Annotated in this window: 57 protein-coding genes, 1 tRNA gene and 1 pseudogene (1 of these 59 running past the window's edge); 29 read left to right on the top strand and 30 right to left on the bottom strand. The window is 68.2% G+C overall.

Features of this window, described 5'->3' with window-relative positions; translation table 11 throughout:
- Window positions 1-626 (top strand): HNH endonuclease signature motif containing protein (locus AC1DB8_RS14725; RefSeq protein ID WP_476893439.1); only part of this gene is annotated, 626 nt, incomplete at its 5' end.
- Window positions 627-823: 197 nt separating this feature from the next.
- Here the strand turns inward: AC1DB8_RS14725 and AC1DB8_RS14730 are convergent.
- On the bottom strand, window positions 824-1609 hold the full coding sequence (locus AC1DB8_RS14730; protein WP_476893440.1) for a GNAT family N-acetyltransferase: 786 nt from the start codon (window positions 1607-1609) through the stop codon (window positions 824-826).
- A 92-nt stretch (window positions 1610-1701) separates the two neighbouring features.
- On the opposite strand from AC1DB8_RS14730, the pseudogene AC1DB8_RS14735 reads away from it, so the two are divergent.
- The 5 genes and pseudogenes from AC1DB8_RS14735 to AC1DB8_RS14755 form a co-directional block, all read left to right on the top strand.
- Window positions 1702-1917 (top strand): annotated as a pseudogene (locus AC1DB8_RS14735) (NAD-dependent epimerase/dehydratase family protein); the annotation flags it as partial.
- Window positions 1918-1989: 72 nt separating this feature from the next.
- Window positions 1990-2718: an NAD-dependent epimerase/dehydratase family protein gene (locus AC1DB8_RS14740; RefSeq protein ID WP_476893504.1), complete on the top strand. Its 729-nt coding sequence runs from the start codon at window positions 1990-1992 to the stop codon at window positions 2716-2718.
- Window positions 2719-2945: 227 nt separating this feature from the next.
- Window positions 2946-4187 (top strand): multicopper oxidase domain-containing protein, encoded by a 1242-nt coding sequence (locus AC1DB8_RS14745; protein WP_476893441.1) that lies wholly within the window; start codon window positions 2946-2948, stop codon window positions 4185-4187.
- 71 nt (window positions 4188-4258) lie between these two features.
- On the top strand, window positions 4259-4594 hold the full coding sequence (locus AC1DB8_RS14750) for a methyltransferase domain-containing protein (RefSeq protein ID WP_476893442.1): 336 nt from the start codon (window positions 4259-4261) through the stop codon (window positions 4592-4594).
- 135 nt (window positions 4595-4729) lie between these two features.
- On the top strand, window positions 4730-6085 hold the full coding sequence (locus tag AC1DB8_RS14755; RefSeq protein WP_441419069.1) for a uracil-xanthine permease family protein: 1356 nt from the start codon (window positions 4730-4732) through the stop codon (window positions 6083-6085).
- A gap of 92 nt (window positions 6086-6177) precedes the next feature.
- Here AC1DB8_RS14755 and AC1DB8_RS14760 read toward each other — a convergent pair whose 3' ends face one another.
- Window positions 6178-6708 carry a hypothetical protein gene (locus AC1DB8_RS14760; protein WP_476893443.1) on the bottom strand — a complete coding sequence of 177 codons (531 nt, stop codon included), beginning with the start codon at window positions 6706-6708 and terminating at the stop codon, window positions 6178-6180.
- Window positions 6709-6931: 223 nt separating this feature from the next.
- Here AC1DB8_RS14760 and AC1DB8_RS14765 point away from each other — a divergent pair, with 223 nt between their 5' ends.
- Both AC1DB8_RS14765 and AC1DB8_RS14770 read left to right on the top strand, forming a co-directional pair.
- Entirely contained in the window at window positions 6932-7423 is a 492-nt protein-coding gene (locus AC1DB8_RS14765; RefSeq protein WP_441419071.1) for a DUF6328 family protein, read from the top strand.
- 51 nt (window positions 7424-7474) lie between these two features.
- Window positions 7475-8137: a DUF6766 family protein gene (locus AC1DB8_RS14770; RefSeq protein ID WP_476893444.1), complete on the top strand. Its 663-nt coding sequence runs from the start codon at window positions 7475-7477 to the stop codon at window positions 8135-8137.
- A gap of 25 nt (window positions 8138-8162) precedes the next feature.
- On the opposite strand, the gene AC1DB8_RS14775 is transcribed toward AC1DB8_RS14770, so the two are convergent.
- Window positions 8163-9287, bottom strand: a complete 1125-nt coding sequence (locus AC1DB8_RS14775) for a glycerate kinase (RefSeq protein ID WP_476893445.1) — start codon at window positions 9285-9287, stop codon at window positions 8163-8165.
- Window positions 9288-9441: 154 nt separating this feature from the next.
- On the opposite strand from AC1DB8_RS14775, the gene AC1DB8_RS14780 reads away from it, so the two are divergent.
- Window positions 9442-10212: a histidine phosphatase family protein gene (locus AC1DB8_RS14780; protein WP_476893446.1), complete on the top strand. Its 771-nt coding sequence runs from the start codon at window positions 9442-9444 to the stop codon at window positions 10210-10212.
- Window positions 10196-11089 carry an NAD(P)H-hydrate dehydratase gene (locus AC1DB8_RS14785; RefSeq protein ID WP_441419075.1) on the top strand — a complete coding sequence of 298 codons (894 nt, stop codon included), beginning with the start codon at window positions 10196-10198 and terminating at the stop codon, window positions 11087-11089. The genes AC1DB8_RS14780 and AC1DB8_RS14785 overlap by 17 nt, the downstream gene beginning before the upstream one ends.
- A gap of 36 nt (window positions 11090-11125) precedes the next feature.
- On the opposite strand, the gene AC1DB8_RS14790 is transcribed toward AC1DB8_RS14785, so the two are convergent.
- From AC1DB8_RS14790 to AC1DB8_RS14810, 5 genes are all read right to left on the bottom strand, one after another.
- Window positions 11126-11926 carry a glycerophosphodiester phosphodiesterase family protein gene (locus AC1DB8_RS14790; protein WP_476893447.1) on the bottom strand — a complete coding sequence of 267 codons (801 nt, stop codon included), beginning with the start codon at window positions 11924-11926 and terminating at the stop codon, window positions 11126-11128.
- A gap of 46 nt (window positions 11927-11972) precedes the next feature.
- Window positions 11973-12218 carry a hypothetical protein gene (locus tag AC1DB8_RS14795; RefSeq protein WP_441419077.1) on the bottom strand — a complete coding sequence of 82 codons (246 nt, stop codon included), beginning with the start codon at window positions 12216-12218 and terminating at the stop codon, window positions 11973-11975.
- A 111-nt stretch (window positions 12219-12329) separates the two neighbouring features.
- Window positions 12330-13148, bottom strand: a complete 819-nt coding sequence (locus tag AC1DB8_RS14800) for an HAD family hydrolase (RefSeq protein ID WP_441419078.1) — start codon at window positions 13146-13148, stop codon at window positions 12330-12332.
- A 139-nt stretch (window positions 13149-13287) separates the two neighbouring features.
- The gene (locus AC1DB8_RS14805) at window positions 13288-13785 is read right to left on the bottom strand and encodes a YbhB/YbcL family Raf kinase inhibitor-like protein (protein WP_441419079.1); all 498 of its coding nucleotides are present in this window, start codon (window positions 13783-13785) and stop codon (window positions 13288-13290) included.
- Window positions 13786-13794: 9 nt separating this feature from the next.
- Window positions 13795-14760: a carbohydrate kinase family protein gene (locus tag AC1DB8_RS14810; protein ID WP_441419080.1), complete on the bottom strand. Its 966-nt coding sequence runs from the start codon at window positions 14758-14760 to the stop codon at window positions 13795-13797.
- A gap of 174 nt (window positions 14761-14934) precedes the next feature.
- Between AC1DB8_RS14810 and AC1DB8_RS14815 the strand changes: the two genes are divergently transcribed.
- Window positions 14935-16128: an MFS transporter gene (locus AC1DB8_RS14815; RefSeq protein WP_476893499.1), complete on the top strand. Its 1194-nt coding sequence runs from the start codon at window positions 14935-14937 to the stop codon at window positions 16126-16128.
- Window positions 16129-16163: 35 nt separating this feature from the next.
- Here the strand turns inward: AC1DB8_RS14815 and nhaA are convergent, their stop codons facing one another.
- The 4 genes from nhaA to AC1DB8_RS14835 form a co-directional block, all read right to left on the bottom strand.
- On the bottom strand, window positions 16164-17525 hold the full coding sequence (nhaA, locus tag AC1DB8_RS14820) for a Na+/H+ antiporter NhaA (protein ID WP_476893448.1): 1362 nt from the start codon (window positions 17523-17525) through the stop codon (window positions 16164-16166).
- Between the two features lie 76 nt (window positions 17526-17601).
- Complete coding sequence (locus AC1DB8_RS14825; RefSeq protein WP_476893449.1) at window positions 17602-18297, bottom strand: potassium channel family protein; 696 nt, start codon at window positions 18295-18297, stop codon at window positions 17602-17604.
- Window positions 18290-19681, bottom strand: coding sequence for a TrkH family potassium uptake protein (locus AC1DB8_RS14830; protein ID WP_476893450.1), 1392 nt, complete (start codon window positions 19679-19681; stop codon window positions 18290-18292). The genes AC1DB8_RS14825 and AC1DB8_RS14830 overlap by 8 nt, the downstream gene beginning before the upstream one ends.
- Before the next feature lie 79 nt (window positions 19682-19760).
- A complete protein-coding gene (locus AC1DB8_RS14835; RefSeq protein ID WP_476893451.1) occupies window positions 19761-20555 on the bottom strand; it encodes an alpha/beta hydrolase in 795 nt (264 codons plus the stop codon).
- A gap of 206 nt (window positions 20556-20761) precedes the next feature.
- On the opposite strand from AC1DB8_RS14835, the gene AC1DB8_RS14840 reads away from it, so the two are divergent.
- Window positions 20762-21868, top strand: coding sequence for a GTP pyrophosphokinase (locus AC1DB8_RS14840; RefSeq protein WP_476893452.1), 1107 nt, complete (start codon window positions 20762-20764; stop codon window positions 21866-21868).
- A gap of 37 nt (window positions 21869-21905) precedes the next feature.
- Here the strand turns inward: AC1DB8_RS14840 and AC1DB8_RS14845 are convergent, their stop codons facing one another.
- On the bottom strand, window positions 21906-22346 hold the full coding sequence (locus AC1DB8_RS14845; protein WP_476893453.1) for a protein-tyrosine phosphatase family protein: 441 nt from the start codon (window positions 22344-22346) through the stop codon (window positions 21906-21908).
- Window positions 22347-22474: 128 nt separating this feature from the next.
- Between AC1DB8_RS14845 and AC1DB8_RS14850 the strand changes: the two genes are divergently transcribed.
- On the top strand, window positions 22475-22768 hold the full coding sequence (locus AC1DB8_RS14850) for a DUF4287 domain-containing protein (RefSeq protein ID WP_441419084.1): 294 nt from the start codon (window positions 22475-22477) through the stop codon (window positions 22766-22768).
- A gap of 10 nt (window positions 22769-22778) precedes the next feature.
- On the opposite strand, the gene AC1DB8_RS14855 is transcribed toward AC1DB8_RS14850, so the two are convergent.
- Window positions 22779-24302, bottom strand: a complete 1524-nt coding sequence (locus AC1DB8_RS14855; RefSeq protein ID WP_476893454.1) for a SulP family inorganic anion transporter — start codon at window positions 24300-24302, stop codon at window positions 22779-22781.
- Window positions 24303-24500: 198 nt separating this feature from the next.
- On the opposite strand from AC1DB8_RS14855, the gene AC1DB8_RS14860 reads away from it, so the two are divergent.
- From AC1DB8_RS14860 to AC1DB8_RS14870, 3 genes are all read left to right on the top strand, one after another.
- Complete coding sequence (locus tag AC1DB8_RS14860; protein WP_476893500.1) at window positions 24501-24896, top strand: MerR family transcriptional regulator; 396 nt, start codon at window positions 24501-24503, stop codon at window positions 24894-24896.
- Between the two features lie 70 nt (window positions 24897-24966).
- Entirely contained in the window at window positions 24967-25977 is a 1011-nt protein-coding gene (locus AC1DB8_RS14865) for a bile acid:sodium symporter family protein (protein WP_476893455.1), read from the top strand.
- Window positions 25978-26124: 147 nt separating this feature from the next.
- Complete coding sequence (locus AC1DB8_RS14870; RefSeq protein ID WP_476893456.1) at window positions 26125-26724, top strand: DUF6919 domain-containing protein; 600 nt, start codon at window positions 26125-26127, stop codon at window positions 26722-26724.
- Window positions 26725-26738: 14 nt separating this feature from the next.
- Here the strand turns inward: AC1DB8_RS14870 and AC1DB8_RS14875 are convergent, their stop codons facing one another.
- The 5 genes from AC1DB8_RS14875 to AC1DB8_RS14895 all read right to left on the bottom strand — a co-directional run bounded on the left by AC1DB8_RS14875 (window position 26739) and on the right by AC1DB8_RS14895 (window position 33007).
- Entirely contained in the window at window positions 26739-27035 is a 297-nt protein-coding gene (locus AC1DB8_RS14875; RefSeq protein WP_175322995.1) for an antibiotic biosynthesis monooxygenase family protein, read from the bottom strand.
- Between the two features lie 211 nt (window positions 27036-27246).
- Window positions 27247-29028 (bottom strand): acetyl/propionyl/methylcrotonyl-CoA carboxylase subunit alpha, encoded by a 1782-nt coding sequence (locus AC1DB8_RS14880; protein WP_476893457.1) that lies wholly within the window; start codon window positions 29026-29028, stop codon window positions 27247-27249.
- Window positions 29028-30734 carry a 5-oxoprolinase subunit B/C family protein gene (locus tag AC1DB8_RS14885; RefSeq protein WP_476893501.1) on the bottom strand — a complete coding sequence of 569 codons (1707 nt, stop codon included), beginning with the start codon at window positions 30732-30734 and terminating at the stop codon, window positions 29028-29030. Before AC1DB8_RS14885 ends, AC1DB8_RS14880 begins: the two co-directional genes overlap by 1 nt.
- Window positions 30735-30764: 30 nt before the next feature.
- Window positions 30765-32138, bottom strand: a complete 1374-nt coding sequence (locus AC1DB8_RS14890; RefSeq protein WP_476893458.1) for an MFS transporter — start codon at window positions 32136-32138, stop codon at window positions 30765-30767.
- Between the two features lie 95 nt (window positions 32139-32233).
- Window positions 32234-33007 (bottom strand): LamB/YcsF family protein, encoded by a 774-nt coding sequence (locus AC1DB8_RS14895; RefSeq protein WP_476893459.1) that lies wholly within the window; start codon window positions 33005-33007, stop codon window positions 32234-32236.
- 108 nt (window positions 33008-33115) lie between these two features.
- On the opposite strand from AC1DB8_RS14895, the gene AC1DB8_RS14900 reads away from it, so the two are divergent.
- Window positions 33116-33802: a GntR family transcriptional regulator gene (locus tag AC1DB8_RS14900; RefSeq protein WP_441419092.1), complete on the top strand. Its 687-nt coding sequence runs from the start codon at window positions 33116-33118 to the stop codon at window positions 33800-33802.
- Between the two features lie 30 nt (window positions 33803-33832).
- Here AC1DB8_RS14900 and AC1DB8_RS14905 read toward each other — a convergent pair whose 3' ends face one another.
- A complete protein-coding gene (locus AC1DB8_RS14905; protein ID WP_476893460.1) occupies window positions 33833-34360 on the bottom strand; it encodes a hypothetical protein in 528 nt (175 codons plus the stop codon).
- A 128-nt stretch (window positions 34361-34488) separates the two neighbouring features.
- Between AC1DB8_RS14905 and AC1DB8_RS14910 the strand changes: the two genes are divergently transcribed.
- On the top strand, window positions 34489-34824 hold the full coding sequence (locus tag AC1DB8_RS14910; RefSeq protein WP_476893461.1) for a hypothetical protein: 336 nt from the start codon (window positions 34489-34491) through the stop codon (window positions 34822-34824).
- A gap of 34 nt (window positions 34825-34858) precedes the next feature.
- Here AC1DB8_RS14910 and AC1DB8_RS14915 read toward each other — a convergent pair whose 3' ends face one another.
- Entirely contained in the window at window positions 34859-35596 is a 738-nt protein-coding gene (locus tag AC1DB8_RS14915) for a LysR family substrate-binding domain-containing protein (RefSeq protein WP_441419104.1), read from the bottom strand.
- Between the two features lie 111 nt (window positions 35597-35707).
- On the opposite strand from AC1DB8_RS14915, the gene AC1DB8_RS14920 reads away from it, so the two are divergent.
- On the top strand, window positions 35708-36112 hold the full coding sequence (locus AC1DB8_RS14920; protein WP_476893462.1) for a DUF5997 family protein: 405 nt from the start codon (window positions 35708-35710) through the stop codon (window positions 36110-36112).
- 86 nt (window positions 36113-36198) lie between these two features.
- Here AC1DB8_RS14920 and AC1DB8_RS14925 read toward each other — a convergent pair whose 3' ends face one another.
- Window positions 36199-36576 carry a VOC family protein gene (locus tag AC1DB8_RS14925; RefSeq protein WP_441419105.1) on the bottom strand — a complete coding sequence of 126 codons (378 nt, stop codon included), beginning with the start codon at window positions 36574-36576 and terminating at the stop codon, window positions 36199-36201.
- A 134-nt stretch (window positions 36577-36710) separates the two neighbouring features.
- On the opposite strand from AC1DB8_RS14925, the gene AC1DB8_RS14930 reads away from it, so the two are divergent.
- The gene (locus AC1DB8_RS14930; protein ID WP_476893463.1) at window positions 36711-37328 is read left to right on the top strand and encodes a hypothetical protein; all 618 of its coding nucleotides are present in this window, start codon (window positions 36711-36713) and stop codon (window positions 37326-37328) included.
- Complete coding sequence (locus AC1DB8_RS14935) at window positions 37325-37963, top strand: NADPH-dependent F420 reductase (protein ID WP_476893464.1); 639 nt, start codon at window positions 37325-37327, stop codon at window positions 37961-37963. Before AC1DB8_RS14930 ends, AC1DB8_RS14935 begins: the two co-directional genes overlap by 4 nt.
- 52 nt (window positions 37964-38015) lie before the next feature.
- Here AC1DB8_RS14935 and AC1DB8_RS14940 read toward each other — a convergent pair whose 3' ends face one another.
- The 4 genes from AC1DB8_RS14940 to AC1DB8_RS14955 all read right to left on the bottom strand — a co-directional run bounded on the left by AC1DB8_RS14940 (window position 38016) and on the right by AC1DB8_RS14955 (window position 42539).
- Window positions 38016-38498, bottom strand: coding sequence for a pyridoxamine 5'-phosphate oxidase family protein (locus AC1DB8_RS14940; protein WP_441419108.1), 483 nt, complete (start codon window positions 38496-38498; stop codon window positions 38016-38018).
- A 140-nt stretch (window positions 38499-38638) separates the two neighbouring features.
- Window positions 38639-40168 carry an APC family permease gene (locus AC1DB8_RS14945; protein ID WP_441419109.1) on the bottom strand — a complete coding sequence of 510 codons (1530 nt, stop codon included), beginning with the start codon at window positions 40166-40168 and terminating at the stop codon, window positions 38639-38641.
- Window positions 40165-41079 carry a universal stress protein gene (locus AC1DB8_RS14950; RefSeq protein WP_476893465.1) on the bottom strand — a complete coding sequence of 305 codons (915 nt, stop codon included), beginning with the start codon at window positions 41077-41079 and terminating at the stop codon, window positions 40165-40167. The genes AC1DB8_RS14945 and AC1DB8_RS14950 overlap by 4 nt, the downstream gene beginning before the upstream one ends.
- Before the next feature lie 74 nt (window positions 41080-41153).
- On the bottom strand, window positions 41154-42539 hold the full coding sequence (locus tag AC1DB8_RS14955) for a flavin monoamine oxidase family protein (RefSeq protein ID WP_476893466.1): 1386 nt from the start codon (window positions 42537-42539) through the stop codon (window positions 41154-41156).
- A 168-nt stretch (window positions 42540-42707) separates the two neighbouring features.
- Between AC1DB8_RS14955 and AC1DB8_RS14960 the strand changes: the two genes are divergently transcribed.
- The gene (locus AC1DB8_RS14960) at window positions 42708-43397 is read left to right on the top strand and encodes a TetR/AcrR family transcriptional regulator (RefSeq protein ID WP_441419112.1); all 690 of its coding nucleotides are present in this window, start codon (window positions 42708-42710) and stop codon (window positions 43395-43397) included.
- A 110-nt stretch (window positions 43398-43507) separates the two neighbouring features.
- Here the strand turns inward: AC1DB8_RS14960 and AC1DB8_RS14965 are convergent.
- Window positions 43508-43590: transfer RNA gene (locus tag AC1DB8_RS14965), tRNA-Leu, on the bottom strand.
- 386 nt (window positions 43591-43976) lie between these two features.
- Between AC1DB8_RS14965 and AC1DB8_RS14970 the strand changes: the two genes are divergently transcribed.
- Genes AC1DB8_RS14970 through pknB form a run of 7 tightly spaced genes read left to right on the top strand, consistent with a single transcriptional unit; the run spans window position 43977 to window position 53601 of the window.
- Window positions 43977-44720: an FhaA domain-containing protein gene (locus AC1DB8_RS14970; protein ID WP_441419113.1), complete on the top strand. Its 744-nt coding sequence runs from the start codon at window positions 43977-43979 to the stop codon at window positions 44718-44720.
- Window positions 44717-45199, top strand: coding sequence for an FHA domain-containing protein FhaB/FipA (locus AC1DB8_RS14975; protein ID WP_056736728.1), 483 nt, complete (start codon window positions 44717-44719; stop codon window positions 45197-45199). Before AC1DB8_RS14970 ends, AC1DB8_RS14975 begins: the two co-directional genes overlap by 4 nt.
- Before the next feature lie 2 nt (window positions 45200-45201).
- Window positions 45202-46881: a PP2C family protein-serine/threonine phosphatase gene (locus tag AC1DB8_RS14980; RefSeq protein ID WP_476893467.1), complete on the top strand. Its 1680-nt coding sequence runs from the start codon at window positions 45202-45204 to the stop codon at window positions 46879-46881.
- Complete coding sequence (locus AC1DB8_RS14985) at window positions 46878-48335, top strand: FtsW/RodA/SpoVE family cell cycle protein (protein ID WP_476893468.1); 1458 nt, start codon at window positions 46878-46880, stop codon at window positions 48333-48335. The genes AC1DB8_RS14980 and AC1DB8_RS14985 overlap by 4 nt, the downstream gene beginning before the upstream one ends.
- Window positions 48332-49789, top strand: a complete 1458-nt coding sequence (locus tag AC1DB8_RS14990; protein WP_476893469.1) for a peptidoglycan D,D-transpeptidase FtsI family protein — start codon at window positions 48332-48334, stop codon at window positions 49787-49789. The genes AC1DB8_RS14985 and AC1DB8_RS14990 overlap by 4 nt, the downstream gene beginning before the upstream one ends.
- Complete coding sequence (locus AC1DB8_RS14995) at window positions 49786-51609, top strand: protein kinase domain-containing protein (RefSeq protein ID WP_441419117.1); 1824 nt, start codon at window positions 49786-49788, stop codon at window positions 51607-51609. Before AC1DB8_RS14990 ends, AC1DB8_RS14995 begins: the two co-directional genes overlap by 4 nt.
- A gap of 6 nt (window positions 51610-51615) precedes the next feature.
- Window positions 51616-53601 carry a Stk1 family PASTA domain-containing Ser/Thr kinase gene (gene pknB / locus AC1DB8_RS15000; RefSeq protein ID WP_441419118.1) on the top strand — a complete coding sequence of 662 codons (1986 nt, stop codon included), beginning with the start codon at window positions 51616-51618 and terminating at the stop codon, window positions 53599-53601.
- Between the two features lie 13 nt (window positions 53602-53614).
- Here the strand turns inward: pknB and AC1DB8_RS15005 are convergent, their stop codons facing one another.
- The 3 genes in view from AC1DB8_RS15005 to AC1DB8_RS15015 are tightly spaced (at most 3 nt apart) and all read right to left on the bottom strand, a layout consistent with a single transcriptional unit that may run on beyond the window.
- Window positions 53615-54256: an anthranilate synthase component II gene (locus AC1DB8_RS15005; RefSeq protein ID WP_441419119.1), complete on the bottom strand. Its 642-nt coding sequence runs from the start codon at window positions 54254-54256 to the stop codon at window positions 53615-53617.
- Window positions 54253-54423, bottom strand: a complete 171-nt coding sequence (locus AC1DB8_RS15010) for a hypothetical protein (RefSeq protein WP_441419120.1) — start codon at window positions 54421-54423, stop codon at window positions 54253-54255. Before AC1DB8_RS15010 ends, AC1DB8_RS15005 begins: the two co-directional genes overlap by 4 nt.
- Window positions 54424-54426: 3 nt before the next feature.
- Window positions 54427-54620, bottom strand: the final stretch of a protein-coding gene (locus AC1DB8_RS15015; RefSeq protein WP_441419180.1) for a class E sortase. The gene runs 622 nt beyond the window's last position; the window shows 194 of its 816 coding nt (coding positions 623-816); the start codon falls outside the window, past its right edge; the stop codon is at window positions 54427-54429.

The raw sequence follows: 54620 nt of genomic DNA on the forward strand, positions 1-54620 counted from the left end.
GAGGGCTCCGGCCCCAGGTCATGGTCACCATCGATTACCGCGACCTCCTCGAACGCCTCCAACGAGACACCGGCACGGCCGCCGACGGGGCCGGCCAGGTCAGCGCCACCGGCCAGTTCGAGCGGGCCGGAACCACCGGACCGGGCCAGCTCGGCCGGGTCGGAGCCACCGGACACGGCCCCGGGACAGTCCCGCTCGGGTTCACCGGCACCGGGACGCTGGCCTTCACCGGCCCCGTCACCGCCGCGACCATCCGCAAAATCGCCTGCGACGCGGACATCATCCCCGTCCTGCTCGGATCCCAGGGCCGGATCCTGGACATCGGCCGCACCACCCGGGTCTTCCCGCCCCACCTCCGCAAAGCCATCACCGCCCGCGACCAGGGCTGCTCCTTCCCCGGCTGCACCATCCCCGCACCCTGGTGCGAAGCCCACCACATCAACTACTGGTCCACAGGCGGCAGCACATCCACCGACAACGGAACGCTCCTCTGCTCCCACCATCACCACCTGACCCACAAAGAACAATGGACCATCCAGATCCGTGCCGGGATCCCCTGGTTCATCCCGCCACCCCACCTCGACCCACGCCAAACACCCCGAAGAAACCACTACTTCAGATGCTGAACCACGCACCCGACGTCGGCGGTGAAACGGGGCACGCGGCGCGGTATCACGTGTCGAGGACGAAAATCCCGTCCGGGCCGTTGGCGGTGCTGCAACCAGAGACGGCCAGGCCGCACATCTTGGCGGCGTACGCAGCATAGTCCGGTCCGTGGGTCACGGAATCAGTCTGCTACGGCGGTCGCCGACGTCTTCCGCGGTCAGCGGCGCCAGCGGTACGGCGTCGTCGTGGACACCCGGACCAGGCCGTAGCGCTCCAAAATCGGACGTGAATATTCGGTCGAGTCACTGTGGATGAGCGTCTTGCCCAGCGACATCGCCGCGCGTGCACGGGCTGCGGTGACCGCGCGGTAAATCCCCCGGCCGCGCCATTCCTCGCGTGTGGCGCCGCCCCAGATGCCGGCGAAGTCGGTGTCCGGCACCGGTTCCAGGCGGCCGGCGCTGACGATCACGCCTTGGTGCTCGGCGACCCACAGCTCCATCCCGTCGCCGCGGGCCATTCGGCGCAGGATTGCTTCAGCGTTTCCGTCAGAGGCGGGGCTGCCGAAGACTTCGTCCTGCATGGCGCTCATGGCGCGGATGTCCGTTTCGTCCGTAACCCGCCGCAGGCTCACCCCGCGCGGCAGGTCCACGTCGACGTCGAGCGCGCTGGCATCCCCGATCATGACCGATTCTGTCTCGTCTGGCTCAAACCCGTTCTCGAGCAGCGCCTCGTGCAGCCCGGGCGCATTGTCGTGGCCCCGGGTTTTCCATTCGACCCGCACGATTTCCGGATCCGCGCGGTAGAACGCCACCGTTTCTGCCACCCACCGCGCGATCTTCGACGCGTCGGCTCCGGCCAGATCCTGATAGGTCACGAATCCGCGGCCGCCCGCGAAGGTCACCAGCCGCAGCGGGCCCAAACGCTCGACGGCGACCGCACTAGGGGTCTCCGCATCGGTGCGGAGTTGCTGATCGTACGCCGTAAGGAGTTTCAAATTCGTCATCGGACCTCAGGCTACAGCGACGCCGCAGTTACGGGCCGCGTCACTGGATCTGATGGCAGGATTCGTGGTCATCGCCCGCTAGGGTTGGCGTGATGAAGCGAGCTGTCATTCTTGGGGGTACAGGTGTGTTGGGACGGGCCATCGCGCGACGCCTGCTGGATGCCGGTTGGCAGGTGGAAATCACGGGCCGGGACGCGTCGAAGATGCCGGCAGTGCTGCGCGAGGCGGGGGCCACATTCGAGTCCTCCGACCGGAGGAACGACGCAGACCTTGCACGAACCGTGGGCAACGGAGCGGACCTCTTGGTAGACGCCGCCTGTCACACGGCGGCGGACGCCCTTCTGCTACTCCCCCATCTGGCCGATGTCGGGTCGGCGGTCATGCTATCCAGCAAAGCGGTCTACATCGACGACGCCGGCAACCATGTGAATTCCGACGTGCCGCCAAATTTCCCGCTTCCTATCAGGGAAGACCAAGCGACCATGCAGCCGGGGAACGGTGACTACGAATCCCGCGAGGGATACGGCGCCAACAAGGTCGCTGCCGAGCACGTCCTCCTGGACAGCGGCCATCCCGTGACTGTAATCCGCGCCTCGAAGGTTCACGGTGAAGGAGCTGCCCGGCCGAGGGAATGGATGTTCGTCAAGCGGGTCCTCGACCGACGGCCTGCGGTGTTCCTGGCTTCTAAAGGGGCCGGAGGCGACCACACCACAGCCGCCGTCAACACAGCGGCCCTGGTCGAAACGATCGCAGCCCGCCCCGGCCAACGGATCCTCAACAGCGCAGACCCCGACGCCCCTACCGGTCTGGACATCGCCCGCACGATCGCGGACCGCCTTGACCACGAGTGGGAAGAAATCCTCCTCGATTCCGACGCCCATCCGGACCTCGGCGCGCACCCTTGGAACTTCACTCCGCCGCTGATCCTCGACACGCAGGCGTCCACGGCTCTCGGCTACCAGCCCGTTGGAACCTACGCCCAAACTGTCACTGCGGAAATCGACTGGCTACTCGCCAACCCGGCCAACCAGCCGGGCCCCGCGGAACCGTTCTTCAACCACCTCACCGACTACGCCGCTGAAGACGCCTTCCTCGCCGCACGGAGCTAGGATCCGATCCCGGCCCGGCACCTGCAGGCGCTGACCGAAACCGCAGCAGCGTCCTGGCGGAGTCCGGAGGGAAAGCAGCACGCTCCGTCAGGGGTATCCCGCAAGGAAAATCCTCGGCCCCGGCCCTACGCTTATTGTGGCCTCCGTCCTACGCTTAAGAGCCTAAGGCTCAAGTCTCTCCGCTCGGCATGGATTCGAAGGTGGGCCACCCAATGGGCAGTCATCTCATGGCAATGGAGCAAGTGCACCGGGGCCCTCTCTTCTGGCCGCGAAGGATTCTGGTTGCGCTGCACGCCGCAATGGCCGCGGCACTGGCGACGGTTGTTGCCCTCGCAGGCTGCACGGCGATGGCAACGTCCGCGAAGGGACAGTACGTTCCGCAGACCCGGACGTATTACATCGGGGCGGACGAGGTCGACTGGAACTATGCGCCGTCCGGAATGAACCAGGTCACGGGCGCAGCCTTCGACAAAACAGCGGCCGTCTTCACCCAGCGCGGCCCCCGGCGCATTGGCGCCACCTATGTGAAGGCGCTGTACCGGGAGTACACGGACGCGTCCTTCACCAAGCTCAAGCCGCGCAGCGCCGCCCAACGGCATCTCGGCATGCTCGGCCCGGTCATCCGGGGCGTCGTCGGCGACACCATCAAGGTGGTCTTCAAGAACAACCTCGACCGTCCGGCTTCCGTGCACGTCCACGGCGTGTTCTACGACAAGGCCAGCGAGGGCGCCCCGTACGACGACGGCACCGGGGCGGCGGACCATGGGGACGACGCCGTACCGCCGGGACACTCCTACATTTACAGCTACAAGGTGCCGGACCGGGCCGGTCCCGGGCCGATGGACGGGAGTTCCGTGATGTGGATGTACCACTCGCACAAGGACGAAGTCGGAGACGACTACGCCGGCCTAGTCGGTCCGATGGTCATCACCAAGACCGGCGCCGCCCGCGCGGACGGTACCCCGAACGATGTGGACCGCGAGTTCTTTGTCCAGTTCAAAGTCAGTAACGAAAACGCCAGCCCGTACCTCAAGCGCAATATCGACCGCTTCGCCGGCGACCCGCGTTCGGTGGCGCCGGCTGATGAAGAGTTCGTCGAGAGCAATCTGATGCACTCCATCAACGGGTACGTGTACGGCAATCTGCCGTTAGATGCGCTGACTATGAAAAAGGGCGAACGGGTCCGCTGGTACCTGATGGGCATGGGTACCGAGGTGGACCTGCACACACCGCACTGGCACGGAAACACCGCGACGGCGCTGGGTATGCGCACCGACGTCGTGAGCCTGCTGCCGGCAAGCATGGTGGTGGCCGATATGGTTCCCGACGACGTGGGTACTTGGCTCTTTCATTGCCACGTCAACGACCATCTGACCGCCGGTATGTCGGTCCGGTACCGGGTGGCGGACGCGGCGAGCACCGGCAGCGGCAGCGGCAGCAGCAGCGACCATTCCGACCACACGCCGTAGCAGACAGGCGCGGCCGGTTTTTGGGAGAGTGACGGCCCGCCGGGAAGACCCAGGGTCGGTACGCTCGGGCAATGGGAAACTCCGAGAACCTGGCCGGCGTAAGAACCGCATATGACACGGTGGCCGAGGCTTATTCAGAGGCGCTCCCGGACACCAGCTTTGAAGCGCCGCTCGATATGGCGATGATCAACGACTTCTGCGCGCGGATTCGCGCTGCCCCGGGACGGAAAGTGATCGACGCCGGATGCGGCGCCGGACGATTGAGTGTCCGCTTAGCCGAAGCGGGGCTCGACGTTACAGGCGTGGATCTCTCACCGGGGATGGTCCGGCAGCAGCCCGAAGCCATCCTCGTGAAGACCCGGCCCCCACTCGGCGTGGGCCTCAAGCCAGGCAGCGCGCAAACCTAGAGAAGGAACAGTCAGGGCTGGCATACCGGCACTATATCGATGCTTCCGGCACCAATGCCGTCCGGCCGGCGCGGTAAAGTGTCACCGGAAGATTCCTTCCCGGTCCCGCCACACATTCTTGAAAGGCTCGCTGCAATGAGCATGCTCGGCACCAAATGGAAGCTCCACGGAAACGGCAAGTCCATCCGCCCCGGCGAGGTCGTCAGACCGGATGAGCGCCTCGCGTGGCCCCTGACAATCGGCGTGGGCATGCAGCACGTTGTCGCCATGTTCGGCGCCACTTTCCTGGTGCCGATCATCACCGGCATGCCGCCGGCCACCACGCTGTTCTTTTCCGGCATCGGCACCCTGCTGTTCCTGGTCATCACCAAGGGCCGGGTGCCCAGCTACCTCGGCTCCTCCTTCGCGTTCATCGCCCCGATCATGGCCTCCCAACAGCAGTACGGGATTCCCGGCGCGCTGGGCGGCGTGGTGCTGGCCGGCGTCGGGCTGGCCATCATCGGCGCCATTGTGCAGAAGTTCGGCGCGGGCTGGATCAACCGGCTGATGCCGCCGATCGTCACCGGCGCCATCGTGGGGCTGATCGGCCTGAACTTGGCCCCCGCCGCCAAGAACAACTTCGACGCCGCCCCCATCACCGCCCTGGTCACCCTCGCGGTGATCATCGTGGTCAGCGTCTTCTTCCGCGGCATCCTTGGCCGCCTCAGCATCCTGGTCGGCGTCGTGGTGGGCTACCTCGTCGCGATGATCCGCGGCGAGATCAACTTCGACAAGGTCGACGCCGCCGCCTGGGTCGGGCTCCCGCACTTCCAGACCCCCGAATTCCACCTCGGCGTCGTCGGCCTCTTCGTCCCGGTGGTGCTGGTGCTGGTGGCGGAGAACATCGGCCACGTGAAGTCGGTCTCCGCCATGACCGGGCAGAACCTCGACGGCGTGTCCGGCCGCGCACTGATGGCCGACGGCGCCGCGACTGTCCTCGCCGGCCTGGGCGGCGGATCCGGCACCACCACCTACGCCGAAAACATCGGCGTCATGGCCGCAACGAAGGTCTATTCGACGGCGGCCTACTGGGTGGCCGGCATCTTCGCCGTCGTGCTGAGCTTCTCGCCGAAGTTCGGCGAACTCATCGCGACCGTCCCGGCCGGCGTGCTCGGCGGCGCAGCCACCATGCTCTACGGCATGATCGGCGTCCTGGGCGTGAAGATCTGGGTGCAGAACAAGGTCAACTTCTCCAACCCGATCAACCTCACCACCGCCGCAGTGGCCCTGATTGTCGGCATCGCCGACTACACCTGGACCATCGGCGACCTCAAGTTCACCGGCATCGCCCTGGGCTCCGCGGCCGCCCTGGTGATCTACCACGGCATGAAGGCCATCGCGAAGGCCCGCGGCACCGTGGCCGAACCGGAGACCGAAGACGCCGCGCCCGTCGCAGCGGCCCGGGCTGCCGTCAATGCCGCGGCGAAGCGCTCTCCGAAGAAGCGCCGCTAGCCGCCGGCAGGCACACAACCCGCTGCACAAAAGGCCGGCGCCCTCCCACCATGCGGTGGCAGGGCGCCGGCCTTCGGCGTGTCCGCGGCGGTCTAGCCGGCGTCGAACGATTCCTTGTCTTCGCTGTCACGGTCCTTCGGTGACTGCTCATCCGGCAGGTCCGTGCCGCTGCCGTCCGGAATCCCGGCGGCGTCCTGGCCGGACTCGGAGGAGAACGGCCGGCCCGGCTCGGGCTCCTCGGTGTTGGCCGCGTCCATCTCCGCGTCCGATGAGGGCACCGCGCCGCCGCTTTCGGCTGCCGCTTCGTTGCCCTGCTCGAATCCGGCTTCGCTGCTTTCGTTTTCCGCGTTCATCTGTTCCTCTGTTCCTCCGAAGCGTCCGGCTCCGGGTTCTCCTGCACTGTCCTGGTCTTCGGCCCCGAACTGGCTCAGGTCCGGTGTCCCCGCCGGGTAGGTCTCGCCGTCCGGGCTGTCCTGGTTGAGGCCCGCGGCATCGAAGGCCTCTTCATCGCGGGGCTGTGCAAACGTCTTCGCGTCACCGCCGGGCAGTTCCTGCTCGGCGGTGGGGGTTCCGTAGCCGCCCGCTTCCTCTTCGATGGGGCGTCCTTGCTGGTCCTGAGTCATGTCGTTCCTCCTGCTTTCTGGCATTCGGCCGGTCGAATCTGGATGATCGGGTCTGGAGTCCAGCCGCGCCCGGGAGCGCAGCCTTTCCGTGTTTTCCACCGTACCCGAAAAATCCTCAGTAAGCTTAGTACCGACCTGAATTTGTGTTTCGGGCCAAGTTGACCGCCATCCCGTGCCGGGCGCACGCAAGGGGGTCGCAGGTGAAACTTGAAAGGGAGCGACGATGCCCAACGCCGAAGAAACCCGGAACGATGGCCGGGACGAAACCTTCGACGAGAAGATGGACCGCAACTGGGCCGAACTGCTGCAGGAGCTGCGGGTTCTTCAGACCGGCGTCCAGATCCTGGCCGGTTTCCTGCTGACCTTGCCGTTCCAATCACGCTTCGAGACGCTGGACGGGTTCCAGCTGACCCTCTACCTCACCAACGTTGTCCTGGCAGCCCTAACCACCGCACTGATCCTGCTGCCGGTGAGCGCGCATCGCCGGCTCTTCCGCAAGGGGCTCAAGGATACCCTCGTGGCCAGTGCGGACCGGATCGCGAAAGTGGCCCTGGCCGGCGTCGCACTGCTGAGCGTGGGTACTTCTGCGCTGGTCTTTGACGTGACAGCGGGACGGACCGCCGGACTTACCGCCGGCGGCGCGCTGCTGGCCGTACTGTTGATCCTGCTCGTGCTGATTCCCAACAGGCTCCGCCGCAAGACCGGACGGGGGTAGGCCATGAACGGAACTGCACCTCACACGATCCACCCAGAATCGGGAGCAAGAATGCGCAAGTGGGCCAAGGAACACGGACTGCTGCTGGCGAACATCGGACTTTTCGTCGTCTTCTTCGGCGGCATGGTCATCAGCGGGGCCGCCGACTACAGCGAGGACCAGCTCGCCCACGGCCAGGCCGCCGTCGGAATCTTCGAGTATCTGGGGACCGGAGCGTTCCTGGAGGCGACCTTCGAGAACTGGGAGTCGGAGTTCCTGCAGATGGGCATGTACGTCATCCTGACGGTCTTCCTCTTCCAGAAGGGTTCCTCCGAGTCGAAGCCGATGGGGAAAAAGGCCCCGCAGGACGAGGATCCGCGGCAGGCCACGATCAAGGCGGCGACGCCGTGGCCGGTGCGCCGCGGCGGTTGGGTGCTGAAAATCTATGAGCACTCCCTCTCGATCATGTTCCTGCTGCTGTTCCTGATGTCAGTCGCGCTCCACGCGGTAGGCGGCAGCGAGGAGTACAGCCAGGAGCAGCAGGCCCATGGCCAGCCCCCGGTCACCGTGCTGGGCTACCTCGCGACGAGCCGGTTCTGGTTCGAGTCATTCCAGAACTGGCAGAGCGAGTTCCTGGCCGTCGCGGTGCTGGTCGGCGCTTCCGTGTATCTGCGGGAGAAGGGATCCCCGGAGTCCAAGCCGGTGGCCGAGCCGCACTATGAAACCGGCGCCTAGGGCGGAGGCTCTCCGGCTTCGCGGCTCAGGCCCCTTCGAGCACCTGGCTGGTGGCCCAGGCCAGGTACTTCGCGGCGTTGGCGATGGCATCGGCGGGGCTGGGCGCCACGTCCAGCAACTGGGCGGCGGCGACCACCCCGTGGCGGTCGAGGTCCTCGGGGGTGACGAGAATCCGGCCGGCGACCATGATGACCGGGATGCCCAGGTCGCGGGCAGCGTCGGCCAGGGCAATCGGCGCCTTCCCGGCCAGCGACTGGGAATCCAGGGAGCCCTCCCCGGTGATCACCAGGTCCGCGTCCGCGAGCTTCGCGGCAAGCCCGGTTAGCCCCGCGACAAGTTCAAAGCCGCCCTCCAGCGCAGCGTTGCCGAAGGCCAGGAACGACGCCGGGAAGCCGCCGGCGGCGCCAGCGCCGGGGACGTTGACGTCACGGCCGGTGGCCTGCCGCAGCACCGAGGCCCAGTTGCGCAGCCCGGCGTCGAGCACCTCCACGGCCTCCGCGTCGGCGCCCTTCTGGGCGCCAAAGACGTGCGCGGCGCCGTCGGCGCCGTAGAGCGGGTTCTGCACGTCCACTGCAATCCTGAACTTCACGGCCGCCAGCCGCGGATCCAGTCCGCTGAGGTCCACGGCGACCACGTCGCCGAGCGAGCCGCCGCCGAGCGGCACCACATTGCCGGCGGCGTCCACCGGCTTGAGGCCCAGGGCGCGCAGGGCGCCGCTGCCGCCGTCGGTCATGGCCGAGCCGCCCACGCCAAGCACAATTTCGGTGGCGCCGGCGTCCAGCGCGGCCGCGATCAGCTGCCCGCACCCGTAGCTGTGGGCCCGCAGGGCGTTGGCCGGCGTCGGCTCCATGTGTGCGAGCCCGGACGCCTGTGCCGTCTCGATGACGGCGGTCGCCCCGCCGAAGGCGTCCTGGCGGATCGCCCAGGCCGCGCCGATCGGCGCCAGAATCGGCCCGACGACGGCGTTCAGGCGCTCCTCGTACCCGGCAGCGACCGCCGCCTCCAAGGTGCCCTCGCCGCCGTCGGCCACGGGGAACTGGACGGCCTCGGCCTCGGGGTAGACGCGCAGGGCGCCCTCGGCAATGGCGGCGGCGGCCTCGGCGGCAGTCAGGGAGCCCTTGAACTTGTCAGGGGCGATCAGGATACGCATGGCTCCATCCTGCCAGCCCGCGCCGACAATTCCTTTCCGAGACAAGGCCGGGAGCGCCGGAGTAACGTGGGCACTTCCGGGCCGCCCGGGATCCTCCCGCGGACGGCCGTGGCAGTTCCGGCCCGCCCCGCGGGCCGGCGAGCAGGAGGTAGCGGTGAGCAACATCGGACACACCGGCGGCAGCTTGCCGGGCATCACGGGACTCGTACTGGTCCGGCACGGGGAAAGTGAAGGCAACGTTGCCGCCACCCTCGCGCATCAGGCCGGGGCCCAGGTCATAAACGTCCCGGCGCGCGACGCCGACGTCGGACTCTCGGACACCGGCCGGGAACAAGCGCTGGCGCTGGGCCGATTGCTGGCCCTCGTCCCCGAGCCGGGCCGCACCGCCGTATGGTCCTCCCCCTACGCCCGCGCCCGGCAGACCGCCGAACTCGCAGTCCAGACCGGCGGATGGCGGGTGCAGATCCGGCTGGACGAGCGGCTCCGCGACCGCGAACTCGGCATCCTGGACATGCTGACCTCCGCGGGGGTGGAGGCGCGGCTGCCGGAGGAAGCCCAGCGCCGGCGGTGGCTGGGGAAGTTCTACTACCGGCCGCCGGGCGGCGAATCATGGGCCGACGTCGTGCTGCGGCTCCGCTCGCTGCTGGCCGACCTGGATCGTGACCATGCCGGAGAAGAGGTTCTGCTGGTCTGCCACGATGCCTTGATCGTGCTGTTCCGCTACATTCTGCAGGGCCTCTCGGAGTCCGAGCTGCTGGACATTGCCGCCACGACCAGCATTCTGAACGCCTCCGTCAGCCGCTTTGTCCGCACCGACGGGACGGGGGCGTGGGAGCTCGAGAGCTTCAACATGGCAGACCATCTGGCGGAGCAGGGCGTTCCCGTCACCGAGCACGCAGGGGACGCCGATGTCCACCCGCGCTAAGTCATCGCCCGCGGTGCAGCTGACACCCACTCTGCTGCGCGGCTGGCCGCTGCCCGGCGGCGGCTCCGGCAAGGACGACCGCGGTTCGGTGCTGGTGGTGGGAGGCGCCCGCAAGACGCCGGGGGCCGCCCTGCTCGCCGGCGTCGCGGCCCTGCGCTCCGGCGCCGGCCGGCTGACCCTGGCGGTGGCAGAGTCGACGGCGGTGCAGCTGGCGGTGGCATTCCCGGAGTCCGGCGTCGTGGGGCTGCCGGAAACGGGCCACGGATCGGTTAAGGGCTCCGGGGCGTCGCTGCTGGCAGACGAGGCCGGCGCCGCTGACGCCATCCTCGTCGGACCCGGCCTGGACGACAAGGACGAGACCCTGTCGTTGCTGCGGGCGCTGCTGCTGCCGGGCCGGTCGCGGCCGAAGCGCGGACCCGCCGTCGTCCTCGATGCCTATGCACTGGGCTGCCTGCCCGAACTGGCCGGCGAACTGCAGCCCTGGGCCGGCCGGCTGATCCTGACCCCCAACGTCACCGAAGGCGGCATCCTGTTGGGCCGGGACATTGAGGATCTTCAGCGGGACGTGCCTCGGATCGCCGACAAGTACCAGGCGGTGGTGAGCTGCCAGGGGGTGATCGCGGAGCCCGGCGGGAACCTCTGGGAAATCACCACCGGACACAGCGGCCTGGGCACCTCCGGAAGCGGCGACGTACTGGCCGGAGCCATCGCCGGCCTGCGGGCCCGCGGGACCACCGATGCGCAGGCCGCCTGCTGGGGCTCCCATCTGCATGCCGCTGCCGGCGACCGGCTGGCGAGCAGGCTGGGCGGACTCGGCTATCTGGCGCGCGAGCTCTGCGATGAGCTGCCGGCGCTGATGGTGGAACTCAGCAGTTAAGCGGTGCGCGCGGCCGCCGTTGGTCAGGGCAGGGCCTCAGTCCGGCCACTGCCCGCGTTCCTGCAGGACGGCCTTCAGCACGTCCGCGCGGTCGGTGACGATCCCGTCGACGCCGAGGTCCAGCAGGCGGTGCATCTCGGCCGCCTCGTTGATGGTCCAGACATGGACGTGCAGGCCGTGGCGGTGGGCGCGGCGGACGAACCCGGCCGTCACCACGGGCACGGCCCCGTAGCGGACCGGCACCTGCAGGGCGTGCACGTCGTGGAGCGCACGTGCCGTCACCCGGCGCAGCAGTGTCGCCGGGAGCAGCGGCCCCAGCAGCACGAAGAGGGCGTTGGAGGCCATGCCGGCGGAACTTGCGGCGGGCCGGCTCAGGCGGCGCAGCACGGCGCGCCGGCGGCGGTCGGAGAAGCTCGCGATCAGGACGCGGTCATGCAGGCCATACTGCTCGATCGCCGCGGCCAGGGTGGCCACCGAGTTCCAGTCCTTGACGTCGAGGTTCAGCCGGACCTCCGGAAACTCCGCGACCAGCTCCTCCAGCAGCGGGATCGGCTCGGTGCCGGCGATCCTGGCCCGGGCCACCGTTTCGGCCGGGAGCTCGGAAATCCGGCCGCTGCCGTCCGTGACCCGGTCGAGGGTTTCGTCGTGGAAGAGCAGCAGGACGCCGTCGGCGGTGGTGTGCACGTCCGCTTCCAGGTAGCGGTAACCGAGTGCGACGGCGGCGCGGAAGGCGGCCATCGAGTTCTCGGCGCCCTCGGGCGAGAAGCCGCGGTGGGCCATCGCCACGGGCGCGCCGGCAGCGCCGCCGGGGGCGAGGAAGGGGTGCGGGAGGGTCACTCTTGAAGCGTACCGGAGCCGGGCCGGCCGTTGCCGGAACGCGGGCTCAGGAGCCGTGGGGCAGGATCTCCACCCCGTCGCTGCAGTGCAGCAGTGTCCGGCCGCCGCCGTCGAGGTCCACCCACACAGTGGTGTGGTCCGGCGTCACCGCGTCGACGAACCCGCCGGTCTCGAACCCGGGCGTGAGCCGCACCCGGACCCGGTCGCCCTGGCGCAGGCTCTTCCAATGCGCGTCGGGATCCACCCGTCGGAGCGGCTGGTCATCAGTATGTCGGTTGCCGTACCTGGCCATGATTGCCCCACCATCAGTCAAGAGATCCGTTCGGTCACGCCAGCCTAGGCGGCCAAGGTGAACGGCAGTTGTCCGTCAGCTGGGAATCCCGTGTCCGCCGGGCGGCGTGGGTTACGGGAGCCGGACGCCCAGCTCGGCGAGCTTGGCTTCGAGGATCTGGGCCACGCCGTCGTCGTCGAAATGCGGTGCCTGCTGGCCGGCCGCACGGATGGCTTCCGGGTGTCCGCTGGCCATGGCGTAGCCGTGCCCGGCCCAGCGCAGCATCTCGATGTCGTTGGGCATGTCGCCGAAGGCCACGACCTCCTGCGCCTGAACGCCCAGGGACGCCGCGTATTCGGCGAGGGTCACGGCCTTGTTGACGCCGGGCAGCGACAGCTCCAGCAGCGCGATGTTGGGGGCCGAGTGTGTGGCTGCGGCCAGATGCGCGACAGCGGGCGAAACCTCGGCGAGGAACTCATCCGCGGTGCCTTCCCGGACGACCGCGAGGAACTTCACGACGGCGTCGTCGGCGCGGAGCGTGTCCTGCAGCGGGGCGGGCGTGAATTCGGCGAGCAGTCCGCTGGAACCGGTGCCCAGGAACCCGGGTTCCAGGTGGAAGCCGGTGAGGGTCTCCGCGGCGAACAACGCGGAAGGACGCAGCCGCTGGATGATTCGGCGGGCTTCGAAGACGGCGTCGAGCTCCAGGGCCCGGGCGGACACCATACGGTCGGCCTCCAGGTCCCACACCACCGCGCCATTGGAGCAGATCACGGTTCCGGTGTGGCCGAGTTGTTCCTGCAGGGGGTGCAGCCAGCGCGGCGGACGGCCGGTGACGAACACCAGTTCCACCCCGGCGTCGCGGCAGGCGTGGAAAGCGCGCACGGTCCGGTCGCTGATTTTGCCGTCGTGGCCCAGGATCGTTCCGTCAATATCACTTGCTACCAGCCGCATACTGCCAGTCTACGTTGGCCGCGCCCGCGCCATTTCGACGGTTCCCTGCCCGCAGGGCGGTTGGAATCGTCGAGGGCGCAGGGAAGCGTCGAAACGGGGGACGCGGATGGGCTGGTTCCGCTGCATACGACGACGCCGGTCAGTGCCGTTCGTACAGTCCGGTCAGGCTCGCCCGGGCCAGGGTGTGTGGGCCGAGCTTGGCTTCCAGCTTGGCCGGGGATGCGCCGGCGTCGAGCCCGGACTTTTCCACGTTCAGGGCGTGCACCGTGATGACGTAGCGGTGCGGGCCGTGGCCCTTGGGCGGGGCGGCCCCCAGGTAGCCGGCGGAACCGCCGTCGTTCCGGAGCTGGAAGGCGCCCAGCGGCAGGCCGCCGCCGTGCCGCGATCCCGCCCCCGCGGCCAGCGAGGTGACGTCCGCCGGGATGTCCAGCACGGCCCAGTGCCAGAAGCCGCCGTGGCCCGGCGCGTCGGGGTCGAACACCGTGACGGCGTAGCTTCGGGTGCCGGCCGGAGCGCCGCTCCAGTGCAGCGGCGGCGATTCATCCTTGCCGCCGGGACCGGTAGCGGCGCCGCGCTGGGCCGCCGGCAGGATCTGGCCGTCCTCGAAAGTGTCGCTGCTTAGGCTGAAGGCTGCCATGGCTTCCTCTCAATTGCTGGTTAGGCCCGCACTTTCCGGGCCCAGTTCCATCCGGTTAAGTTCGGCCCGGGTGGGCGGGTTGGCCCCGGCACGGGAGACCGTAACGGCGGCCGCCGCGGCGGCGTGGCCCAGGAGTTCGCGCAGGCTCCCGGCGGATAGCTCGCGCAGCTCCTTGCGGTTCTGGGCTCCGTTGAGGCCCAGGTCCACGACACCGGAGAGCAGCGCGGCCATGAAGGAATCCCCGGCACCGACGGTGTCCGCCACCTTCACCGACGGGGCCGCGACGCGCGCCTCGCCGGCGGCGTTGACGGCCCACGGTCCGGCCGCGCCGCGCGTGACCACCACCATGGCGGGGCCCTCCGAGCCGCCGAGCGAGAGCCACCGGCGGGCCGAATCCAGCGGATCAACGCCGGGGTAGAGCCATTCGAGGTCCTCGTCGGAGGCCTTGACCACGTCCGCGAGCGTGACAAACTTTTCGGCCTGGTGGCGGGCGTAGTCGGCGTCGGTAATGATGCTGGGCCGGCAGTTGGGATCGAAGCTGATGGTCGCCGAAGGATGGGCATGCTCGACGGCGGCAAGCACCTCCGCGGCACCCGGCGCCAGCATCGTGGCAATCGAGCCGGTATGCAGCAGCGTGCTGCCCTGCAGCATGAACGGCAGCCGGTCCGCGAGGCCGGGGAGCTCCCAGGCGAGGTCGAAGGTGTAGCTCGCGGCGCCGTCGTCGTCAATCAAGGCGGTTGCCACCGACGTCGGCAGTTCGTCCGGACCCAGCGGGAGCAGCACCGAACTGGACTTGAGGTGCGCCGCGACGGATTCCCCGTAGGCGTCCCGGCCGTAGCGGCCGATGAACTGCACCGGGTGGTCCAGCCGGGCCAGGCCCACCGCGACGTTCAAGGGGCTGCCGCCGACGTGGGCCTGGATACCTGAGGAGCGCTGGACAACATCAACCAGGGCCTCACCAATGACTGTGAGCATGCTCATACTCTGCCAGAGAACGCCGCCCGGCGCCGCCCCAACCGGTGTTTTGGTACGATACCCCCAGGGGTATAGCCTTAAGGAGTGCCCACCCCTGACACCCAGCCCTCGCCCCGCCGCGCCGGCGCGCCCGGCGCCGTGATCCTGGGGCTGCGCCAGAATATTGCCCAGTTCATGCTGCTCGTTGCGGTCAACGCCCTCGTCGGGGGCACCCTCGGCCAGGAACGCACCGTGCTGCCGCTGCTCGCCAGCGACGTGTTCCATCTCGACAAATACACGAGCGCCCTGACTTTCGTCCTGGCCTTCGGACTGGCCAAGGCAGCCACCAACTACTTCGCCGGGACGCTCTCGGACCGCTATGGGCGCAAGCCGGTGCTGGTGGCCGGCTGGCTGATCGCGCTGCCCGTGCCGCTGCTGCTGATCTTCGGCACCAGCTGGTCCTGGATCGTGGCCGCCAACGTGATCCTGGGCATCAGCCAGGGCCTTACCTGGTCCACCACGGTGGTCATGAAAATGGACCTGGTCGGCCCGAACCGGCGCGGCCTCGCGATGGGATTCAACGAGGCCGCGGGCTACCTTGGCGTGGCCGGCACGGCCCTGGTTACCGGCTACCTCGCGGCGTCCTACGGCCTGCGGCCGGCGCCGTTCCTGCTCGGCGCCGCCTACATCGCCCTGGGGCTCGGCCTGTCCGTGCTCGCCGTCAAGGAAACGCACCACCATGCGAAAACCGAGGCCGCAAACCACGTCGACGCGCACAGCGGTGCCGGCGCGGCGCTCAGCACCCGCGAAATCTTTACCCTGACCAGCTTCCGGGACCGCTCGCTCTCCTCGGTGAGCCAGGCCGGGCTGGTCAACAACCTCAACGACGGCCTGGCCTGGGGCCTGTTCCCGGTTCTCTTCGCCGGCGCCGGCCTCTCGATCGAGCGCATCGGCATCCTCGCCGCGGTATACCCGGCGGTTTGGGGAGCGGTGCAACTTATCACCGGCGCCGCCTCAGACCGGCTGGGGCGCAAGTGGCTGATCGCGGGCGGCATGTTTATCCAGGCCGTGGGCCTGGCCATCGTGGCGGCCGGCCATGGCTTCGAAATTTGGCTCCTCGCGGCCGTCCTGCTCGGCGTGGGCACGGCGATGGTCTACCCCACCCTGCTGGCGGCCATCGGCGATGTGGCCCACCCGCAGTGGCGGGCGCGTTCGGTCGGCATCTACCGCTTGTGGCGCGACGGCGGCTTCGCCGTGGGCGCGCTGCTGTCCGGGATACTCGCGGACGCCTACGGCATTCCGGTGGCGATCGCCGTCGTCGCCGCTTTGACGGCGGCGTCCGGGCTCGTCGTCGCGGTACGGATGCGCGGCACCGACCACCGCGCCTAGCGCCGGCCCGCGCCGGTTCAGCGCTCCGCGCAGGTTCAGCGCTCCGCGCCGCCCTCCTGGTAGACGTCGGGAATGCCGTCATTGTCCGAGTCCCGCCGCTCCTCTTCCTCCGCCTGCCGGTACTGCCGGTTGCGGGTGCGGAGCACCACGCTCGCCAGCAGGGCGGCCAGCAACGACGCCGCCAGGATGCCGACCTTGGCGTGGTCGTCATGGACGCTGCCATTGCCGAAACTGAGCTCCGCTACCAGCAGCGACACGGTGAAGCCGATCCCGGCCAGGATCGAGACGCCGAACACGTCGATCCACTTGAACGAGTTGTCCAGCCGCGCCTTGGTTACCTTGGTGAGCAGCCAGGTGGTGCCCAGGATGCCGGCCGGTTTGCCCAGGACGAGGGCCAGGATGACGCCCACGGCGACCGGGTCCGCCAGCGCCGAGCCCAGCCCGCCCCAGCCGCCCACGGCAACGCCGGCGGAGAAGAAGGCGAAGACCGGCACCGCGACGCCGGCCGAGATCGGCCGGAACCGGTGCTCGAAGATTTCCGAAAGCCCCGGTCCGGCTTCCGGTCCCCCGCTGGCCTGGGAGCGCAGCACCGGGATCGCGAAGCCGAGCAGGACGCCGGCCACGGTCGCGTGGATGCCCGAGGCATGCACCAGGGCCCAGGTGGCCAGGCCGAGGGGCAGCAGGATGAACCACGCCGCGGGGGCCTTCAGCCCGAAGAAGCGGCGGTACCGGTGCGCCAGGTAGGTGTACAGGCCCAGCGGCAGCAGGGCCAGCAGCAGGGGGGCAAGCTGGAGGTCGCTGGAGTAGAACACGGCAATGATGGTGATGGCGATCAGGTCATCCACCACGGCGAGGGTGAGCAGGAAGATCCGCAACGCACTCGGCAGGTGCGAGCCGATGATCGCGAGGACCGCGACGGCGAAGGCTATGTCCGTGGCGGTGGGGATCGCCCAGCCGCGCAGCGTTTCCGGACTGCCGAGGTTGACGACGGCGTAGATCACCGCCGGGATGATCACCCCGCCGGCGGCCGCGGCAACCGGCACGATCGACTTGTCCAGCTGGCGAAGATCGCCGGCCACGAACTCGCGCTTGAGCTCCAGGCCGACCAGGAAAAAGAAGATGGCGAGCAGTCCGTCGGCCGCCCAGGCCCCCAGGCTGAGGTCCAGGTGCCAGGGTTCGTAGCCGATCTTGAAGTCGCGGAGCGCAAAGTAGCTCTCCGACGCCGGCGAGTTGGCCCAGATCAGCGCGGCGACGGCCGCGAACACGAGCAGGGCTCCGCCGACGGTTTCCTTTCGGAGGATTTCGCCGATGCGCAGGGATTCGGCGTAACTGCCGCGACCGAAGATGGTCAGGCGCGGCGTGCCGGCCTGGGGCGCGGGAGGAGGTGTGTGGCTCATGCGGAAGTCCTAAAATTTGGGTCGACTGAACTATGCCGACCAGACTTCCCGGCGCACCAGATCCCAGTCTACTTGCCTACGGCATCGTGCTGAATCGTTCCGCCTGTGACTTGGCACCCTGGACGATGATCTGGTCCTCCTCATAGAGGACCGTTTGCGCCGTGGTGTGGCCCCAGATCCCGCCGGGGCGCTTGACGGCCACCACGGTCACGCCGAATTTCTCCCGCAGTCCCACGACCCCGAGCGGGCGGTCCCGGACGATAGCCGGAGGGCCCGTCCGGATCATCACAAAATCGTCCTCGAATTCCACGTAGTCGAGGATGGAGCCGAGGACCAGGTGGGCCACCCGCCTGCCCATGTCATGCTCAGGCCGGATCACGTGCTCGACGCCGAGCTGGGCGAGGATTTCGGCGTGCGGCTCGCTGATTGCCTTCGCCCAGATCTGCGGGCGCTGGAATTTCAGCAGCCGCGAGGTGGTCAGGATGCTGGCTTCAATGTCGGAGCCGATGCCCACCACCGCGCGGTCAAACTCGTGCACGGACAGCTGGCGCAGCACCTCCTCCTTAGTCGAATCGGCCCTGACCACATGGGTGAGGCGCCCGTTGAAGGACTGGACAATTTCCTCGCTGGCGTCCACCCCGAGGACCTCGGTCCCCTGGGCCTCGAGCTCCAGGGCCAGGGAGCCGCCGAAGCGGCCGAGCCCAATGACCACCACCGAGGACGCCTTGGTGCTGGCGGCCGCAGTGCGGGCGGCAAAAATGTTCTTAGCCAATGAGCGGCCTTTCCTTGGGGAATTCGTAAAGCAGGGGCCGTTCGCGCAACGCGAGGGCGGCGCCGAGGGTCACCGGCCCCAGCCTGCCGACGAACATTAGCAGGATCAGGACCAGCTGGCCGGCCGGCGGCATGGCGGCGGTGATGCCCGTGGACAGGCCCACTGTCGCGAAGGCGGAGACAACTTCGAAAAGGATCCGCTCCTGGCCAAAGTCGGTAATGAGCATCAGGAACATGGTGGATCCGACCACCAGGGCGATCGCGAGGAGCACCACGGTGATCGCCTGGCGGTGGACGGCCCGGGAGAGCCGTTTCCCGAAGATGTTCACGGCCGTGCCGCCCTGGAGTTCGGTGCTGAGGATGAAGAAGAGCACGGCGAAGGTGGTGATCTTCAAGCCGCCGGCGGTTCCGGCCGGGCCACCGCCGATGAACATCAGGATGTCCATGCCGAGCCAGGACACGGGATGCATCTGCGAGATGTCGATGCTGTTGAAGCCGGCGGTGCGGGTGATGGCGGACTGGAAGAAGCCGGCGAGCACGCGGTCACCGGCCGGCAGCGCGCCGAGTGTGGCCGGGTTGGTCCACTCCACCGCGGTCAGGAAAACGGTCCCGCCGGTGAGTAGCACCGCCGAGCCGACCAGGACCAGTTTCGTGTTCATGCCCCAGAAGATCGGGCGCCGGTACTGCCGGACCAGTTCAAAGAGGACAGGGAAACCAAGGCCGCCGATGATCACCGCCGCGGCAATCGGAAGGCACACCCAGGGGTCGCCGACGAACCCCATCAGGTTGTCCGAATACAGGGCGAAGCCGGCGTTGTTAAAGGCTGACACCGCATGGAAGATGCCACGCCATACGGCCTCGCCGGGCGGGTAGCCGTAGCCGGCCATGAAGCGGGCCGCGAGAATCACGGCCAACAGCGCTTCCACGATCAGGCTGATGCCGAGGACCCCCACCAGCACCCCGCGGACGTCGCCGAAACCGGTGCTTTTGGTCTCCGCGGCGGCGGACAACCGGGATTTCAGGCCCAGCCGACGGGCGGTCAGGACCCCGAGCAGGGTGCCGAAGGACATCACGCCGAACCCGCCGATCTGGATCAGCATCAGGATGACCACCTGGCCGAAGCCGCTCCAGAACACGGGCGTGTCCACGGTGCTCAGGCCTGTCACGCAAACGGCTGAGGTGGCCGTGAAGAGGGCTTCCAGGAAGGTGGCCCCGCCGTCGCCGGTCTTCGCCACCGGCAGGGACAGCAGTCCGGTCCCCGCGGCGACGGCGCCGGCAAAGCCCAGGACGATCACCTGGGCGGGATGGCTGGGCGCGAAGGCGCGCGCGAACCTGGTGAAGCCCGCCACGGGGGCACGGAGCACCGCGGGAACTTTCACATGCATGGGGCCACGCTATCACCGGCGCCGGGCTGCTTCGCCGGGCCCTTTCGGGCGGCCGCTCCCGGGGGCCGCCTCGGCCGGTTCAGCCCAGCAGTTGCTGCACGAGCTCGCGGCATTTCCGGTAGGCGGCCGCCTTCGGGTCGATCAGCGCGAAGTGGTCGCCGGGGACCTTGAGGAACTGGACCGGGGCGCCGCAGGCCTTGGCCGCGGCCGAGTAGGCCTCGGACTGGCTCATCGGCACAGTATCGTCCTCGGTGGTGTGCACGGCGTACACCGGAACCCGCAGCGGCACGGCGCTCATCGGGTCGGCGAACTTATGCCGTTTGGGGTATTTTTCCGAGGAACCGCCCAGGAAGTTGCTCACCGCGCCGTTGCTCAGGTTGAGCCGCTCCGCCTCGGCCAGGTTCAGCAGCCCGGACTGGCTGACGACACCGGTAAGGTGCACCGCGCCGTCGTCGTCCTTGCGCTGCAGCTGGCGGTCCGCGTCCGGGGCGCCGAGCTGGCCAAGCCGGCTGCGGCCGGCCGCCCAGACGGCCAGGTGCCCGCCGGCGGAGTGGCCGAGCGCGACGACGCGGTCCAGGCCGAGGCCGTGTTCGTCGGCGATGTCGCGCAGCTTGTCGATTCCGGCGAGGATGTCCGCGAAAGTGTGCGGCCAGCCTCCGCCGTTGCCGGCCCGCCGGTACTCCAGGTTCCAGGCGGCCACGCCGTGCGCAGCGAGGTCCTTGGCCAGCGGTTCGCCGAGTTCGGCGCCGTACTGCGAACGCCAATAGCCGCCGTGGATCACCACGACCACGCCCCTGGGCTCGGCCGCGTCCGGGAGGAAGAGTTCCCCCCACTGGCTCGGGTCGTCGCCGTAGTGGTACTTCTGCCGCTTCACTGTGTCCTCCTTGGGGCCCGGTGAACAGGCAGCGACCGCCCCCAGTGTCGCCGCCGCTGCGGCCGCCAATAGAGTCCGACGCCGCACATCAGCCATCTGCAGAGCCTACCTTGGGCGCCGCGCGGCGCCGTTGAAGCCGGCGCTGTATTGCCGCCACACGGTGACGGGCCGGGCTGGCTGTCACAGCTGCGCCGTAAGCTAGGCCCATGGCTAGCAACTGGGAGCGCCTTGACCCCGCGCTGCGCGAATCCGTGCAGGACAACGTGGAACTCTATGAGCGGGTCCGTCCTGCCCTGAAACTGGTCACCCGCGAAGTGCTGCTGACGCTGCGTGCCATGCTCAAGGGCACGGAGGTGACACCGCTGTTCGTGACCGGCCGGACCAAGACGGTGGAGTCGTTCCGCGAGAAGATTTCCCGCATTGAGGAACCGCTGGAGCCGGGCGGGCCGCCGGTGCTGAAATTTCCGGACCCGTTCCGCACGCTCAATGACATGGTCGGCATCCGCGTCATCACCAAGCTCCCGGCCGAAAACGCCGTCGTCGCCAACCTGATCAAGCGCCAGCGCCAGCTCTTCGACTGCCGGGGCGACCGCGAGAAGGACATCGGCTCGATCGAGTCCGGAACCTACGGCTACTCCAGCCGGCACCTGATCCTGCGGACCATCCAGAATGATGCCGTCAAGGAGTACCAGCAGGCCTTCAACCCAGAGGCGCAGCCCAACGGCAGCTACTTCTTCGAATGCCAGATCCGGACGGTCTTCGCGCACGCCTGGAGCGAAATTGAGCACGACATCCGGTTCAAGGCCGAGGATCCGCGGGCATGGACCCCGCATTTCGACCGCCAGTTCACCGCCACGGCCGCCATGTTGGAGACCGTGGAGGGCGCCTTCGCGGACCTGCATGAGCGCTACGAGGAGGTCCGCAGCTACTGGGACATGGACGGCGAGGGCGCCGCGCAGCTCACCCCGAACCGGATCCGGGACGTCTGGCGGACACTGCTGCCGCACGTGGACCGCAAGGTCGACGACGACTGGGGCTGGGCCGCCGAGTTGATGGCCGCGCACGGCTTGAACCAGACCGTGCAGCTCGCGGGCCTGCTCAGCGCCAACCGGATCACCGAGGTCCGTAAGGCCCTGGACCACCGCTACTCCCCCGGCCCAGACCGGCTGCTGGACGACCTGCTGCTGTGGCAGTACGGAACGGCGCACATCGACCTCACCGCGGAACCGGCCGACGCCGTCCCGCACCCGCGGCGCGACAGCCTGCTGCGCCGGCTCAAGCAGATCGAGCGCTACCGGCTGACGCAGGGCTAGGGCTGGGGAATCGGCGCCTCGCCGATGCGTTTGCGGCTTAGGAAACTGCCCCGCCAAAGCGCCTGACGTAGCGACGCTGCCAGGGCGTCTCCACGGCGGTGCGCCGGTAGTTCCGCCGCACGAAGGCGACAGCTTCGGCGGGCGGGACGCCGTCGAGCACCGCGATGCAGGCAAGAGCGGTGCCGGTCCTGCCCCGGCCTGCCCAGCAGGCCACCTCGACCCGCTCCGTCTCCGCGCGCCGCCACGCCTCCCGGAAGGCGTCTAGGGCATCGGCGTCGTCGGCGGGAACATGCAGGTCCCGCCAGCGGACCCAGCGGGAGTCCCACTCCGTCGGATGCGGGCGACTGCCCAGCAGGTACAAGCCGAATTCGGGCCGTGGACCGGACGGGAACGGCGCCAGCAGGCCCCGGCCACGGATCAGGCGTCCGGAAGGAAGACTGAGCACACCGGGTTGACCCGGTTCCCATGTCTGCGCCATAGTCCCGAGCGTAGCCCCTCCCGGTACCCGGTTGAAGGACCCCAAATTAGGGCCAGACGGGTCTGGCGGTAACCGATCCCGGTCCTTAGAGTGGCCGGAACTCAAGAACCGCTGAAGGGAATCCAAGGATGTCATTCCAGGCGTACCTCGACACGATCGAGGACAAGACCGGGCTTACTCCCCGCCAGCTCCTCGAGCTCGCCCGGCAGAAGGGCTTCGCGGACGCGCCCGCGCAGGCCGGGGAGATCCTCGACTGGCTGAAGACGGATTACGGGCTGGGCCGCGGCCACGGGATGGCACTCGTCCACGTCATCCGGCAGGGCCCCGGCATCAGCAGCAAGCACGTTGGCGCCACCGGCGCGCACAGCGACGAGTCTGACACGCTCTGGCTCGACGGGAAGGCGTCCAAGCCGTCCTCGTAGCGCCCGGTTCCTAGTGCCCGGCGCCGAGTTTGCCGCCGAGGCGTTCGCGCATGTGGACGCTGGCGTCGTTGAGGCCGACGACCAACACGTCCTTGCCGTGTTGGTGGTACTTCTCGGTGATGGCGTCCAGCGCCGCGATGGTGGAGGCATCCCACAGATGTGAGGCATGCAGGTCGATGACCACGCGCTGGGGGTCCAAGGCGTACTCGAACTGGGTATAGAGGTCGTTTGAGGAAGCGAAGAAGAGTTCCCCGTCGACCCGGTAGGTGGCGACGGGGCCGCCGTCGACCTCTGCCACGGTGCGGTGCACGGTAACGAAGTGAGCGACCCGGCGGGCAAACATCACCATCGCGACCAGCACCCCGACGCCGACGCCGATCGCCAGGTTGTGGGTGGCGACGGTGACGATGACGGTGGCGACCATGACGGCGGTTTCGCTCTTGGGCATCATTTTCAGGGTCCGCGGACGGATACTGTGCCAGTCGAAGGTGGCCACGGAGACGAAAATCATCACAGCAACGAGCGCGGCCATCGGGATCAGCGAGACGATGCCGCCCAAGGCCACCACCAGGATCAGCAGGAAGACACCGGCCAGGAAGGTGGAGATCCGGGTGCGGGCGCCGGAGGCCTTCACGTTGATCATGGTCTGGCCGATCATTGCGCAGCCACCCATGCCGCCGAAGAACCCGGTGACGACGTTTGCCACGCCCTGGCCCCAGGCCTCCCGGGTCTTGGGCGAGCGGGTGTCCGTGATGTCATCGACCAGTTTGGCGGTCATCAGGGATTCGAGCAGCCCCACGAAGGCCATGGCGAGGGCGAAAGGGAAGATAATTTGCAGGGTCTCGAGCGTGAAAGGCACGTTCGGGATGAAGAGCGCGGGCAGCGAATCGGGCAGTGCGCCCTTGTCCCCCACGGTAGGGACGGCGACGGCGGCGAACACCGTGATGAGCGTCAGCGCCACGATAGCGACCAGCGGGGCAGGGACTGCCTTGGTGAGCTTGGGCAGCCCGAACACGATCAGCAGCCCCAGCGCCGTCAACGGGTAGACCAGCCACGGGACGCCGATCAACTCCGGCAACTGCGAGAGGAAAATCAGGATGGCCAGCGCATTGACGAAGCCCACCATCACCGAGCGCGGGATGAAGCGCATCAGCTTGGCAACCCCGGAGAGTCCCAGGATGATCTGGAACAGGCCGGCCAGGATCACCGCGGCGACTAGGTAGTCCAGCCCATGGGACTTCACCAGCGGGGCGATCACCAGGGCGACGGCTCCGGTCGCAGCCGAAATCATTGCCGGCCGGCCGCCGACGAAGGAGATGGTGACGGCCATGGTGAAGGACGCGAAGAGCCCGATTCGCGGATCGACGCCGGCGATAATCGAGAAGGCGATCGCCTCCGGGATCAGGGCCAGCGCGACGACGAGTCCGCCCAGGACCTCTGTCTTCAGCCGCCGAGGGGACAGCAGGGCGCCCCGGACCGATTGCAGCTGTTCGGGAGTGAAGGCCGGGGAATTCCCGGCGGTTTTGACGGCCATCGCTGGCTCCGTTCAGGGTCAGGAGGCGCGGCAGGGCCCCTCAGTTGCGAAGAATGCGGGGGCGCAGCACTGCGCCGGCAGGGAGCGGGACCGGCCTTGGCGGTCGCACCACTCCCCACAAACTCTACCCTAACGTGATGGTAGAGTTTCAACCGGACGAAGGAAGGGGCCCCATTGACGGACGCGAGCCGCAGCACCATGCACATCGGCGAACTGGCAGAACGCACCGGACTGTCCTTGCGGACTATTCGCCATTACGACGACGTCGGGCTGCTCCCCGCGACGGCCCGCACCGGGGGCGGCTTCCGGGTCTATTCCGAGTCTGACGCCGCGCGCCTGATGCTGATCAAGCAAATGAAACCGCTGGGCTTCTCCCTCGAGGAGATGGCCGAAATCCTGGGCCTGCTAAGTACGGAGGCCGCCGGCCCCGCTGACACTGCTGGCGCCGACGCCCGGCTGGCTGAATTCCTGGAACGGGCCGAACACCAGCGCGCCAAGATGGCCCGCAACCTGCGCCAGGCGGAGGAGTTCATCGCCATGCTGGGCCAGCGAACCCCGTCGCCTAACCCCGCTAGCCCGGCACCGGGGCTTTAAATCTGACATACTCGTCCGCCGATTGGTCATAAAGTGGCCGCATGGCGGACGCTGGTGGCACCATGCTTGGATGCTTGAGGCAACCAAATCCCCACAGTCCGCACCGGAGTCCCGCACTGACGCGGCCACCCCGGTCAATCCGGCCCTCGCCGCCGAGGCGAAGATCGCCCGCATTGCGGTCAGCGTTTTCCCGCTCCTGGTGGTGGTGGCCGGCGTCGCCAGTTTCCTCCTGCCGGGCGCCTTCAAACCGCTCGCTCCGAGCGTGCCGTACCTGCTCGGCATCATCATGTTCTGCATGGGCCTGACCCTGACCCCGCCGGACTTCGCCTCCGTGGCGAAGCGCCCCTGGGCCGTGGTGCTGGGCATCGTGGCGCACTACGTCATCATGCCCGGCGCCGGGTGGCTGATCGCCCAGGCACTGCACCTTGAGCCGGAACTCGCCGTCGGCCTGATCCTGGTCGGCTGCGCCCCGTCGGGCACGGCGTCGAACGTGATGGCGTTCCTGGCCAAGGGCGATGTGGCCCTCTCGGTGGCCGTCGCCTCCGTGTCCACGCTGATCGCCCCGATCGTCACACCTTTGCTGGTGCTCTTCCTGGCCGGGTCCTACCTTCAGATCGACGCCGCAGGCATGGTGCTGGACATCGTCAAAACCGTGCTGCTGCCGGTAATCGCCGGCCTGCTGGCCCGCCTGTTCCTGAAGAAGGTCGTCGCCAAGGTGCTTCCGGCGCTGCCCTGGGCCTCCGCCGTCGTCATTTCGCTGATTGTGGCAATCGTCGTGGCGGGCAGTGCGAACAAGATCGTGGCCGCCGGCGGCATCGTCTTCCTCGCCGTGGTGCTGCACAACGGCTTCGGCCTGGGCCTGGGCTACCTGGCCGGAAAGCTCGGACGCCTGGACGACAAGGCCCGCCGCGCCCTGGCCTTCGAGGTGGGAATGCAGAATTCCGGCCTCGCGGCGACGCTGGCCACGGCCCACTTCAGCCCGCTGGCGGCCCTGCCGTCGGCCGTGTTCTCGCTCTGGCACAACATCTCCGGCGCCATCGTGGCCGCCTGGCTGGCCCGGCGCCCGCTGCGCGAGGCCTGATTCCCGCCGGGGCCCTTCCCGGTTCACATCGATTGCTCCGGCAGCCGTTCCGTGACGCGGCGCTAAATCTGCCTTGCGGTGGAAGCTCGGGGTCAGCAGGATGAAGTAGACCGGATTCAATGCACGGCAGGGAGGTGGAACTCGCTCATGGACGACCAGTACACAACTGAACGGGACAGCTTCGGCAGGCTGCTGGCGGACCGGCAGGTCTGGCGGCAGGCCACCACGATCCCAGCAGCCGGCGAACTGACGGCACGCTGGCTGGAGGGCCGGAGCCAGTACCAGCCCGGAACGTTCACCCCCGGCATCGATGCGGAGACGGAGGCGATCGCCGGCCAGCTGGCGGCACTCAACCGGAACGGGCTGTTCACCAAGGAGTCGCAGCCCGGGCTCCGCGAGGGCGGCAACGTCCAGCGGGCCTACGTGACGGGCTACTGCACCCCGGAGTCGGCGGGCAGCCTTCTGGACCTCTCCTCGCGGACGGAACTGGTGACGGTGGCACACGCCCCGGGGGAAATGAGCCGCGCCTCGATTCCCGTGACACTGCAGGACGCCGAGATCGTTACCGTGCTGGGCACCAGCGAAAGCCCGATCGAAGCGGACCAGCTCAAAGACTGGTCCGCCGAGGCCAACGAATCGCTGGCGCTGGTGCTGGCCGAGTCCTGGTACGTCGAGATTTTCGACCCCGTCTGGGGCCGGGACGGTGTGCTGCTGGCTGCCGTGCTGGACGCACTGGCACAAAGCTGACGACGGCGGCTGCCTCAGCCGATGCTGGCTGCCTCGTCGAGCGTGCGCGATTCGAAGTGCTCCAGCATCTCGCGCATTGCGTCCACCCCCTGGGTGAAGGTGGCTGATGCCCGCCACTGTTCAATCTGTTCGAGTGATTCCCAGGGGCCGGTGCTGATGAACCGGTTCCTGACGTCATGGTCGTGCATCAGCACGGCCTTGGTGTTGGGATAGTCCTCCTGCGTTTTCCTCGCCAAATCCCGCCAGGCCTGGACAAAATCATTCTCGCGTCCCGGGTGGACCAGCCAGATTCCAAGCGTGTAGACAGACATGGCTGCCGCCTTCCATTCTCCGTACGGGGTTGATACCGCCGATTATGTTCCCGGGACGCGCGTGGCGGTAGGGCCGGACTGCCCGGCGGTGCGGCCGAAAGCTCGGAAGGCGGCCCGCTCGACGGACGAGCATGCCCAGCCCTGAGCGCCGGGGTTGGACATAGTGGCACTATGTCCACCCGCCGGCTCGGGAGGTGGGCATGTCCCGCGGCTACCCGATCAGCGCCAGCACCGCTCCGGCCGTGACCACGCCGCCGGCTTCGGCCCGGACGTCGGTCACCGTTCCGTCCCGGTGTGCGGCAACCTGGGTTTCCATCTTCATCGCTTCGAGCACGACGACGGGTTCCCCCGCCGCGACCTCGGCCCCCGGCGCGACGAGCCACTTCACCACGGTCCCGGCCATGTGGGCCCGCAGTTCCCCCGGATCCGCGGGCGCGGCAACGCCGCCGTCGGACGCGGTCCCCGGTGAGCCCTCCAGCGAGCCCCCAAGCGAAACTCCGCCAGGCAGCGCCCGGCCGGACCGCGCCCAGCCGTCCAGCAAATCCGCCGGCAGCCCGACGGCGAGCCGCTTGCCGTCGACCTCGACCGTGATGGTGCGGCGTTCGCCGTCGGGCGCAGTGGTGCTGTAGCCGGGGTCGGCCGGAATCCGGTCAGCGAAGTCGGTTTCGATCCAGCGGGTGTGGATTCCCAGCCCGGCCTCGGAGGTGAAGTCCGGGGACTCCAGCACGGCCCGGTGGAACGGCAGCACGGTGGCCACCCCGGTGATGCTGAGCTCCGCGAGGGCGCGGCGGGCGCGGCGCAGGGCCTGCTGCCGGTCCGCGCCGGTGACGATCAGCTTGGCCAGCAGCGAGTCGAACTGCGGCGGGACAAACGAGCCGGAGCGGACGCCGGAGTCGAGCCGGACCCCAGGGCCGGTGGGGCCGGAGAACCCGGTCACGGTGCCCGGCGAGGGGAGGAAGCCGCGGCCCACGTCCTCGGCGTTGAGCCGGAATTCGAAGGAGTGGCCGCGGGGTGCCGGGTCCCCGGTGAGGCGCAGCGGCTCCCCGGCCGCGATGCGGAACTGCTCCTGCACCAGGTCGATCCCGGTGGTTTCCTCGGTGATGGGGTGCTCCACCTGCAGGCGGGTGTTGACCTCCAGAAAGGCGACCGTGCCGTCGGCGGCGACGAGGAATTCCACCGTGCCGGCGCCGGAGTAGCGGGCTTCCCGGCAGACCGCCTTGGACGCCTGGTAGATCTGCTCGGTCTGCGCCTCCGTGAGGAAAGGTGCGGGGGCTTCCTCGACGAGTTTCTGGTGCCTGCGCTGCAGCGAGCAGTCGCGGGTCCCGACGACGACGACGTTCCCGTGGGTGTCCGCCAGGACCTGGGCCTCGACGTGGCGCGGCCGGTCGAGGTAGCGCTCCACGAAGCACTCGCCGCGGCCGAAGGCGGCGACCGCCTCGCGGACGGCGGAGTCGAAGGCCTCCTCGATTTCGTCGAGCGCGCGGACCACCTTCATGCCGCGGCCGCCGCCGCCGAAGGCCGCCTTGATCGCGATCGGCAGTCCGTGCTGCTCGGCAAAGGCGCGGGCCTCGGCGGCGGAACCGACCGGACCGTCGCTGCCGGCCACGAGGGGTGCCCCGGCGCGGACGGCGGTTTCGCGGGCGGTGATCTTGTTGCCAAGCAGCCGGATGGCGTCGGGCGCGGGCCCGATCCAGGTCAGTCCGGCGTCGAGGACGGCCTGGGCGAACTCGGCGTTTTCGGACAGGAAGCCGTAGCCGGGGTGGATGGCGTCGGCGCCGGATTCGGCGGCCGCGGCCAGCAGTTTGGGGATGTTCAGGTAGGTGTCGGCGGGCGAATTGCCGCCCAGGGCGAAGGCCTCGGCCGCGGCGGAAACGTGCACCGCATCGGCATCGATGTCCGCGTAGACGGCGACGGACGCCAGCTGGGCGTCGTCGCAGGCCCGGGCGATCCGGACGGCGATTTCGCCGCGGTTGGCGATCAGGACCTTGCGCATCAGTTACTCACTTCTTCGTCGGGGGCTTGTTCGGCGGGGATGTCGGCGGGGCTGTGGTCGGAGGTGGCGGGGCCGGTGGTGCCGGAGTCCGCCCAGCGGAAGCGGATGGTCCCGCCGATCGGGACCTGCGCGGCGAGGTCCAGTTGCGAGTCGACGACGACGGCGATCACGGGGTAGCCGCCGGTGATGGGGTGGTCGGCGAGGAAGAGCACCGGCAGGCCTTCGGGCGGGACCTGCAGCGCACCCGCGACGGTCCCTTCGCTGGCCAGCTCCCCGTCCCGGGTGCGCTGCAGCGGTGTTCCGTCGAGCCGCATGCCCACCCGGTTGGACTGCGGCTTGACCAGCCACTCCTGGGCGGTAAGCGACTCCAGCGCCTCGGCGTCGAACCAGTCAGCGCGCGGGCCGGGGACGACGTCGAGCACGGTCACCCCGGTGCCGGGGAACTCGGGCTGCAGTTCCGGGTGGCCGACGACGCCGGACTCGGAGTCGCCGCCGGAGGCCAGGAGCTGCCGCGCGGTCAGCGGCGCCGGGCCGATCCCGGACATCGTGTCGGTGGAGCGGCTGCCGAGGACCGGGGCGGCATCCACGCCGCCGCGGACCGCGAGGTAGCTGCGGAAGCCGCTCTCCGGCGCGCCGATGCTGAGCGTCTCGCCGTCAAGCAGGGCGAACGGGGTGGCCATCGGCACGGTACGGCGGTCGGGCTCCGCGTCAGGGCGGCCCGGGGTGGTGATGGCCAGTTCCGACGGCGCCCCGGCGACGGCCAGGACCTGGTCCCCGACGGCCTGGACCGTGAGCCCGCCGGCGGCGGTCTCGATCGCCACTGTCTCAATACCGGCTGCGCCGGGCGCGTTCCCGACCAGCCGGTTGGCGCGGCGCAGCGAGGCGCGGTCCAGGGCTCCGGCGGCGGAGACAGCCAGTCCGGAGTGGCCGTGGCGTCCGAGGTCCTGGATCAGGCTCTGCAGGCCGGGCGAGACGATCCGGAGTCCCGAAGTCACCTCCGGCGCGGGGGTCTCGGGCTGCGGTTCCGGGGCAAGCGCCACCGTCTCCCGGACCGCGCGGAACTGGATCCGGTGGCCGGGCGCGGCCAGGGCGGGCTGCTCGCGGTCCAGGTCCCACATCCGGGCGGCGGTGTGGCCGATCAGCTGCCAGCCGCCGGGTGAGCGGCGCGGGTACACGGCCGAGTACGTTCCGGCCAGCGCCACGGCACCTGCGGGAACGGCGGTGCGCGGGGAACTGCGGCGGGGAACGTTGAGGACTTCGTTCTCCCCGACGAGGTAGCCGAATCCCGGGGCGAAGCCGGCGAAGGCCACCGTCCACTGCTGGCGGCAATGGGCGGCGATCACGCCCTCGATCCCGAGCCCGGTCAGCTCCGCCACTTCGGCGAGGTCCGCGCCGTCGTACACGGTGTCGATGACCACGAGGCCGCCGTCGCGCTGCACCGGGGCGGTGAGGTCGAGCTGCAGCAGCTGCGCGGCGATCCGGCGGGCGGCGACGGGCGAGTCGGCCGTAACCATGACGGTTTCGGCGGCGGCGAGCACGTCCAGTTGCCCGGGCAACGGGTGCTCAAGGAGCAGCGCCTGCAGCGCCAGCACGCCTTCGGTGCCGGTGAGTTCTGCGAGCACCGCGCGGGTGCCCACCGCCCGCACCGCGTTCACTTTGTGGACGGCCGCCTGCCGCGCTGCCACCGTTTCCATTGCTGTCTCCATCATTGCCGCCGTCTCCAGGGTCCGCGCCGTTTAGGCGCGGGCTTCCTGCAGCAGCCGCTCTTCCTCGGCTGTCTGCGGGTTCCGGCCGATCGCCAGGCCTACCACCGTCACCACGGCGGAGACCGCGAGGTAGCCCGCGATCAGGAACCAGTTGCCGGTGGCGGCGTAGAGCGCCGTAAAGACCAGCGGGGCAATGGCGCCGCCGATCACGCCGGCGAGGGTGTAGGCCAGCGAGCTGCCGGCGTAGCGCAGCCGGGCCGGGAACTGCTCGGTGATGTAGGCGGCCTGCGGGCCGTACATGAACGCGTGGAAGGCAAGGCCGATTACGACGCCGATGGTGAGCATCAGCACGGACTTGCCTTGGATCATCAGGAAGAACAGCGGGATGTAGAGGGCCGTGCCAACGGCGGCGATGCCGTAGACGAGGCGCCGGTTGAAGCGGTCCGTCAGCGCGCCGGCGGCCGGGATCAGGGCGAGCTGGAAAGCCGAGCCGATCAGGATGGCGCCGAGGACGTTGCCGGTGGTCATGCCCAGCTGCTTGGTGGCATAGAGGGCGACGAAGACAGTGAAGAGGGAGTAGAGCACGTCGGGGCAGATGCGGGACAGGGCGGCTGCCAGCAGCGCGCGGGGTTCCTTGGTGAAGACCTCTTTGATGGGGGCCTTGGGGGCCTCGCCGTGGGCCTGGATGGCCTTGAAGACGGGGGTTTCTTCGAGCTTGAGTCGGATCAGGAGGCCGAAGACCACCAGCAGGGCGGAGGCCAGGAAGGCCACGCGCCAGCCCCAGGACAGGAACGCCTCGTTACTGAGGGTTGCCGCGAGGAGGGCCAGCACACCGTTGGCCATCAGGTTGCCGGCCGGCGGGCCGATCTGGGCTGCCGAGGACCAGAAGCCGCGCTTGCGGGCGTCGCCGAATTCGCTGGAGAGCAGGACGGCTCCGCCCCATTCGCCGCCGACGCCGATGCCCTGCGCCAGGCGCAGCAGCACCAGGATCGCCGGAGCCGCGACGCCGATCGCGGAGTAGTCGGGGAGGGCGCCAATGAGCACCGTGGCGACGCCGATAAGCATCAGTGTGACCACCAGGACGTGCTTGCGGCCGATCTTGTCGCCGAGCCGGCCGAAGATGACGCCGCCGATCGGGCGGGCCAGGTAGCCGACGGCGAAGGTGGAGAAGGACAGCAACAGGCCGACCAGCTCGTCGCCCACCGGGAAGAAGATCTTGGGGAAGATCAGCGCCGACGCCACGGAGTAGATCGCGAAGTCGTAGTACTCCAGCGAGGTGCCGGTGAGGCTTGCGATGTAGGCCTTGAGGGCGCCAGGGGGCAGGTTCCTCTTGCCGGGCCTCTTGCCGGGCCTCTTGCCGGGCCTCTTGCTTGCGGCCGGGGCGGCCTGGTGCGGTGCGGTCATGATGTTCCTCCAGATGCGGGTGCTGCCTGTGCTGGGTGGGTGTGCTGAAGTCGCGCCGGGCTCAAGACGCAGCGCCGGTGAGGCTGTTGGTGTTCCTAGATGAATGAGGCGGTGCCGATGCCGGCAGCGCTAAGCGCTTCGCGAACCGCGGCTGCCATGGCTACGGCTCCCGGGGAGTCGCCGTGGACGCAGATGCTTTCGGCCCGGATTTTCAGGATGGAGCCATCGATGGTGCGGACGGCTGAATCGGTGGCCATCCGGAGGACATGTTCGGTGACCTCGGTGTGGTCGTGCAGCACGGCTCCGGGGAGGGTGCGGGAAACCAGGGTGCCGTCGCGGTTGTAGGCGCGGTCCGCGAAGGCTTCGGTGACCGCCCGGATCCCGGCCGCCTCTGCCAGGCGAAGCACTTCCGAGCCCGGCAGGCCCAGGATGGGCAGGTTCGGATCCACGGACTTCACCGCGTCGACGACGGCCCGCGCCTGCGCGGTGTGCGCGACGATCGCGTTGTACAGGCCGCCGTGCGGCTTGACGTAGCTGACCTGGCCGCCTTCCGCGGCGGCCAGGGCCTGCAGCGCACCGATCTGGTAGACGACGTCGTCCGCCAGCTCGTTCGGATCGATGTCGAGGAAGCGGCGGCCGAAGCCGGCCAGGTCGCGGTAGCCGACGTGGGCGCCGATCCTGACGCCGGCGGCGACCGCCTCGCGGCAGGTCCGCCGGATGACGCTGGGGTCTCCGGCGTGGAAGCCGCAGGCCACATTGGCGCTCGAAACGGAGCGGAACATTGCTGTGTCGTCACCGAGGCTCCAGCGTCCGTAAGACTCGCCGACGTCGCTGTTCAGGTCGATGGTGTTTAGCCCGGTGTGTGCCATTTGTGATCCTCGTCTCAGTGCTTGGCCCCCTCTTAGGATGCACTATCCCGTCGGATTGTTCAACAATCCGACGATTCCTGTTTTGGACAATCGTGTACATTCGGCACTATGACGACTTCCGAAGCCGGCCCGCGCGCCCTGGCGGCCGCGGCGCGGCTGCGCATCGCCGTCCCCTCCGTGGCGGACCGGGTCGCGGCCGAACTCCGCCAGCAACTGGCCGACGGAGTGCTGCTGCCGGGCACCCGGCTGACCGAGTCGACGATTGCCGAAGACCTGGGCGTCTCACGCAACACCGTGCGGGAGGCCTTCGCCGAACTGGCCGCGGAGCGCCTGGTGGTCCGGCAGCCCAACCGCGGAGTGTTCGTGGCCAGCCTGGCCCCCGGCGACATCCACGATGTGTACACGGTGCGGCGCGCCGTCGAGGTCGCAGCCCTGCGCGGCGGAGGCACTCCGGAGCGGGTGGCCGCGGTCCGTGCCGCGGTCGAGGAAGGCAAGGCCGCGGCGGCCGCCGACGACGAGGAGGCTCTGGGCACCGCCAACCAGCACTTCCACCGCGCGATCGTGGCGCTGGCTGGCAGCCGCCGACTGGACACGATCATGTCGCAGGTTCTCGCCGAGATGCGGCTGTTCTTCCACAAGGCCACCGTGGACGCGCACTTCTACCGGAGCTACCTCGACGACAACGAGCACATCTGCGCCGCACTCGAAGCCGGCGAGCCTGACCGCGCAGCGGAGCTCCTGCTGGCCTACCTCGACCGCTCGGAACAGAAGCAGAGCGCCGTCCACGGCGCGTGAGGTCCCCGGGCGGCGGCCGTCAGGCGGATGTCACAGGCATTCGTCCACGATCTTGCCGGCCACTCCGCCAATGATGGTGCCAAGCCCGGCACCAGCGGCCCCCCCGAGGATGCCGCCGATCGCGGCGCCCGCCCCCGCCAGGGTCTCCTGCCAGTTCCCGCCGGACTTTTTGTAGACAACGCCGGTGCTGCCTCCGCCACCGTCCTCCGTAACGTCGCCGGACAGATAGGAGCCAGCCGACGCCGATGCGAAGGCGAGCGCTACCGGGCTGGCACCTGGTTGCAGGAGCAATTGGTCATAGGATTTCCGGACCTCGTGGTACGCCGCGGATGCCTCCTTCTTGCCGGAGCTGGCGGCAAATCCTTCCTCACAAATCCGGACCAGGACCGGGAGGTCCGCTTCAGTGATCAGCCCCATCTCCAGGAGCTTGTCCAGGATGATTTTGGTTGCCTTCAGCCGGTCGCCTTTGGCCTCCCGCATGATGCGTGCGGTCTCCCGTGAAACCGCGAACTGCAGGTCTCCTGCACCGACTCCCAGCACCTGCTTTTTGTCCAACATTGTGCCCACCTCCATCAACTAGCGTCCTGCAAGTGCGCACAGGTTACGCCCGGCCCGGATGAACCGGAAGACCTTGCGGATTGCCGGGTGGGCCCGGCCGGGCGGAGCATTCTTGCTAGGCTGGCGGGATGAATCGACGCCTCGCCGCCCTGTCCGCCGCATCACTCATGATCGTGCTTTCCGGCTGCGGCCAGGTGCAGCAGGCCGCCGAGAAGGCCGTCAACGACGGCGCTTCCCAGGTCGCGACCGCGGCCGGCAGCGAGATCAAGAAGCAGGCCTGCTCCCTCGTGGCGGACGGCCTGGTCAGCGTCCAGGACAAGAAGGCCCTTGGCGGCCTGGTGGCCGGCGCCCAGGGCGCCGGAGTGCCTGCGGAGATCACCACCCCGCTGAAGCAGATCGCGGATTCGGGCGACCAGGTGCCGGCCGATTCGGTCAAGGCCCTACAGGACGCCTGCGCCAAGTAGCTGGCAGTTGTTGCGAGCCAGCTGGGTGGGCTGGCTAGCGCTTTCCCTTTTTCCGGGATCCTTTGCCGCGGCCCTTGTCCGGGTTCGGCGCGTACCGTTGCGCCACCTTGGGTTTCTTGACTGCGGGCCCGCGCCGGTCCGGCTTCGGCTCGCGCTTGGGTTTCTCCTGCTGGGCCGAGGGCTGCCGGGAACTGGCCGCGGTGCGGCCGCGGACGATCCCGATGAACTCCTCGATCACCGCATCCGTTGAATCGCTGGGCCAGGCCAGGGCGATTTCGGTCGTTGGCGCGCCGGTAAGCTTCCGGGCCACCGTGTCCTTGACGTTGAAGTGCCGCGCCACAGACATCGGCAGGATGGCCAGCCCGGCACCGGTGGCCACCACCTGCAGCGCCTGTTCGGGTCCGCCAAGGGCAGCCACATCGAGGAACGTCTCGGCGGCCAGGTCAGCCAACGCGACCTCCTCGAACACGGAGATCTCATGGCCCTTCGGCGCCACCACCACGGGTTGCTCTTCGTAGAGCGGGATGACGCTCAGGCCCTCGCGCTCCACCGGCAGGCGGACGAAACTCAGGTCCGCCGAACCGTCGCGCAGCACCGCGAGCTGGGCGCCCTCGTCGGACATGAACGAGTGCAGCGGAACATCGGGCATCCGCTCTTCCCAGCGTCGGATCCATTTACCGGGAGTCACGCCGGCAACATACGCGAACCTCAGTTCCCGGCTCTCGGGTACCGATTCGTCGTGGGGCTGGGCTGTTTCTTCTTCTGCGGGCACAGGTTCACAGTACCGTCAGTGCCGCAGGAGGCTCCCGCCCCGGTGCCGCTTTGGTCCTGCTTTGATGCCGGTTTGGTGCCCTGCGGGCGCCCCGCCGGATACCCTTGAACCATGACCTCTGCAAACTCCCAGTCCATGAAGCCGGCCACCGTTGCCAAGAAGCTTGGCATCTACCTGCCCGCTACACCCCAGGAGTTCCAGGATTCGGTTATCACCCGCGCTGATTTCGCCGAGCTCCAGGCCAATCCGCCGGAGTGGCTCGCCGAACTGCGCCGCACGGGCCCGCACCCGCGCCCCGTCGTCGCGCAGAAACTCAACGTCTCCATCAGCGGCCTCGCCCGCGGCGGCGTCGAGGAGGCGCTGACGACGGCGGAAATCACCGCGCTGCTGCAGGCCCCCCCGGCCTGGCTGGTCGCCGAGCGCGCCACCCACGCCGCGGTCCGCGCCGAAGCCCAGCGCGTCAAGGACGACGCTGCCAAGAAGGACGCCAAGAAGGCCCGCGCCAAGGCCGAGTAGCCGCTGCCGTTTCGACGGTTCCGCGCCCACTCGACGCCGCTAACCGCGCTGCCGGCAGACAACCGTCGAAACGGCGCTGCCGTCGCTTAGTCCTGGTGCAGCTGGACGTAGTTCCCGCAGCCGTCGTCGAGCACCACGCTCGTACCCCAGGGTCCGTCTGAAGGTTCCGCCTGGAAGATGACACCCTTGGCCGTCAGCCGCTCGTACTCCGCCCGCACGTCCGGTACGCCGAGCACGATCGCGGGCAGACCGGCGTCGTGAACCGCATTCATGTACGCCGCGCCGATAGGGTTGTCGCTGGGCTCCAGCAACAGCCCCGCGGACTCTCCGCCGCCGGGGTCCTTGATGATGTAAAGGTTCTGTTCCGGCAGCGCCATGAGCGTTTCGAACCCCAGGATTCCGGTATAGAACTCGTGGGCCGCCGCCGGGTCCTTGACGTGGATACTGCACATCTTCAGTCGCATGGGCCCTAGGCTACCCGGGACGCACCCCGGTGGGAACCGCGTGGGAACCGGCCATTGACGGCCTGCGCGGGATGGATTCCAATGGAAGCAGCGGAACTGCACCCGCCCGGGACGGGTTCCGCAGGAGGTGCGCCATGCCGTCACTATCAGGCTCCGCCCCGCTGGGGGCGTGGCAGTTCGCGTCCCTTGCCTTCCTCGTCGCGGCCGCGGTGGCCGGCACGGTCTACCTCGTCCGGAAGCACCGGACGTCCGACGGCGGGCTACCGGACGCTGTGTTCTGGGACGGTTTCGCAGGGATCGCGATCGTCGCCCCCGCTGTGCTCCTGCCATCGCTGGTTTCCCCGTGGACCGGGCTCATGCTCGCAGCCGTGGCCGTTATGACGGCTGCTGCCAGCTACCGCTGGACGCCTAGGCTGTTCCGCTGGCAGGAAGCAAGGCGTACCGCCCGGGGCGCCGCAGCCGCCGATGCAGCCGCGGCCATCCGGCACCGCGCGGTCCTCGCACGGTGGCAGCGCTACGAACTGGACCCCGCATTCTGCATCGATTTCCCGGCCATGAGCGATCCGGCCCGGCCGGAAACCGCCGCGATGCTGAAGGCGATGAAGGCGGCCGAACGGCTACGCCACGGATCCGGCCCGGACGGCCAGGCACCCGGCGGCTACAGCACCGCCGTCGACCGGCTGGAACAGGCACTGGCGGAGGCAGAGCGCGCCGCCGGCGCGTTGCGGGTTTCCACTGAAGGGGCACGATGACTGACGTCACGATTATCGGCAGCGGCAACATGGCCCGGGCGATTGGCCTGAGGGCGGTCGCGGCCGGACGCTCCGTCCAGGTCCTGGACCGGAGTCCGGACAACGCCGCCAAGCTTGCGGCGGAGCTGGGTCCGGCTACGACGTCGGGCGGCCTCGGCGATGTGCCCGAGGGCGACATTGTGGTCCTGGCCCTCTACTTCGAACCGGCCAAGGAAGTCGCAACCCACTACGGCGACACGCTCAGCGGCAAGACGGTGATCGAGATCAGCAACCCGGTCAATATGGAAACCGGGGACTCGCTGGAGGTCGAACCGGGGACCTCGGCGGCGGAAGAGATCGCCCGGCTACTGCCCGGAGCCCGGGTGGTGAAGGCCTTCAACACGACGTTCGCGGGCACCCTGGCGGAGGGCTCGGCGAAGGGCATGGCGCTGGATGTCTTTATCGCCTCCGACTCAGAGGCGGCCCGCAATGAGGTGGCGGCCTTTGTCGCCGCGGCAGGACTCCGGCCCCTCCAGGTCGGGGCGTTGCGGCACGCCCGCGAACTGGAGGGGATGCAGCTGCTGGTGATCGGCCTGCAGCTGAACCCTGCCTATGAATCCTTCAATTGGGGGACGGCGCTCAAAATCATCGACTGACAAAATCATCGACTGAGATGATCGGCTGAGCAGCGCCGCCGGCCGGGCCGGCCTAAAGTTCGACCGTACCGCTTTCGCCGACGCTCATCCGGCTGTTGGTGACCTTCGACTTCACCCACTGCAGCACAGTCGCGGCCGTTCCGCCCGGGCTGGTCCAGTACTCGGCCGAATCGGAGTCCACGCGCAGCAGTACCACCTCGGGGGTGTCCGGCCCGTCCGGGAACCATGCCTCTACAGCCTGGTTCCACCGGTCGCGGATGGCCTGCCGGTCCGTGACCACTTCCGCCGTACCGGCCACCGACACCCACTCGGTGCCCTTGCCGAAGGACACATTGACCGCGGGGTTGGCCTTGACGTGTGCCACCTGCGAGGTGCCCTCCGAGGTGAAGAACCACATGTCGCCGTCGTCCTGGACGTCCTGGACGGCCAGCGGGCGGCTGACGAGGGCGCCCTGCTCGTTGATAGTGGTGAACATCCCGATCCGCGAATCGTTAATAATGTCCGTCACCTTGCTGATGTCCTGTGCGTCCGACATGCGCTCACCTCGTCCTTGATCCAACGGAGGAAGGTCCTCCTGCCGCCAGCCTATTGATAAGTGTGCTTACTTTTCAAGGCGCACACGCAGGGCTGGTGGAAGGAGGACCTTCGACTGTCCGGATTCCGGCTTACTTCTGGTCAGTTGCCGCGGGTCAGGACCTGTCCCTTGAAGAACTCGGGGCGGAGTTTGGCCATCACCAGCATGAGCACCGCACCCAGCAGGATGACGCCCATCCCGAGGATGAACACCAGGCCCAGGCCGCCGACGGATGAACCGGAGCCGTACTCCGGGTCCATCGAGTCGTAGGCGGTCTTAAAGAACATCACCAGCAGGATGACGCCGCCCAGCAGCGGAGCGAGGAACTTGAAGAAGAAGGAGTGCGCTCCACTGAAGGCCTGGGCGCGGAAGAACCAGACGCAGGCCAGGGCGGTGATGCCGTAGTAGAAGCAGATCATCATGCCGAGGGCCGTGATGGTGTCCCACAGCGCATTTTCGGAAAGGGTCCGGGTGACGACGTAGAACACGGCGGCGGCCACGGCCGAGGCGATGGTGGCGTAGCTCGGGGACTTGTAGCTGGGGCTGATCTTGCCGAATTTATGCGGCAGCGCCTTGTAGTGGCCCATCGACAGGAGGGTGCGGGCCGGGGAAACGAAGGTGGACTGCAGCGATGCGGCCGAGCTGCTCAGGATGGCCAGTGACATCAGGATCGCGAAGGGGCCCATCACGGGTCCGGCGAGGACCGCGAAGATGCTGCCCTGGTTCTCCGGGTTGCCGGTGCCGAGGCCCTCGGTCCCGACGCCGGCGAAGGCCAGGGTGGACAGCGCGACGGTCATGTAGATGATCACGATGACCAGCACCGTCACGGTGGCCGCGCGGCCCGGGGTCTTCTCCGGGTTCCGGGTCTCCTCGTTCATGGTCAGGGTGACGTCCCAGCCCCAGTAGATGAAGATGGACAGCGAAACGCCGGCCGCGAAGGCGGAGAAGGATTCGACGGCGAAGGGGTTGAACCAGTCCGGCGCGATGGCGGTGGCGTCAAAAGCCGTGCCGTTCGCCACGTGGCTGAAGGCCGCAACGGCGAACCAGCCCAGCACGAGCAACTGGAAGGCGACCAGAACGTACTGGACGGTCTTGGTGGTTTCCATGCCCCGGTAGGAAATCCAGCACGCCAGGGCAATGAAGACCAGCGTGGTGGCGATGTTGAGCGGCAGGTTGGTGGTCAGGTCCGCCAGCTCCGGGTTGCCGAAAAGCTGGGCCAGCATGAGGTAGAAGAAGTCCACGGCGACGGCGGCCAGATTGGACAGCACGATGATGGTCGCCGCGATCAGCCCCCAACCACCCATCCAGCCGATCCACGGGCCGAAAGCCCGCGAGGCCCAGGTGAACGAGGTGCCGGCGTCGGGCATGGCGTTGTTCAGTTCGCGGTACCCGAAGGCCACCAGCAGCATGGGAAGGAAGCCCACCAGGAAGATCGCCGGAAGGTGGACGCCGACCTCGGAAACCGTCGGGCCCAGGGCCGCGGTCAGGGTGTACGCCGGTGCGATGCAGGAGACGCCGATGACGACGGCGCCGATCAGCCCCACCGATCCGGCCTTCAGTCCCTTCTCGCTCAGGCCGTGGTCCTGCTTGCTGTGTGCTGCGGCCTTGGCGGTCGCGTGTTCAGTGCTCATGCTTGTGCCTCTCGGGAGGTGTCAATCGACGGTGATTGGTTCTGGTGCTTGAGCTCGTAGTCGCTGGGGACCACGATCATCGGCACCGGCAGGGCGCGCAGGATGCGGTTGGCCGTGCTGCCCAGGAAGATGGAGCGGCTCCGGGCGAGGCGGCTTGATCCGATCAGCAGGATCTCGCCGTCTTCCCAGTCCAGCCGGTCCACGGCCTCTTCGACGCTGCGGCCCTGGGCCACCACGACGTCGGCCTTCGCGGCCGGCGCGGCGCCCGACGAAGCGGCCGGGAGGGCTGCCGCGAGGTGCTTGTTGGCGTACTCGCGGGCGGCATCTGCCGCCTCGTCCGAGTCACCGGCATCCAGGGTCAGCAGCGACACGACGCGCAACGGCACCTCCCGGTTCACTGCCATGGAGACGGCGAAATCCAGCAGCTTCTCGGCGCCGGCACGGCTGCCGAGCCCGCAGCTGACGCGGGTAAGCGCGTCCCGGCGGTGGTAGCCGTGCGGAGCCAGGGCCACCGGGACCGTTGCAGCGTGCAGCAGCGCACTGGCCACGGAGCCGACGGTGAAGCGCTTGAACAGCCCGCTGCTGGTGGCCCCGATGATAAGCATGTCGGCCTGGAACTCGTCGCAGGCCTCGATGAGGGTCTGTGCGTCGGATTCCCCGCTGCGCACATGGGCCTTGGCGGGGACGTCCGCCGGGATGAGGGAGAGGGCTTCGTCGAGCCATTCCCCCGCCTGCTGGTGCAGGTAGCTGTCATAGCCCGCGGCGGGCGCGTGGGCCGCGTTGAACACTCCGGCATCCGGGATGGCCACCACCAGGTCCAGGCTCGCTCCACGGCCGCGGGCCAGGGAGACGGCCAGATTGACGGCATCACGGCCTCTGGCATTGGCGGAATACCCCACTACGTAACGCATCTGGCCGACCTCTCTGACTTCTTGGATAGGGTTCTGGGACAAGGATTGATTTGAAGGGACGTGCTATTCGGGGGCTAGCGGGCGGCCGGCATGCGGTCGGCCGCGGCGGTGATCCGGGCGGCTATCCGGCGCCCCATCCGCACTGCGCCGTCCACGTGCTGGTACCCCTCGGCCGCGAGGTCGGAGGAAGCCCAGTAGATCGGACCCACCGGCGCGTGCTGGTCCTTGCCGTAGCGGTGCAGGCCGCCCAGGTCATAACTGGCGGCGTAGGCGCCTCGGGTCCATTCCTCCGAACCCCAGTCGGACTCGTAGTAGACCTCCGGCTCGAGGGCCTTCTCGCCCAGGAAGCCGGCGATTGATTCAAGGATGGCGCGGCGTCGCTCCGCCGCGCTGAGCTCGAACATGGCGTCGGCCTTTTCGTCCGAGACGAAGCCCACCAGGGTGCCGCGGGGGTCCTCGTGGTTGGTGTTGTCGTAGACCTCCTGGACCAGCGCGTCCGCCCCGAAGCAGGTGCCGGACAGTCCGTCCTCGCGCCAGAACGGGGTGCTGTAGACGGCGTGCACCTTGATGACCAGGCCGAGGGACTGGTGCTGGTGCATCTGGTGCTGGCGGCGGGGCAGCGGCGGGTTGTAGGAGACCCGGGAGTAGAGGTTCGGCGGCACAGCCATGACCACGAAGCGGGCGTTCACGGTGGCGCGGTCCGACACTACGGTCACCCGGTGTCCGGTGCCACTCTCCTCCCAGTTGATCGTGCGCACCGGGCTGGAGAGGACGACGTCGTCGCCGAGTTCCGCCGCCTGCAGCAGCGAGACCTGCTGCATGCCGCCGACGACGCGCTTGTCCAGGATGAAGTCCTCATCGGTGAGGTGGGTGAAGGAACCCGCCGAAGCCGCCATCAGGACGGCCTGCAGGGCGGAGAAAGCGTGCGCGGGCTTGGTCAGCATGCCACCGGCGATGAACAGGCCGATGTTGTTGCAGGCTTCCTCGTCGGAGGAGTTCTGGCGCAGCCAGTGGTGGAAGGAGATGGTGTCCAGTTCACGGGCCTTGGGGTGCGCCCACGGCTCGGTGGCGCCGATTTCCGCGGCGAGCGAGTCCAGCAGCGCGGTCAGTTTGTCCATCTCAGCGGCAGTGGTGTCACTGACCGGGAAGGAGTCCCCGGTGTACAGCGTGCGCTTGCCGTCGGCACCGATGTAGACGGACTGGCCGTCACGGTAGCGGTCGTAGGTCTTCAAGCCGAGCTCATCGAGGAGCTCAAGCAGCGCCGTCTGGTCCGGCGAAACCCACTGTCCGCCGATCTCCAGCATGGCGCCGTCAATCGTGTCCGTCCAGGTGCGGCCGCCCACCCGGTCGCGGGCTTCCAGCACGGCAACGCTCAGGCCGGCCTTCTGCAGCTCCCGTGCTGCGGTCAGCCCGGCCGGCCCGGCTCCAACGATGACGACGTCGCGGTCAAGTTCCAGCATGATGTCCTCTCTGTGGCCGCGGAGTGATGCGAACCACTAAATGAATGCCATTCATTTAGTACGACTATAGCGGTAACGTTGGAAAGAGGGAAGACCCCGGCGCAAGATCGCATCCGGTGGAATAATCCGTGGAATAGTCCAGAGGACAGCCCAGTAGAAAGGCCCGCAATGCCGGCAGCCAAAAGCGCCACCGCGGATCCGCACCGACCCGACGCCAAACCGCGCCGCCGGGTGGGCAGGCCCCCCTCGGCCGTCCTCGACCAGGACGGCATCACCGCGGCCGGCCTGCAACTGGTGCGCAAAAGCGGCTACGACGGCTTCACCATGGCAGCCCTGGCCCGCTCGCTGAACGTGGCGCCGTCGGCGCTGTACAACCACGTGTCCTCAAAACGGGAGGTGCTGGTCCTCATCCAGGACCACCTAACGTCATTCGTGGACGTGTCGGCCTTCGAGACCGAGCCTTGGGACCAGGCGGTGCGCGATTGGGCCTGGAGCTACCGCGACGTCTTCTCGCGGCACACCCCGCTGATCCCGGTTATTGCGGTGCTTCCGGTGGCCGACGCCCCGAAGACCCTCGCCATGTACGAGGCCGTCAGCGCGGGGTTCCGCCGGGCAGGGTTCCCGCAGGAACGCATCATCTCGGCAATCGTGGCCCTGGAGTCCTTCATCTTCGGTTCCGCCTACGACGTGACGGCACCGGCGGACATCTTTGATTCCGGCAGCCTGGCGGCCGAGACGCCGAACTTCTCCGCCGCCGTCGCCAGCCTGGGCGAGCAGGGCTACGCGAACCAGGCGGACGTGGCCTTCGGCCTGGGACTCGAAGCGCTGATCGCGGGCTTCGGGGCGCTGCGGGGGTAGGACGGTGGCGCCGGACCGGCCGGGCGGCCCAACGAAGCCCGGAATCTGACTGAGACGCGACATCAAACAAAAAGAACCCCGGTCCGAAGACCGGGGTTCTTTCATTTGCGTGCGCGAGGGGGGATTTGAACCCCCACGCCCTTTCGGACACTGGCACCTGAAGCCAGCGCGTCTGCCGTTCCGCCACTCGCGCGCAACTTCTTTCACCTGGCAGAGGCCCGAAATCCGGACCAGCAACCTCGTAAAAGCAGCGAGATCAAGCATAACGGACAACTGCGGGAAAACACCAATCGGGACTCCGGGGGCGCCAAACCGCCGCAACGAAGGCACCCGGAACCCGCCTGCCCAGTCCCCCGCGGCGCCAGCCCACCCGCAGTGGGCTCCCGGACATCCGCGCACGTCAGGGCCGGTCAGACGCAAATATCCCGACCGCAGCGGCGGGCCGCATTAAGGCCATTCCCAGCCTTGCCCAGTAGTATCTGATGTAGGAGTGCCCGGATACGGCGGACTCCCGCGAATGTTGGAAACCGAGTTCCGGAACAAACGCTGCCCCGCAGCTGCCAGGAAAGGAGAAGGACCATGGGCTTGCTGGACAAAGTCGAGCGCGGCATCGAAAAGGCCGTCCGCGGAGTCTTCTCCACCGGTTCCCGCGCGCAGGTTGAGCCGGTCGAGATCGCCAGCCACCTCCGCCGCGAAGTGGACAACAAGGCCCTCACCGTCGCCGCGGGACGCACCCTTGCTCCCAACGTTTTCGACGTCCTGCTCAGCGGCGACGATTTCCAGCGGGCCCAGGAGTGGGGAACCCCGCTCGCGGAAGAACTGTGCGACGTCGTCATCAACCACGTCCGCAGCCAGGGATACACCCTCCAGGGTCCGGTGCGGATCAGCTTCCGCCGCGACGAGGACCGCCGGGCCGGCGATTTCGAAATCACGTCCCGGACCGAAAAGGCCGGTGGAGCCCCCGCCCAGCCCGGCGGCCAGGGCACCATGCCCGCAGCCCCGACCCGGCAGCCCGGCCGCCTCCAGCCGGTGCTGGACATCGACGGCCAGCGGTATTCGCTGAATGCACCCTCGGTGGTCCTGGGCCGCTCCTCCGAAGCGGACATCCTGATCGACGACACTGGAGTGTCGCGCCGACACCTGGAGATCCGTACCGGCCAGGGCGCAGCGCAGGCCATCGACCTGGGCTCAACGAACGGCAGCTACGTGAACGGCCACAAAGTGGTGGGCAGTTCGGAACTCACCGACGGCGCCACGATCACGATGGGACGGACCAAAATCATTTTCCGCCTGATGCCCGCCAACCCGGGCGGCCGCCCGTGAGTGAACTGACCATCACCGCCCTGCGCTTTGGTTTCCTGATCCTGCTCTGGGTGCTCATCTTCAGCATCGTCTCAGCCATGCGCCGCGACCTCATGATCGGCCGCAAAGCCGCCGCCGGTGCCCCCACCGCACGGCAGGTGCGCCGGAACCCTGCACTGGCCGAACCTGCCCCGGCCCCGGTGAAGCAGCAGGCCCGCCAGCTCGTCGTCACCGAAGGCCCGCTGAAAGGCACCACCCTTCCGTTGGCCGCGAGCCCCATCCTGCTGGGCCGGGCACAGGAAGCCACCCTGGTCCTGGAGGACGACTACGCCTCCGGCCGGCACGCACGCCTGTTCCCGCAGGGCAGCCGCTGGTTCATCGAGGACCTCGGTTCCACCAACGGCACGTATCTGGCAGATCAACAGCTGACCCGGGCACTTCCGGTGGAGCTGGGTGTCCCCGTGAGAATCGGCAAGACGGTCATTGAATTGAGGCCGTAGCCATGGCTGCCCCCGAATCCCCCGCAGACAAGGCAGCAACTGCCCCGAAGCGGCCGCTCATCATGCGCTACGCCGCGCGCTCCGACGTCGGCCGCGTGCGCGCGAAAAACGATGACTCCGCCTACGTCGGCCGCCACCTCGCCGTCGTCGCGGACGGCATGGGCGGGCACGCCGGCGGTGACGTAGCATCCGCCGCCACCGTCCTGGACATGATCCATTTGGACCGCGATGACTACGACGCGGAGGCCGGCGAGGCCGACACCGTCCTGGCTGACGAGATCCAGACCGCCAACTCGCTCCTCTCCGAGCTGGTCCACATGAACCCGAAACTCGCCGGCATGGGGACCACCGTGACCGCGCTGCTGCTGGCCGGAGGCAAGCTCCACTTCGCGCACATCGGCGATTCGCGCGCCTACCGGCTGCGCAACGGCAAGTTCGAGCAGGTCAGCGTGGACCACACCTTCGTCCAGCGGCTCATCGACGAGGGCCGGCTGCGCCCCGAAGAGGCCGAAACGCACCCGCACAAGAACGTGCTCATGCGTGTCCTCGGCGACGTCGACGCCAGCCCGGAACTCGATCTGGACGTCCTCGACGTCGAACCCGGGGAACGCTGGCTGCTCTGCTCCGACGGGCTGAACTACGTTGCCGGCCACGTCGTTGAGCGCACGGTCCGGGAGACCAAGAGCCTGCGTGAGTGCGCCGAAAAGCTTGTAGACCTCACCCTGGAGGCCGGCTCCCCGGACAACGTGACGGTCGTCATGGTGGACATCGCGGAACAGACGCCCGACGACGTGAACACCGCCGCCGTCCAGGTCGTCCCGGCAATTGTCGCCGCGACAGCACTGGCATCGAAGACCGCACCGCCGGCCGCACCACCGGCCGGCAGTGCCGGCAGCACCTATGCCGGCAAGGCTTCCGAGAGCGCCAAAGACGACAACTCGGCCGGCAGATCAGACAAAACCCCGGAGGAGGCCGCCGGCCCGGCCAAGGAGCCAGAGCCCTCCACCGATCCGCATCTCGGCGAGCACCTGTCCGCCGAAGTCCTGCGTGAGGAACTCTCAACCCGTCCGCATGAACTCGTCGGCGCGGCGGCCTCCGCCGCGGCCTCCGGCTCCATCCCCTCCATCGCTGGCCGCACGGTGGCCCGCCGGGCCGCAACGGTGTTGACGCACAAGGCGGAGCCGGACAGGGAAGACGCCGACGAGTACAAACCGCCGGTCAGGCGCCGGCGCTGGCTGACAATCTCCATCGCCGCGGCGATCGTGGCCGTGCTGGGTATCGGCCTCTGGCTTGGCTACGCCTGGACGCAGACCCGGTACTACATCGGGGAGCACGATCAGCGAGTTGCCATTTTCAACGGGGTTTCCCAGCGCTTGGGCCCCATTCCGCTTTCCACCCTCGAGACGGTGACCGATATCCGGATGTCTGACCTGCCAGAGTTCTCGCAGCAGCGTGTACGCCAGACCGTTCCCGCGCGGGACCTCTACGACGCGCAACGGATCGTCAAGAACCTTGAGCGCACCGGCACGACGGCGCCGGCCGACGAGTGCCTGACCCCCTCCCCCACGCCGAGCGCCAGCGCGACCGGGCGGGCCACATCCGGCGCGGCCGCCCGTTCCAAATCGGCTTCCCCGACCCCGACGCCCTCGCCGTCGCCGAGTTACTGCGAGGGGGGCAAATGACGCCGATCGATCCCACGCCCAAGCCGCGCCGCAACGCCGAGCTGGTGCTGCTGGTCCTTGCCCTCGCGGTGGGGATCGGTGCCAACGCCCTCGTCGGCGTCGACCGGCAGAAGGCCTTCGACACCGATTTCTGGTTCCAGTCCGGCCTGCTCACGGCCGCGGCGCTGGCCTTCCATCTGGTGCTCCGCATCCGCGCAAAATATGCCGATCCGGTAATACTTCCCCTGGTCGTCGCGCTTAACGGCCTTGGCCTGGCAATGATCCACCGCCTCGACCGCGTCGGGGAAGACACCGGCAACAACCAGCTGCGCTGGACCCTAGTGGCGATGGCCGTGGCCATCGCCGTCATCTGGTTCCTGAAGGACCACCGGATCCTGCGCCGCTTCACGTACATTTCCCTCGCGGTCAGCGCGGTGCTGCTGATCCTGCCGCTGGTCCCGGGGATCTCCGCCGGCGAGGTCCTGGGCGCGAGTGTCTGGATCAAACTCGGGTCAATGACCTTCCAGCCCGGCGAAATCGCGAAGATCACCCTCGCCATCTTCTTCGCCGGCTACCTTTCCTCCAACCGGGACCTCATCCTGCTGGCCGGACGCAAGATCGGGCCCCTTCAGTTCCCCCGGTTCAAGGACATGGGCCCCATGATCACCGCCTGGCTGGTCAGCATTGGCGTGCTGATCTTCCAGCGCGACCTCGGCACCTCGATCCTGTTCTTCGGCCTGTTCCTGGTGATGATCTACGTCGCCACCAGCAGGATCAGCTGGGTGATCATCGGCGTCGTCCTGATGGTGGCCGGCGGCTTCGTGGCGTCCAAGGTCTTCTCGCACGTGGCACTGCGGATCGACGGCTGGCTCAATGCGTTCACCGAGGAGGTCTACGGGCGGGAATTCGGCGGCAGCCGGCAGATCGTCGAAGGCCTCTTCGGCATGGCCAACGGCGGCCTCGTCGGCACCGGCCTCGGCCAGGGCCGCCCCAACCTCGTCCCGTTCGCCAACAGCGACATGATCGTCGCCTCCTTCGGCGAGGAACTCGGGCTGATCGGCGTCTTTGCGATCGTGCTGATGTATCTGCTGCTCTTCACCCGCGGTTTCCGCGCCGCGCTCGGAACCCGGGACGCGTTCGGCAAACTGCTCGCCACCGGATTGTCCTTCGCCATCGCCCTGCAGTGCTTCGTGGTGATCGGCGGCGTCACGCGCCTGATCCCGCTGACCGGCCTGACGACGCCTTTCCTGGCGGCCGGCGGCTCCTCCCTGCTGGCGAACTGGATCATCGTTGGCCTGCTGCTGATGATCTCGCACACCGCACGCGGGCCGGTGGACACCACGCCCCTCCCGCCGGGCCAGGATCCTGGGCTGCAGAATGAGACTCCGGCCATGCCGCCGAAGCCTGCCACGGCACCGGCCCGCGGCACCAGCACCAGTCCAGACGCTCCCACCGAGGCGGTGAAACTCCCGTGAACCAGGCCATTCGCAACTCCTGGATCGCCGCGATCGCGATGTTCGCGCTGATCTTCGGTGCGCTCAGCTATGTCCAGGTGGTGGGCGCCGATGAACTCAAAGCCAACGCGTGGAACAAGCGCACCTTGCTGCAGAACTACTGCAACGACCGCGGTGCCATCATCGTCGGCGGCAAGCCGGTGGCGCAGTCCGTGGCGGGCAGCGAGAGCTGCCAGTTCCAGCGCAGCTACGCGCAGCCGGAGCTCTACGCCGGCATCACCGGCTATTTTTCGAAGAACTACGGCCTGACGGGCATGGAACTGGCCATGAACGAACAGCTCGCCGGCAGCTCGGACCAGTTGTTCCTGGACCGGGTCGGCCAGCTGTTCCTCGGCAACCAGCCCAAGGGCGCCTCAGTCGAGCTGACCCTGGATCCGAAAATCCAGAAGCTTGCCTATGACCTGATCCCCGAGGGCCAGCGCGGATCGATCGTGGTGTCCAACCCGAAGACCGGTGCGATCCTGGCCATGGTGTCCAAGCCCTCGTATGACCCCAATCTGGTGGCCACCCAGGATTCCGACGCCGAAGCGGCGAACATCACCAAGCTGAACAAGATCCCGGGCATCAACCTGAACCAGTCAGTGAGCGGTCCCACCGGCGCGCTGCTGGCTCCGGGGTCCGTTTTCAAGATCATCGACACGGCGGCGGCCCTGGGTTCCGGCAAGTACAACAAGGACAGCGTGCTGCCCAACCCGGCCGAGATGCCGTTCCCGGGGATCCAGTACAAGCTGCCGAACTACGCCGGCGGCAACTGCTACACCCGGAACACCGCCTCGTTCGCGTTCGCCCTCCAGCAGTCCTGCAACACCCCGTTCGCCAGCATCGCTATCGACCTGGGCCAGAAGGCGATCGAAGAACAAGCCAGCAAGTTCGGCTTCGGGCAGGACTTCGGCGACCAGCTGAAGCTCCAGATGGCAAAGAGCACTTTCCCGAGCGAGCCGCTGGACGACGCCGGGCTGGCGCAGTCGGCCATCGGCCAGCGGGATGTCCGTGCCACGCCGCTGCAGATCAACATGATGACCGCGGCCATCGCGAACGGCGGCGTTCAGATGAAGCCCAACCTGATCAAGGCCCTGCGGTCCCCCGATCTGCGGATTCTCAACGAGCCCAAGCCCGAGGCACTCCGGACCTCCACGAGCCCGGAAATCGCCCGCCAGATCAGCGAATGGATGACCAGCGTCGTCAGCGAAGGCATCGCCCGCGGCGCCGCGGTGCCCGGCGTCGAGGTGGCAGGCAAGACCGGCACGGCCGAGCTCGGCACGGGCCTGAACAATTCATGGTTTACCGGGTTCGCCCCGGCGAATGACCCGCAAGTGGCCGTCACGATTGTCATGCAGGGCGTGGACATCACCACCGGCGCAAATCTAACCAGTCCGAACGCGAAGAAGATTTTTGAGGCGGTGTTGAATAAGTGAGGCCTACATCGGGAATCACCCTCGGCGGCAGATTCCAGCTGACCACACGCATTGCGATCGGCGGCATGGGAGAAGTCTGGAAGGCCAAGGACCTGATCCTTGGCCGGATCGTCGCGATCAAGGTCCTCAAGGAGGAATACACCGGCGACCCGGGTTTCCTCCAGCGTTTCCGGGCCGAAGCGCGGCACACCGCCCTGCTGAACCACGTGGGCATCGCCAACGTTTTTGACTACGGCGAGGAAGAAGGCTCCGCCTATCTCGTCATGGAACTCGTTCCCGGACAGCCGCTCAGCAGCATCATCGAGCATGAGCAGGTGCTCTCACCGGACCGCACCCTGTCGATGATCTCCCAGACGGCACGGGCCTTGTCCGTCGCCCACGCCCAGGGCCTGGTGCACCGGGACATCAAGCCAGGCAACCTGCTCATCACCCCGGACGGCCGGGTCAAGGTCACCGACTTCGGCATCGCGCGGCTGGCCGACCAGGTTCCGCTGACGCAGACGGGCCAGGTGATGGGCACGGCCCAGTACCTCGCCCCGGAACAGGCCACCGGGCAGACCGCGACCGGCGCCTCCGACATCTACTCGCTCGGCGTGATCGGCTACGAATGCCTCACGGGGCACCGTCCGTTCTCCGGCGAATCCCAGATTGCGATTGCGCTGGCCCAGGTCAACGACGCCCCGCCGCCATTGCCGGACAGCCTGCCCAGGCCGGTCCGCGCGCTCCTGATGTCGATGCTGGCCAAGGACCCCAAGAATCGCCCGGCCGATGCGATCAAGCTCGCCGAAGCGTCCGATGCCATCCGCAACGGCGACATCGCGGCCGCGCACGCGGCCGTTCCGGGCATGCTCCTCTTCGAAGCAGCCACCGGCCCCATTACCGCACCGGTGAACGTCCCCACCGCAGCGACGGGTGTCATCGGCGCCAGCGCGGCTGAGGACAAGTCGACGTCGGCGCTGCCGGTGATCGGCGCCGCCGGCGCGGGTGCCGCAGCCGGGCTGGCGGCCGGGGCCGCCGCGGCAAGCGGACACGGCGCACGCAGTGCCCTGTCCCGCGCGGATGCGCTGGCCGCGGAACGCAGCTGGATACCTGAGGAAGAGGACTATGACGGCTACGAACCGGAAGAGGAAGAGCCACGGCGGAAAGGCCGCAGCCCCTGGACCTGGCCGCTGATCGCCCTGATCCTGCTCGTTCTGTTTGCCTTGGTGGGAGTGGTCCTGTCGCAGGCCGGGATCCTGTTCCCCTCGTCCCCGGCCGCCACCAGCTCCAGCGCCAAGGCCAGTACGACAAGCGCCGCGCCGACGTCCAAGAGCCCGAGCCCCAGCCCCTCCAGCAGCTCGGCCACGCCAACCGAGTCGACGCCGGCCGCCATCAACCTGATTCCGGATGCATACAAGGGCCGCCCCTATAACGATGTCCGGGCGGAGCTGAACGGCCTGGGCCTTCAGGTCAAGGGCAACCCCATCGCGGACCCCTCCGCCCCCGACACGGTGATCGACATCGATCCCTCCGGCCCCGTACAGCCGGGTGAAACCATCACGGTGAGCTACTCCAAGGGACCGGAGAAGGTTACCGTTCCGACGCTGGAAACGGGGGCCAGCGAGGCAGCCGTCCAGCGCGCGATCGAGGGGGCCGGGCTGCGCTGGCAGAAGGGTGCTCCGGTCGAAGGCGACGGAACGCAGCAGGAGGGCACCTTTGTCAGTTCCGAGCCGGGATCAGGCGAGAAGGTCCCCGCCGGTTCCGTGGTCACCTATCACCTTGCCACCGCGCCGGCGCCCGTCTCGGACTCTCCCTCGCCGAGCGTCAGCACCACCAAGTAGGCGCCCGTGTCCACTTCACCCCGCACTCCATCGCACCGGGAGGACAGCAGCCCGGCGTCGGCCCAGCGCGTCCTCAGCGGGCGCTATGAGCTGGGTGAGCTGATTGGCCGCGGCGGGATGGCAGACGTGTTCCGCGGGATTGATACCCGGCTGGGACGAACCGTGGCCATCAAGCTGCTCCGCCCGGACCTGGCGCGGGACCCGCAGTTCCAGGCCCGGTTCAAGCGTGAGGCCCAGGCCGTCGCGGCGCTGAACCACCCTTCCATCGTCGCCGTCTTCGACACCGGGGACCATGCCGTCCCCGGTGGCCACGACGACACCGTGCGGGTGCCGTACATCGTGATGGAGTACGTCTCGGGCAAGACCATCCGCGACCTGATCAGGGCCAAGGAAGTCACGATCGACCAGGCCATAGACTTCTCGCTGGGGGTTTTGGCCGCCCTCGATTACAGCCACAAGGCCGGGATCGTGCACCGCGACATCAAACCGGCCAACGTCATGTTCTGCCCGGATTCGAACAGCGTGAAGGTGATGGACTTCGGGATTGCCCGCGCCATGGCCGACTCCTCTGCGACCATGACGCAGACGCAGGCCGTGGTGGGAACGGCCCAGTACCTCTCTCCCGAACAGGCACGCGGCGAAACAGTCGACGCGCGCAGCGACCTGTACTCGGCCGGTTGCCTGCTCTACGAGATGCTGACCGGACGCCCGCCGTTCGTCGGCGACAGCCCGGTCTCGGTCGCTTACCAGCATGTGCGTGAGATTCCGGAACCGGCCAGCAGCCTGAACCCTGAGGTTTCCGCGGCGCTGGACAGCGTGCTGGCCAAAGCCCTGCAAAAGAACCGGGCCGACCGGTTCCAGGACGCGGCTGCATTCCGGCGCGCGCTCCGGGCGGCCCGCAGCGGCGTCGCCGTGGCGGCCCTGCCGGCCAGTGAGGCGCCGACAGACCCGAACAACACGGTCGCGGGCACGGAGCAGGCGCCGCCCACGGCCGCCTTCGCCTTGACCGGGGCCAAGTTCCTCGATGACGTCCCTTCCGGCCGCATCACGCCGCAACAGACCGCCGCGGAGGACGAGGCACTCGCCCAGTCCGGCTCGGCCCCGCACGGTCACCCCGACACCGACAGTCTCGAGCTGAGCCTTCCGGCCGAACGCGAACCCACCCCCCGGCAAAAGTCCCGCCGCCGGATGTGGACGGCGACGCTGCTGATCTTCACGCTGCTGGTATTGGCCGGAGGCGGCCTGTGGCTCTACAACATGGTCAACCAGCGGCCTGCGCCCATAGCCAAGGTGGACGTCCCCGCGGTGACGTCGCTGACCGAATCCGAGGCGCTGCAAAGGCTCTACAACGCCGGGCTCAAGCCCCAGTTGAAGCGCATCCAGCACGAGACCGTCCCCAAGGGCATCGCCGTCGGCACCGTGCCCACGGCCGGGAGCTCGCTGGAAAGCAATTCCGAGATCACCCTCAATATCTCCGAGGGCCCCAGTGTGATCACCATCCCCGCGGACCTGCCGGGCCGGACCGAGGCGGATGCCCGGGACGAGCTGCGCCGGATAGGGCTGACCGGTGCCCCGAAAACCACCCTGGACAACAGCCCCAATGTGCCGGCGGGCATCGTCATCACGACCAACCCGGCGCCGGCGCAGACCGTGGCCGTGGACAGCACGGTGGAACTCATCGTGTCCACCGGCAAGGTTGCGGTGCCGCAGCTCATCGGCCTTCCGAAGGCGGAGGCGCAGGCTGCACTGAAGAAAGTCGGCCTCCTCGCCATCATCAAGGAAGTCGAAAACACGCAGGTCCAGCCGGGCAAGGTGACGGCGCAAAGCGACGCCGCGCAAGCCGCCGTCGAGCAGGGCAAGGCGATTACCGTAACCGTGGCAAAGGCCCCGCCGCCTCCGCCCCCGCCGACGCCGACCCCTTCGCCCACACCTTCGCCGACCCAGACGGACGTCACGGAAGGCGTCGGCAAGCTGCTGGGGCCCGGCGCCTAGCAGCGCGCCGGGTTCAGTGCTGGATGAGCGGGCTCAGGGCCGCGGCCCGCGCCGCGGCCCCCGCCATGCCCAGTGACTCAAGCCAGTTCCCGAGCATCAGGTAGCCGCCCTCGGTGAGCACCGACTCGGGGTGGAACTGGACGCCGCAGAGCGGTGCCGCGCGGTGCTGCAGTCCCATCACGACGCCGGTGGCCGTCTCAGCGGTGATCTCCAGGATCTCCGGGATGCTTTCCCGCACGGCGGCGAGGGAGTGATACCGCGTCGCCGTGAACGGCGACGGCAGGCCGCTGAAGACGCTGGTCCCGTGGTGTTCGACGAGCGAGGTCTTGCCGTGCATCAGTTCGGGGGCGTGCGTAACGCGCCCGCCGTAGGCCTCCGCCAGCGCCTGGTGTCCGAGGCAGACGCCCAGCATGGGCTTGTTGTGGCTGCCGCACCACTTGATCAGCTCGATGCAGACACCTGCGTCGGCCGGCGCACCGGGTCCGGGCGAGACCAGGACGCCGTCGCGGGCTTCGGCCATCTCGATCGCCTCGGCAAGCGTCACGTCGTCGTTGCGGACCACGGTTGTCTCCGCGCCGAGCTCCTGGAGGTAGCCGACCAGGGTGTAGACAAAGCTGTCGTAGTTGTCTACGACCAAGATTTTGGTTGTGCTCATGGGTGCCTTGCTAAGCCAATCGTCGAATCAGTGAACGGGCTGAATTGCGCCATCCAGGGAAAAAGGAACTGAACCATCAATACCAGCACGCCGGCCAGCAACACCAGCGATGTGACGATACGCAGCCATAGCGGTCCGGGAAGCCCGCGGAAGATCCATCCGTACATCGTCTAACCCTCCCCGAGGGTGCGGGCCACCTGGGCTGCTATTTCGGCCGGTGGCCCCGCGGAAGCGGGCTGCCAGCGCTCCAGCAGGGAATAGGCGATGATCCGCTCCTGCGAACCGAAGCGCGGGTTGCAGCTGGTCATGGTGAGGTAGCTTTCCGTCGGTTTGGCCGAGGGCTGCGCCGGGACAGGCAGCAGGA

Source organism: Arthrobacter sp. 10N410 (assembly GCF_056394945.1).

Bases quoted from the DNA above. Each gene is read 5' to 3' on its own strand.
- AC1DB8_RS14730 (WP_476893440.1), bottom strand. From the start codon at position 1,609: ATGACGAATTTGAAACTCCTTACGGCGTACGATCAGCAACTCCGCACC.
- AC1DB8_RS14740 (WP_476893504.1), top strand. From the start codon at position 1,990: ATGCTATCCAGCAAAGCGGTCTACATCGACGACGCCGGCAACCATGTG.
- AC1DB8_RS14745 (WP_476893441.1), top strand. From the start codon at position 2,946: ATGGCAATGGAGCAAGTGCACCGGGGCCCTCTCTTCTGGCCGCGAAGG.
- AC1DB8_RS14750 (WP_476893442.1), top strand. From the start codon at position 4,259: ATGGGAAACTCCGAGAACCTGGCCGGCGTAAGAACCGCATATGACACG.
- AC1DB8_RS14755 (WP_441419069.1), top strand. From the start codon at position 4,730: ATGAGCATGCTCGGCACCAAATGGAAGCTCCACGGAAACGGCAAGTCC.
- AC1DB8_RS14760 (WP_476893443.1), bottom strand. From the start codon at position 6,708: ATGACTCAGGACCAGCAAGGACGCCCCATCGAAGAGGAAGCGGGCGGC.
- AC1DB8_RS14765 (WP_441419071.1), top strand. From the start codon at position 6,932: ATGCCCAACGCCGAAGAAACCCGGAACGATGGCCGGGACGAAACCTTC.
- AC1DB8_RS14770 (WP_476893444.1), top strand. From the start codon at position 7,475: ATGCGCAAGTGGGCCAAGGAACACGGACTGCTGCTGGCGAACATCGGA.
- AC1DB8_RS14775 (WP_476893445.1), bottom strand. From the start codon at position 9,287: ATGCGTATCCTGATCGCCCCTGACAAGTTCAAGGGCTCCCTGACTGCC.
- AC1DB8_RS14785 (WP_441419075.1), top strand. From the start codon at position 10,196: ATGTCCACCCGCGCTAAGTCATCGCCCGCGGTGCAGCTGACACCCACT.
- AC1DB8_RS14795 (WP_441419077.1), bottom strand. From the start codon at position 12,218: ATGGCCAGGTACGGCAACCGACATACTGATGACCAGCCGCTCCGACGG.
- AC1DB8_RS14800 (WP_441419078.1), bottom strand. From the start codon at position 13,148: ATGCGGCTGGTAGCAAGTGATATTGACGGAACGATCCTGGGCCACGAC.
- AC1DB8_RS14805 (WP_441419079.1), bottom strand. From the start codon at position 13,785: ATGGCAGCCTTCAGCCTAAGCAGCGACACTTTCGAGGACGGCCAGATC.
- AC1DB8_RS14810 (WP_441419080.1), bottom strand. From the start codon at position 14,760: ATGCTCACAGTCATTGGTGAGGCCCTGGTTGATGTTGTCCAGCGCTCC.
- AC1DB8_RS14815 (WP_476893499.1), top strand. From the start codon at position 14,935: ATGCTGCTCGTTGCGGTCAACGCCCTCGTCGGGGGCACCCTCGGCCAG.
- nhaA (WP_476893448.1), bottom strand. From the start codon at position 17,525: ATGAGCCACACACCTCCTCCCGCGCCCCAGGCCGGCACGCCGCGCCTG.
- AC1DB8_RS14830 (WP_476893450.1), bottom strand. From the start codon at position 19,681: ATGCATGTGAAAGTTCCCGCGGTGCTCCGTGCCCCCGTGGCGGGCTTC.
- AC1DB8_RS14840 (WP_476893452.1), top strand. From the start codon at position 20,762: ATGGCTAGCAACTGGGAGCGCCTTGACCCCGCGCTGCGCGAATCCGTG.
- AC1DB8_RS14845 (WP_476893453.1), bottom strand. From the start codon at position 22,346: ATGGCGCAGACATGGGAACCGGGTCAACCCGGTGTGCTCAGTCTTCCT.
- AC1DB8_RS14850 (WP_441419084.1), top strand. From the start codon at position 22,475: ATGTCATTCCAGGCGTACCTCGACACGATCGAGGACAAGACCGGGCTT.
- AC1DB8_RS14855 (WP_476893454.1), bottom strand. From the start codon at position 24,302: ATGGCCGTCAAAACCGCCGGGAATTCCCCGGCCTTCACTCCCGAACAG.
- AC1DB8_RS14860 (WP_476893500.1), top strand. From the start codon at position 24,501: ATGCACATCGGCGAACTGGCAGAACGCACCGGACTGTCCTTGCGGACT.
- AC1DB8_RS14865 (WP_476893455.1), top strand. From the start codon at position 24,967: ATGCTTGAGGCAACCAAATCCCCACAGTCCGCACCGGAGTCCCGCACT.
- AC1DB8_RS14870 (WP_476893456.1), top strand. From the start codon at position 26,125: ATGGACGACCAGTACACAACTGAACGGGACAGCTTCGGCAGGCTGCTG.
- AC1DB8_RS14875 (WP_175322995.1), bottom strand. From the start codon at position 27,035: ATGTCTGTCTACACGCTTGGAATCTGGCTGGTCCACCCGGGACGCGAG.
- AC1DB8_RS14880 (WP_476893457.1), bottom strand. From the start codon at position 29,028: ATGCGCAAGGTCCTGATCGCCAACCGCGGCGAAATCGCCGTCCGGATC.
- AC1DB8_RS14885 (WP_476893501.1), bottom strand. From the start codon at position 30,734: ATGGAGACAGCAATGGAAACGGTGGCAGCGCGGCAGGCGGCCGTCCAC.
- AC1DB8_RS14890 (WP_476893458.1), bottom strand. From the start codon at position 32,138: ATGACCGCACCGCACCAGGCCGCCCCGGCCGCAAGCAAGAGGCCCGGC.
- AC1DB8_RS14895 (WP_476893459.1), bottom strand. From the start codon at position 33,007: ATGGCACACACCGGGCTAAACACCATCGACCTGAACAGCGACGTCGGC.
- AC1DB8_RS14900 (WP_441419092.1), top strand. From the start codon at position 33,116: ATGACGACTTCCGAAGCCGGCCCGCGCGCCCTGGCGGCCGCGGCGCGG.
- AC1DB8_RS14905 (WP_476893460.1), bottom strand. From the start codon at position 34,360: ATGTTGGACAAAAAGCAGGTGCTGGGAGTCGGTGCAGGAGACCTGCAG.
- AC1DB8_RS14910 (WP_476893461.1), top strand. From the start codon at position 34,489: ATGAATCGACGCCTCGCCGCCCTGTCCGCCGCATCACTCATGATCGTG.
- AC1DB8_RS14920 (WP_476893462.1), top strand. From the start codon at position 35,708: ATGACCTCTGCAAACTCCCAGTCCATGAAGCCGGCCACCGTTGCCAAG.
- AC1DB8_RS14925 (WP_441419105.1), bottom strand. From the start codon at position 36,576: ATGCGACTGAAGATGTGCAGTATCCACGTCAAGGACCCGGCGGCGGCC.
- AC1DB8_RS14930 (WP_476893463.1), top strand. From the start codon at position 36,711: ATGCCGTCACTATCAGGCTCCGCCCCGCTGGGGGCGTGGCAGTTCGCG.
- AC1DB8_RS14935 (WP_476893464.1), top strand. From the start codon at position 37,325: ATGACTGACGTCACGATTATCGGCAGCGGCAACATGGCCCGGGCGATT.
- AC1DB8_RS14940 (WP_441419108.1), bottom strand. From the start codon at position 38,498: ATGTCGGACGCACAGGACATCAGCAAGGTGACGGACATTATTAACGAT.
- AC1DB8_RS14945 (WP_441419109.1), bottom strand. From the start codon at position 40,168: ATGAGCACTGAACACGCGACCGCCAAGGCCGCAGCACACAGCAAGCAG.
- AC1DB8_RS14950 (WP_476893465.1), bottom strand. From the start codon at position 41,079: ATGCGTTACGTAGTGGGGTATTCCGCCAATGCCAGAGGCCGTGATGCC.
- AC1DB8_RS14955 (WP_476893466.1), bottom strand. From the start codon at position 42,539: ATGCTGGAACTTGACCGCGACGTCGTCATCGTTGGAGCCGGGCCGGCC.
- AC1DB8_RS14960 (WP_441419112.1), top strand. From the start codon at position 42,708: ATGCCGGCAGCCAAAAGCGCCACCGCGGATCCGCACCGACCCGACGCC.
- AC1DB8_RS14970 (WP_441419113.1), top strand. From the start codon at position 43,977: ATGGGCTTGCTGGACAAAGTCGAGCGCGGCATCGAAAAGGCCGTCCGC.
- AC1DB8_RS14980 (WP_476893467.1), top strand. From the start codon at position 45,202: ATGGCTGCCCCCGAATCCCCCGCAGACAAGGCAGCAACTGCCCCGAAG.
- AC1DB8_RS14985 (WP_476893468.1), top strand. From the start codon at position 46,878: ATGACGCCGATCGATCCCACGCCCAAGCCGCGCCGCAACGCCGAGCTG.
- AC1DB8_RS15005 (WP_441419119.1), bottom strand. From the start codon at position 54,256: ATGAGCACAACCAAAATCTTGGTCGTAGACAACTACGACAGCTTTGTC.
- AC1DB8_RS15010 (WP_441419120.1), bottom strand. From the start codon at position 54,423: ATGTACGGATGGATCTTCCGCGGGCTTCCCGGACCGCTATGGCTGCGT.